The 40,977-nt window shown below is 74.2% G+C and carries 34 protein-coding genes; 6 read left to right on the top strand and 28 right to left on the bottom strand.

Annotated features, from left to right (window positions below):
• Positions 1-192: 192 nt before the first annotated feature.
• The 25 genes from nrdR to dinB all read right to left on the bottom strand — a co-directional run bounded on the left by nrdR (position 193) and on the right by dinB (position 30,282).
• The gene (nrdR, locus tag ABD220_RS04575; protein WP_344120216.1) at positions 193-762 is read right to left on the bottom strand and encodes a transcriptional regulator NrdR; all 570 of its coding nucleotides are present in this window, start codon (positions 760-762) and stop codon (positions 193-195) included.
• 7 nt (positions 763-769) lie between these two features.
• Entirely contained in the window at positions 770-2,125 is a 1,356-nt protein-coding gene (gene hisD / locus ABD220_RS04580; RefSeq protein WP_344120217.1) for a histidinol dehydrogenase, read from the bottom strand.
• Between the two features lie 58 nt (positions 2,126-2,183).
• Positions 2,184-5,732: a DNA polymerase III subunit alpha gene (dnaE, locus tag ABD220_RS04585; protein ID WP_344120218.1), complete on the bottom strand. Its 3,549-nt coding sequence runs from the start codon at positions 5,730-5,732 to the stop codon at positions 2,184-2,186.
• 109 nt (positions 5,733-5,841) lie between these two features.
• Positions 5,842-6,792, bottom strand: a complete 951-nt coding sequence (locus ABD220_RS04590) for an RluA family pseudouridine synthase (RefSeq protein WP_344120220.1) — start codon at positions 6,790-6,792, stop codon at positions 5,842-5,844.
• Positions 6,785-7,375 carry a signal peptidase II gene (gene lspA, locus ABD220_RS04595; RefSeq protein WP_344120221.1) on the bottom strand — a complete coding sequence of 197 codons (591 nt, stop codon included), beginning with the start codon at positions 7,373-7,375 and terminating at the stop codon, positions 6,785-6,787. The genes ABD220_RS04590 and lspA overlap by 8 nt, the downstream gene beginning before the upstream one ends.
• Positions 7,376-7,580: 205 nt before the next feature.
• Entirely contained in the window at positions 7,581-8,285 is a 705-nt protein-coding gene (locus ABD220_RS04600; protein WP_344120223.1) for a DivIVA domain-containing protein, read from the bottom strand.
• Positions 8,286-8,489: 204 nt separating this feature from the next.
• Entirely contained in the window at positions 8,490-8,780 is a 291-nt protein-coding gene (locus ABD220_RS04605; RefSeq protein WP_344120224.1) for a YggT family protein, read from the bottom strand.
• A gap of 9 nt (positions 8,781-8,789) precedes the next feature.
• Positions 8,790-9,311: a cell division protein SepF gene (locus ABD220_RS04610; protein WP_344120225.1), complete on the bottom strand. Its 522-nt coding sequence runs from the start codon at positions 9,309-9,311 to the stop codon at positions 8,790-8,792.
• A 127-nt stretch (positions 9,312-9,438) separates the two neighbouring features.
• Positions 9,439-10,218 (bottom strand): YggS family pyridoxal phosphate-dependent enzyme, encoded by a 780-nt coding sequence (locus tag ABD220_RS04615; RefSeq protein WP_344120227.1) that lies wholly within the window; start codon positions 10,216-10,218, stop codon positions 9,439-9,441.
• Positions 10,215-10,946 (bottom strand): purine nucleoside phosphorylase YfiH/LACC1 family protein, encoded by a 732-nt coding sequence (locus tag ABD220_RS04620; protein WP_344120228.1) that lies wholly within the window; start codon positions 10,944-10,946, stop codon positions 10,215-10,217. The genes ABD220_RS04615 and ABD220_RS04620 overlap by 4 nt, the downstream gene beginning before the upstream one ends.
• Before the next feature lie 113 nt (positions 10,947-11,059).
• On the bottom strand, positions 11,060-12,307 hold the full coding sequence (gene ftsZ, locus ABD220_RS04625; protein ID WP_298586814.1) for a cell division protein FtsZ: 1,248 nt from the start codon (positions 12,305-12,307) through the stop codon (positions 11,060-11,062).
• 249 nt (positions 12,308-12,556) lie between these two features.
• The gene (locus tag ABD220_RS04630) at positions 12,557-13,810 is read right to left on the bottom strand and encodes a cell division protein FtsQ/DivIB (protein ID WP_344120232.1); all 1,254 of its coding nucleotides are present in this window, start codon (positions 13,808-13,810) and stop codon (positions 12,557-12,559) included.
• Positions 13,810-15,225, bottom strand: coding sequence for a UDP-N-acetylmuramate--L-alanine ligase (murC, locus tag ABD220_RS04635; RefSeq protein WP_344120234.1), 1,416 nt, complete (start codon positions 15,223-15,225; stop codon positions 13,810-13,812). The genes ABD220_RS04630 and murC overlap by 1 nt, the downstream gene beginning before the upstream one ends.
• Positions 15,215-16,342, bottom strand: coding sequence for an undecaprenyldiphospho-muramoylpentapeptide beta-N-acetylglucosaminyltransferase (murG, locus tag ABD220_RS04640; protein WP_344120235.1), 1,128 nt, complete (start codon positions 16,340-16,342; stop codon positions 15,215-15,217). Before murG ends, murC begins: the two co-directional genes overlap by 11 nt.
• Positions 16,339-17,574, bottom strand: coding sequence for a putative lipid II flippase FtsW (gene ftsW, locus ABD220_RS04645; protein ID WP_344120237.1), 1,236 nt, complete (start codon positions 17,572-17,574; stop codon positions 16,339-16,341). The genes murG and ftsW overlap by 4 nt, the downstream gene beginning before the upstream one ends.
• A complete protein-coding gene (gene murD / locus ABD220_RS04650) occupies positions 17,571-19,097 on the bottom strand; it encodes a UDP-N-acetylmuramoyl-L-alanine--D-glutamate ligase (protein ID WP_344120239.1) in 1,527 nt (508 codons plus the stop codon). The genes ftsW and murD overlap by 4 nt, the downstream gene beginning before the upstream one ends.
• Positions 19,094-20,209, bottom strand: a complete 1,116-nt coding sequence (gene mraY / locus ABD220_RS04655) for a phospho-N-acetylmuramoyl-pentapeptide-transferase (RefSeq protein ID WP_344120241.1) — start codon at positions 20,207-20,209, stop codon at positions 19,094-19,096. The genes murD and mraY overlap by 4 nt, the downstream gene beginning before the upstream one ends.
• Entirely contained in the window at positions 20,206-21,807 is a 1,602-nt protein-coding gene (locus tag ABD220_RS04660; protein WP_344120242.1) for a UDP-N-acetylmuramoyl-tripeptide--D-alanyl-D-alanine ligase, read from the bottom strand. Before ABD220_RS04660 ends, mraY begins: the two co-directional genes overlap by 4 nt.
• The gene (locus tag ABD220_RS04665; protein WP_344120244.1) at positions 21,804-23,453 is read right to left on the bottom strand and encodes a UDP-N-acetylmuramoyl-L-alanyl-D-glutamate--2,6-diaminopimelate ligase; all 1,650 of its coding nucleotides are present in this window, start codon (positions 23,451-23,453) and stop codon (positions 21,804-21,806) included. The genes ABD220_RS04660 and ABD220_RS04665 overlap by 4 nt, the downstream gene beginning before the upstream one ends.
• A 96-nt stretch (positions 23,454-23,549) precedes the next feature.
• Positions 23,550-25,526, bottom strand: coding sequence for a peptidoglycan D,D-transpeptidase FtsI family protein (locus ABD220_RS04670; protein WP_344120245.1), 1,977 nt, complete (start codon positions 25,524-25,526; stop codon positions 23,550-23,552).
• Between the two features lie 78 nt (positions 25,527-25,604).
• Positions 25,605-26,309: a cell division protein FtsL gene (gene ftsL, locus ABD220_RS04675; RefSeq protein WP_344120246.1), complete on the bottom strand. Its 705-nt coding sequence runs from the start codon at positions 26,307-26,309 to the stop codon at positions 25,605-25,607.
• Positions 26,306-27,307 carry a 16S rRNA (cytosine(1402)-N(4))-methyltransferase RsmH gene (rsmH, locus tag ABD220_RS04680; RefSeq protein WP_344120247.1) on the bottom strand — a complete coding sequence of 334 codons (1,002 nt, stop codon included), beginning with the start codon at positions 27,305-27,307 and terminating at the stop codon, positions 26,306-26,308. Before rsmH ends, ftsL begins: the two co-directional genes overlap by 4 nt.
• 229 nt (positions 27,308-27,536) lie before the next feature.
• Complete coding sequence (gene mraZ, locus ABD220_RS04685; protein WP_344120334.1) at positions 27,537-27,968, bottom strand: division/cell wall cluster transcriptional repressor MraZ; 432 nt, start codon at positions 27,966-27,968, stop codon at positions 27,537-27,539.
• Positions 27,969-28,568: 600 nt separating this feature from the next.
• Positions 28,569-28,946 (bottom strand): DUF3040 domain-containing protein, encoded by a 378-nt coding sequence (locus ABD220_RS04690; RefSeq protein WP_344120248.1) that lies wholly within the window; start codon positions 28,944-28,946, stop codon positions 28,569-28,571.
• Positions 28,947-29,001: 55 nt separating this feature from the next.
• Complete coding sequence (dinB, locus tag ABD220_RS04695) at positions 29,002-30,282, bottom strand: DNA polymerase IV (protein ID WP_344120249.1); 1,281 nt, start codon at positions 30,280-30,282, stop codon at positions 29,002-29,004.
• 184 nt (positions 30,283-30,466) lie between these two features.
• Here dinB and ABD220_RS04700 point away from each other — a divergent pair, with 184 nt between their 5' ends.
• The gene (locus ABD220_RS04700) at positions 30,467-31,618 is read left to right on the top strand and encodes a polyprenyl synthetase family protein (RefSeq protein WP_344120251.1); all 1,152 of its coding nucleotides are present in this window, start codon (positions 30,467-30,469) and stop codon (positions 31,616-31,618) included.
• A gap of 57 nt (positions 31,619-31,675) precedes the next feature.
• On the opposite strand, the gene ABD220_RS04705 is transcribed toward ABD220_RS04700, so the two are convergent.
• Positions 31,676-32,062 (bottom strand): Rv2175c family DNA-binding protein, encoded by a 387-nt coding sequence (locus ABD220_RS04705; protein ID WP_344120253.1) that lies wholly within the window; start codon positions 32,060-32,062, stop codon positions 31,676-31,678.
• Positions 32,063-32,181: 119 nt separating this feature from the next.
• Between ABD220_RS04705 and ABD220_RS04710 the strand changes: the two genes are divergently transcribed.
• Positions 32,182-33,342: a LysM peptidoglycan-binding domain-containing protein gene (locus ABD220_RS04710; RefSeq protein WP_344120254.1), complete on the top strand. Its 1,161-nt coding sequence runs from the start codon at positions 32,182-32,184 to the stop codon at positions 33,340-33,342.
• A 45-nt stretch (positions 33,343-33,387) separates the two neighbouring features.
• The gene (gene pknB, locus ABD220_RS04715; RefSeq protein WP_344120255.1) at positions 33,388-35,238 is read left to right on the top strand and encodes a Stk1 family PASTA domain-containing Ser/Thr kinase; all 1,851 of its coding nucleotides are present in this window, start codon (positions 33,388-33,390) and stop codon (positions 35,236-35,238) included.
• A 43-nt stretch (positions 35,239-35,281) separates the two neighbouring features.
• Here the strand turns inward: pknB and ABD220_RS04720 are convergent, their stop codons facing one another.
• On the bottom strand, positions 35,282-36,676 hold the full coding sequence (locus ABD220_RS04720; RefSeq protein ID WP_425552507.1) for a class II 3-deoxy-7-phosphoheptulonate synthase: 1,395 nt from the start codon (positions 36,674-36,676) through the stop codon (positions 35,282-35,284).
• Positions 36,677-36,716: 40 nt separating this feature from the next.
• Entirely contained in the window at positions 36,717-37,568 is an 852-nt protein-coding gene (locus ABD220_RS04725; RefSeq protein ID WP_344120257.1) for a lysophospholipid acyltransferase family protein, read from the bottom strand.
• Between the two features lie 148 nt (positions 37,569-37,716).
• Between ABD220_RS04725 and ABD220_RS04730 the strand changes: the two genes are divergently transcribed.
• The 3 genes from ABD220_RS04730 to ABD220_RS04740 all read left to right on the top strand — a co-directional run.
• Positions 37,717-38,571 (top strand): alpha/beta hydrolase, encoded by an 855-nt coding sequence (locus ABD220_RS04730; RefSeq protein ID WP_344120258.1) that lies wholly within the window; start codon positions 37,717-37,719, stop codon positions 38,569-38,571.
• Positions 38,568-39,014, top strand: coding sequence for a hypothetical protein (locus ABD220_RS04735; RefSeq protein WP_344120260.1), 447 nt, complete (start codon positions 38,568-38,570; stop codon positions 39,012-39,014). The genes ABD220_RS04730 and ABD220_RS04735 overlap by 4 nt, the downstream gene beginning before the upstream one ends.
• Positions 39,015-39,084: 70 nt before the next feature.
• On the top strand, positions 39,085-40,977 hold a 1,893-nt coding region (locus ABD220_RS04740; RefSeq protein WP_344120262.1), incomplete at its 3' end, for an AMP-dependent synthetase/ligase.

Raw genomic sequence — 40,977 nt, forward strand, 5'->3', positions numbered from 1 at the left:
CGAGGCGGGGACCGGGCGTCGTCGTGACCGGACCGGCAACGATCCGGCCGGAGGCGGAAAAAACCCGCCGGGGGCCGCGGCTTCCCCTCCGCAGCCCCCGGCGGGAGCTTGTTGTGGTCCCCACTCTACGGTCCTCCTCCGGCCTGCGGCAAGGGACACGCCGGGACGTTGCGCCCGCGCGGGCCGGGGCCGTCAGAGCAGCCGCGGCTGGGACACTCCTTCGAGGCCCTTGCCCCGCGGCCGCCGGCCGGTGCGCTTCTTGGCGGCGCCGATCGGCTCCACGGTGGCGGGGATGGTCTGCTGCCCGGTCTGCTCGGCCTGTTGCCGGCGCAGCAGGTCGATCGCCTCCTCGAAGTCGCCCAGGCCGTCGAAGGCCTGGTAGACGCTGGCGAAGCGCAGGTATGCCACGACGTCGAGCCGGCGCAGCGGGGCCAGGATCGCGAGCCCCACCTCGTGGGCCTCGATCTCCGCGGCGCCCAGCGCCCGGATCGTCTCCTCGACCTCCTGGGCGAGCATCGCGAGGTCGTCCTCGCTGACCGGCCGGCCCTGGCAGGCCTTGCGCACCCCGTTGACGATCTTCTGGCGGTCGAAGGGCTCGGTGACGCCCGAGCGCTTGATGACCGAGATGGTGGTGGTCTCGAGCGTGGTGAACCGCCGGCCGCACTCGGAGCACTGGCGGCGGCGCCGGATCGCCGTCCCGTCGTCCGTGGTGCGGCTGTCGACGACGCGGGAGTCGGTGTGGCGGCAGAACGGGCAGTGCACGGTCGGATCAGCTCCCGGTGCGGATCGTGATGGCCCGGCCGTGCGCGGGCAGGTCCTCGGAGCGCGCGACGGCCACGATGTCCTCCCCGATGCCGGCGAGCGCGTCCTGGGTGTACTCGACGATCTGCACGGCCTTCATGAACGCGGTGGTCGACAGGCCCTGGGCGTGGACCGCCGTCCCGCCCGTGGGCAGCACGTGGTTGGAGCCCGCCGCGTAGTCGCCGAGCGGAACGGGGCTGTAGGGGCCCAGGAAGATCGCCCCGGCGTTGCGCACCCGGGCGGCGACCTCCTGCGGGTCGTCGGTGTGGATCTCGAGGTGCTCGGCGGCGTAGGCGTCGGCCACGGCGATCGAGGCGTCGAGGTCGTCGGTAAGCACGATCCCGGACTGCGGCCCGGACAGCGCGGTGGCGATCCGCTCCCGGTGCTTCGCCTCGGGCACCTGGCGGGCCAGCTCCGCGGCGACCCGCTCGGCGAGCCCCGGCGAGTGGGTGATCAGCACCGCGCCGGCGGCGGGGTCGTGCTCGGCCTGGGAGATCAGGTCGGCGGCCACGTAGGCCGGCACGGCGGTGTCGTCGGCCAGCACGGCGATCTCGGTGGTCCCCGCCTCGGCGTCCACGCCGACCACGGAGCGGAGCAGGCGCTTGGCCGTGGCGACGTAGACGTTGCCCGGGCCGGTCACGGTGTCCACCGGCTCGAGGACGTCCTCGCCGTCCGTGACCCCGTGGGCCATCGCGGCCAGCGACTGGGCGCCGCCGATGGCCCAGACCTCGTCCACCCCGAGCAGCCCGGCCGCGGCCAGGATCGTGGGGTGCGGCAGGCCGCCGAACTCCTTCTGCGGCGGGCTGCACAGCACCACCGAGCCGACCCCGGCCGCCTGGGCCGGGACGACGTTCATGACCACCGACGAGGGGTAGACGGCCAGCCCGCCGGGCACGTACAGCCCCGCACGGCGCAGGGGCGTCCACCGGTGCACGAGCACGGCGCCGGGCGCGACCTCGACGCGGGCGTCGGCCGGCCGCTGCGCCCGCGCGAAGGCCCGGGTCCGCTCGATGGCGGTCTCCAGGCCCCGGCGCACGGCCGGGTCCAGCTCGTCGACGGCCCGCCGGATCTCCGCCGGGTCGACGCGCAGCCGCTGCTGCGCCACGCCGTCGAAGCGCTGCGCGTAGCGGCGCAGGGCGCCGGCGCCCTCGGCCCGGACCGCGGCGATGATCTCCTCCACGGCCTGCTCCGCCGAGGCGAGCGACGTGGCGCTCTGCCGGGGAACGGCCGCCCGCAGCTGGGACCAGGACAGCTGCCGCCCGCGCAGGTCGATCGTTCGCAGGACGGGAGTCGTGGTCGTCTCAGCAGTAGTCACGCTCTCCATGGTATTCCACCGGGGCGCCCGGCCGGGTGCCGGACCGCGCGCTCGAGCGCCCGGTGGGCTACACCTCCAGGCAGGTCGGCCCGAGCAGGACCTTGAGGTCCCCGAACAGCGCCGGCGAGGGGTTCACCCGCAGGTCCGGGCCCAGGCGCAGGACCTGCACCTTCTGGCGCGTCTCGAGGTGGATGCGCACCTCGGAGTCCCCGCGGTGGTTGCGCAGCACCGCCCCGATCTCCTTGACCGTCTCCTCCGTGGCGCGGAACTCGGGCAGCGCGATCAGCACGGGACCGCTGTGCCCGTCCGCCGAGAGCTCCGGGACGGTGAGCTCCTGGGCGGAGATCGTCACCGATCCGTCGTCCCGGCGCTGCAGCCGGCCCTTGATCACGCAGATGAGGTCCTCCGCCAGCACGCCCGCGATGGGGGCGTAGGCCTTGCCGAAGAACATGATCTCGATCGAGCCCGTCCGGTCCTCGAGCTCCACCCGCGCATAGGCGTTGCCCGAGGTCTTGGCGATCCGCCGGGACAGGGACGTGATCATGCCCGCCACGGTCACCACGGCGCCGTCGGGCCGGCCGTCCTCGCCCAGCAGCGGCTGGATCGAGGTGTCGGCGTACTGCCCGAGCGCCTCGTCGAGGCCGCGCAGCGGGTGGTCGGAGACGTACAGGCCGAGCATCTCGCGCTCGAAGGCCAGCAGGTCCTTGCGCTCCCACTCGGGCACGTCCGGCACGGCGACGGTCAGCGACGTCGTGGGGTCCTCGTCGTCCAGGCCCATGCCCCCGAAGAGGTCGAACTGCCCGGCCGCCTCCTGGCGCTTGACGGCCACCGTGGCGTCCACGGCCTCCTCGTGGCAGAGCACCAGCCCCCGCCGGGTGTGGCCCAGTCGGTCGAAGGCGCCCGCCTTGACCAGGGACTCGATGGTGCGCTTGTTGCAGACCACGGCGGGGACCTTGGCGAGGAAGTCGTTGAAGGAGGTGAAGGCGCCGTGCTCCTCCCGGGCCTCGACCATCGCGCTGACCACGTTGGCGCCCACGTTGCGCACCGCGCCCATCCCGAAGCGGATGTCGGTGCCCACCGGGGTGAAGTTCAGCGCGGACTCGTTGACGTCGGGGGGCAGCACGGTGATGCCCATCCGGCGGCACTCGGTGAGGTACAGGGCGAGCTTGTCCTTGTCGTCGCCCACCGAGGTGAGCAGCGCGGCCATGTACTCGGCCGGGTAGTGCGCCTTGAGGTACGCCGTCCAGTAGGACACCAGGCCGTAGGCCGCCGAGTGCGCCTTGTTGAACGCGTAGTCCGAGAACGGCAGCAGGATGTCCCACAGGGCCTTGATCGCGGCCTCGGAGTAGCCCCGCTCCGCCATGCCGCCGTGGAAGCCCTCGTACTGCTTGTCCAGCTCCGACTTCTTCTTCTTGCCCATCGCGCGGCGGAGGATGTCCGCCTGGCCGAGCGAGAAGCCGGCGACCTTCTGGGCGATCGCCATGACCTGCTCCTGGTAGACGATCAGGCCGTAGGTTGTGTTGAGGATCTGCGCGAGCGGCTCCTCGAGCTCGGGGTGGATCGGGGTGATCTCCTGCTGGCCGGTCTTGCGCAGCGCGTAGTTCGTGTGCGAGTTCGCGCCCATGGGGCCCGGGCGGTACAGCGCGATGACCGCGGAGATGTCCTCGAAGTTGTCGGGGCGCATGAGCTTGAGCAGCTGGCGCATGGGCCCGCCGTCGAGCTGGAACACCCCGAGGGTGTCGCCGCGGGCCAGCAGCTCGTAGGACTCGACGTCCCCGAGGCCCAGGTCCTCGAGGTCCAGGACGAAGCCGTCCTGGTTGAGCGTGATGTTCTCGAGGGCGTCCGAGATGATCGTCAGGTTGCGCAGGCCCAGGAAGTCCATCTTGATCAGCCCGAGGCCCTCGCACGTCGGGTAGTCGAACTGCGTGATGACCTGGCCGTCCTGCTCACGGCGCATGATCGGGATGATGTCGATCAGCGGGTGCGAGGACATGATCACGCCCGCCGCGTGCACGCCCCACTGCCGCTTCAGGCCCTCGAGCCCCTCCGCGGTCTCGAAGATCTTCTTCGCCTCGGGGTCCTGGGCGAGGACCTCGCGCAGCTCGTCCGCCTCGCCGTGGCGCTTGGCTGACTCGTCGTAGACGTCCTTGAGGGAGATGCCCTTGCCCATGACGTCCGGCGGCATGGCCTTGGTGAGCTTCTCCCCCATGGAGAACGGGTAGCCGAGCACGCGCGAGGAGTCCTTGAGGGCCTGCTTGGCCTTGATGGTGCCGTAGGTGACGATCATCGCCACGCGCTCGTCGCCGTACTTCTCGGTCACGTAGTGGATGACCTCCGCGCGGCGGCGGTCGTCGAAGTCGACGTCGAAGTCGGGCATGGACACGCGGTCCGGGTTGAGGAAGCGCTCGAAGATCAGCCCGTGCTCCAGCGGGTTCAGCTCCGTGATGCGCATCGCGTAGGCGACCATCGAGCCGGCGCCGGAGCCGCGGCCGGGGCCCACCCGGATGCCGTTGTTCTTGGCCCAGTTGATGAAGTCGGCCACCACCAGGAAGTACCCGGGGAAGCCCATCTGCAGGATGATGCCCTTCTCGTAGTCCGCCTGCCGCTGGACGTCCTCGGGAATCCCGCCGGGGAAGCGGTGGTGCAGGCCCCGCTGCACCTCCTCGACGAACCAGGACTCCTCGTCGTGGCCCTCGGGCGTCGGGAAGCGGGGCATGTAGTTCGCAGAGGTGTCGAACTCGACGTTGCACCGCTCCGCGATCTCCAGGGTGTTGTCGCAGGCCTCGGGGAAGTCCCGGAAGAGCTCCCGCATCTCCGCGGGGGACTTCAGGTAGAACTCGTCGGCGTCGAACTTGAACCGCTTCGGGTCCGCCAGCGTCGAGCCGGACTGCACGCACAGCAGGGCGGCGTGGGACTTGGCGTCCTCGGCGTGGGTGTAGTGCAGGTCGTTGGTGGCCACGAGCGGCAGCTGCAGGTCCTTGGCGAGCCTGAGCAGGTCGCCCGTGACGTTCTTCTCGATCGACAGGCCGTGGTCCATCAGCTCGCAGTAGTAGTTCTCGGCGCCGAAGATGTCGCGGAACTCCGCCGCGGCCTCCCGCGCCTCCTGGTACTGGCCCAGGCGCAGGCGGGTCTGGACCTCGCCGGAGGGGCAGCCGGTGGTCGCGATCAGGCCCTTGCCGTAGGTGTTGAGCAGCTCGCGGTCCATGCGCGGCTTGTACAGCTGGCCCTCGAGGGACGCCAGGGAGGAGGCGCGGAACAGGTTCTGCATGCCCTGGGTGGTCTCCGCGAGCAGCGTCATGTGCGTGTAGGCGCCGCCGCCCGAGACGTCGTCCCGGCCGCCGTCGGCGAACTTCACGCGGGTGCGGTCGGTGCGGGCGGTGCCCGGGGTCAGGTACGCCTCCACGCCGATGATGGGCTTGATCCCCGCGTTGCGGGCCTTGTTCCAGAAGTCGAAGGCCCCGAAGACGAAGCCGTGGTCGGTCGTCGCCAGGGAGGACATGCCCAGTTCGTGGCAGGCCTCGAAGAGGTCGTCGAGGCGTGCCGCACCGTCGAGCATGGAGTACTCGGTGTGCACGTGCAGGTGGGTGAAGCTCTTCTTGCCGGTCGCCGTCGTCACCCGGCCAGTGTAGTGGCCCGCACCGACCGCGCCGGCCCGCCGACGGCTCCCCCGGGCGGGACGGGCGCGCCGGGTCGTGCGGGCCGGCCGGCGTGACCGTCCGGCCGGGTCAGGCGGGCCCGCCGTCGCGCAGCGTCTCGAGGGCGAAGGACAGGTCCGGCGGGTAGGGGCTCTCGTACTCGACGGGCTCCCCCGTGCCGGGGTGCTCGAAGCCCAGCAGCTTGGCGTGCAGCCACTGCCGGGTGAGCCCGAGGCCGGCCGACAGCGCCGGGTCCGCGCCGTAGGTGAGGTCCCCGCAGCAGGGGTGGCGCAGTGCGGAGAAGTGCACGCGGATCTGGTGGGTGCGGCCGGTCTCCAGGTGCACCTCCACGAGCGCGGCCCGGCCGAAGGCCTCCAGGACCTCGTAGTGGGTGATCGACGCGCGGCCGCCCTCGACCACGGCGAAGCGCCAGTCGTAGCCGGGGTGGCGCCCGATCGGTGCGTCGATCGTCCCGCGCAGGGGGTCCGGCAGGCCCTGCACCACGGTGTGGTAGACCTTCGTGACCGTCCGGTCCTTGAAGGCGCGCTTGAGCGCGGTGTAGGCGCGCTCGGTGCGGGCCACGACCATCAGCCCGGACGTGCCGACGTCGAGCCGGTGCACCACGCCGGCCCGCTCGGGGGCGCCGGAGGTGCTCACGGTGACGCCCGCGCCCGCGAGGGCCCCGACCACGGTCGGTCCCTTCCACCCCGGGGAGGGGTGCGCAGCGACGCCCGGGGGCTTGTCGATCACCACGATGTCGTCGTCCAGGTGCACCACGCGGAAGTCCGCGACCAGCTGCGGCACGATCCGTGCCGGGTCCTCGGGGACGGGCACGTGCACGGTGAGCGTCTGCGAGGCCTCGACCCGGAAGGACTTGGCGATCGGCCGGTCGCGGTGCAGCACGCGCCCCTCCGCGCAGAGCACCGCGGCCGCGGAGCGGGAGAGCCCGGTGAGCGCGGCCACGGCGGCGTCCGCGCGGTGGCCCTCGAGCTCGGGCGGCACGGTGAAGCGCTCCTGCACGTGCTCCTCTGGCTCAGCCACGGGTGCCCCCCTCCTCCGGCGAGGCCTCGAGCGGCTGCCCGTCGGGGCCCCCCGAGCCCGTGCGGGTGCCGTCGAGCTCCCGGCCGAGCAGGGTCAGGAGCACCACGAGGCAGACCCCCGCGACCACCCCGCAGTCGGCGATGTTGAAGATCGCGAAGCGCGGCACGGCGATGAAGTCGACGACGTGCCCCACCCCGAATCCCGGCTCCCGCAGGAGCCGGTCGGTCAGGTTGCCGAGGGCGCCGCCGAGGACGAGGCCCAGGGCCAGGGCCCACGCGGACGAGCGGACGCGGCGGAGGGTGAGCACGATCAGGACGGAGACGACCGCCATGACCACGGTGAAGACCCAGGTGATGTCCTCCCCCAGGGAGAACGCGGCGCCGGGGTTGCGGATGAAGCGCCACCACAGCAGGCCCTCGACCACCGTCGTCCGCTGGCCGAGCTCCATGGTTGCGACGACCCACCACTTGGTGAGCTGGTCCGCGGCGTAGACCAGCAGCGCGGCGGCCGCGGCGAGGAGCAGGACGCCCCGCGGCGCTCCGTGCCGGGAGGCGCCGGCGGGGACTTCGGGGGACTCGCTCATGCTCTCCTCGGGTGGCGGATCGGGGTTCGGGGCCGCCCCGCGCGGCGGGTCGGCGGGGACGTCGGTCCCGCTCCATGGTGCCACGTCCGCGCGGGAGCCTCCGGTCCCGGAGGGTTCCCGCCGCGGAGCACCCGGCCGGGGCGACGACGGAGGGACCGGCCGGGTGGCCGGTCCCTCCCGCGGGGTGCGCGCCGTGGCGCGGTGGCTAGGCCTGCCCGGTCCCGGCCGCCCCGGTGGCGACGTCCGCCGTCGCGGCGGGCTCGAGGGGCGGGGTGGTGTCCAGGTCCTGGAGCTGGTCCTGGATGTACGTCCTGAGGTTGCTGCGGTAGTCCTGCTCGAAGGCGCGCAGGCCCGAGACGCGGTCCTGCAGCTCGGCCTGCTCCTCCTGGAGCGCGGTGAGGGTCTGCTCGCGCGTGCGCTGGGCGTCCGTGACGAGTTCCTCGGCCCGGTCGCGGGCCTCGCCGATGATGCGGTCCCGCTCGGCGGTGCCCTCGGCGACGTACTCGTCGTGCAGCCGCTGGGCCATCGCCAGCACGCCGGCCGCGGACTGCGCCGCGCCGGAGGCGGGCGCGGTCTCGGCGCCGCTGTCCGGCAGCTCGGCCGGGGCGGGTGCGGGCGGCTCCACCGCGTCCTGCGGCGCACCGACGGTCACCGGGGCGGGGGACTCGGCGGCGTCCTCCGCGACCGGGAGACCCGGCTCGGAGACGGGCGACGGCGCGGAGTCCTTGGGGGCGACGGGCTGCCCGGCGGCCTCGAGCTGCTGCTTGAGGTCCGTGTTCTCCTGGTTCAGGCGGCGCAGCTCCACGACGATCTCGTCGAGGAAGTCGTCGACCTCGTCCTGGTCGTAGCCCTCCCGGAACTTGGTGGGCTGGAACCGCTTGTTGATGACGTCTTCGGGCGTCAGAGCCATGGGTGCATTCCTTCGTGGGCGGGGCGCGGGCGCGGCCCGCGGCGGGGGATCCGTCCGACCGTGGCCGGGACGGCGCGGTGGCCGGCGCCCGGTGGTCGGGCGGTTACAGCGTACAGGCCGGTGCGCCGCGGGCCGGGTCGGGCCGGCCGGCAGCGGGCGGGCCCGGCGTCGGGCGGGAGCGCGTCGGGGCGGAGCGGCATCGGCTCAGACGAGCATCGAGCCGATGATGCCCTGGACGATGCTGACGGCGAAGATGAGGATGAGGAACCCGAGGTCCAGCGACACCCCGCCGAAGCGCAGGGGCGGCACGATCCGGCGCAGCCACCGCATCGGCGGGTCGGTGACGGTGTACACGGCGGAGGCCCCGACGAGAGCCGCCCCGCGGGGCCGCCAGTTGCGGGCGAACATCTGCACCCAGTCGAGGACGAGGCGCGCGAGCAGCGCGATGTACACGAGGTGCAGTGCCAGGTACAGCACGGAGAGCAACAGGTCCATCGGTCCGCCTCAGTCCTCCTGCTGGTCGTCGGTCTCGTCCTCGCCGCCGGCGGGGTGCCCGACGACCTCCACGTAGGACGGGGTGAGCAGGAAGACCTTGCCGGTCACCCGTTCGATGGAGCCGTGCAGGGCGAAGACCAGGCCGGCGGAGAAGTCCACCAGGCGCTTGGCCTCGGCGTCGCCCATGTCGCTGACGTTCATGATGACGGGCGTGCCCTCGCGGAAGGCCTCGCCGATGGACTTCGCGTCGTTGTAGGAGCGGGGGTGGACCGTGGTGATCGTGCGCAAGGTCGAGCTGTCCTCTCGAGAGCTGGAGGGGGCGCGTTTGATGGGGGTGACCGGCGCCCGGTACTCGGCCGACCGGCGCGGCACGGCCACCGCGGTGGACTCGTGGGCGCGGGCCTCGCGCGGCTCCTCGCGGACCGCGACGGCGGACTGGTGCTCCTGGCGGGACGGCGTCGGCTCGTCGTAGTCCTCGTCCGTCTCGGCGAGGCCGAGATAGATCATGGTGCGGCGCAACGCTCCGGCCATGGTGCTCTCCTTGACTGTCTGTTCGGATATCGGCGGTGGGGGGAGTTCCGGGATCCTCGGACCGCCCGGCGTCCGGCGTGCTGCCCGGAACGCGGTACGGCCCGGCCCCGCGGGGCCGTCCTCCAAGCTATCCTACGGGCGCGCGGTGGCCGAGGATATCGGAGCCGACGCGCACGTGCGTGGCTCCCCGGGCGACCGCCTCCTCGAGGTCCTGGCTCATGCCCGCGGACACGGCCGTGGCCTCCGGCAGGGACTGCCGCAGCTGCTGCGAGAGCTCCTGGAGCCGGTCGAAGGCGGGCCCCGGGGGCGCCCCCAGCGGGGCGACGGCCATGAGGCCCCCGGCCCGCAGCCCCTCGGTGCCGGCGATCTGCTCGGCGAGTCCGACGACGTCCTCGGGGCGGGCGCCGCCACGGCGCTCCTCGGCGTCCAGGGACACCTGGACGAGGCACGTCAGGTCCTGGTCCGCGCACGGACCGGGGGCCGCGTCCCCGGCCGCCACGGCCTCCCGGTGCCGCTGCACCGCCTTGCCGAGGGCCGTGACCAGGGAGGCCCGGTCCACGGAGTGCACCCACGACGCGTAGCGCACCACCGACTTCGCCTTGTTGGACTGGAGCTGGCCCACGAAGTGCCAGGTGAGGGGGCCGTCGACGAGCCCGGACACCTCCCGGGCCTTGGCGGCGGCCTCCTGGTCCCGGTTCTCCCCCACGTGCCGGACGCCGAGCCGGTGCAGCCGGGCCACGTCCGCGGCGGGGAAGAACTTCGTGACGGCGACCAGCACGGGGTCCTCGGCCGCCCCGCCCCGCCGCGCCGCGGCGGTGATCCGCGCGCGCACCCGGTCGAGGGACCGGGCGAGCTCCGAGGTCCGGGGGTCGTCGCCGGCGGGTCCGGCGGCCGGGTCGGCGCTCACGGGGCGTCCTCCCCGCGGGGACGGGCGCGCCAGACCAGGCCGACGATGCGGCCGGAGCCGGGGTCCCGCCGGTGCGAGGACAGCTGCTCGTTCTCGCGGGTGCAGGAGGAGCCGGCGGCCGACGGTTCGACGACGCCGACCCCGAGGGCGGCCAGCCGCTCCCGGGCCCCGGCGCGGAGGTCGAGGGCCGGGGTGCCCCAGGACGTCGTGGCGGCCACCGCGGGGATCCGCTGGACGGACTCCTCGCGCATGTCGGCCGGCACCTCGTAGCAGTGCCCGCAGATGGAGGGCCCGAGCCACGCCGACAGCCCGCGCCCGCCGCGAGCCACCAGCTGCTCGACCGTGCGCTCGAGCACGCCGTCGAGGAGCCCGCGGCGCCCCGCGTGGGCCACGCCCGCGAGCGGGCCCCGGGGGCCCTTCCCGACCAGGACCACGGGCACGCAGTCGGCGACCATCACGGCCAGGGGCACGCCCGTCGCCGTGACCGCGGCGTCCGCGGTCGGCACGGCCGGCCGGTCGCCCCGGTCCGCGTCGGCGACGTCGGTGCCGTGCACCTGCTCCAGGAACACCAGGGAGCCCCCGGGGACGCCCATCGAGCGCTCGAGCGCTGCGCGCCGGGCCCGCACCGCGTCCGCGTCGTCACCCGTGTGCAGCGCGAGATTGCCCGCGCCGCGGTCCGTGAACGCCACCCGGACGCCCTGTCCGACCTCGTCCTGCCACCAGAACACCGGGTCCTCCTGTCGTGCTTCGTCGTGCCGTGCTTCGTCGTGCCGCCGTCGGCGGGGGTTAACGCGCCCGGGGGCGGGCGCGGGTCCTCCGCGTCCGCCCCCGGGGGCCGAACTCACTTCAGGAAGTCAGGGAAGTCCAGGGAGTCCTTGCGCCCGGAGCCCGCCCCGGCGCCGGCCTCGGCCTCCGCGGGCAGGTCGACGTCGAAGCCGGCGTCGTCGGGCACGTCGTCGTTCTGCACCGGCTGGGCCCACCGCTGCGAGGTCGAGGGCTGACCGAAGGACGGGGCGCCCCCGCGCTGGGGCGCACGGCCCACACCGGCGGGCTGACCGGCGCCGGAGCCGAAGGCCGCGCGCGTGGTCGCCGCCTGCTGGGCGGCCGCGTTGGTGTTGTTCGCGTTGGTCTCCGGGCTCACCGAGTCGAAGCCCGCGGCGATGACCGTGACGCGGGCCTGGTCGCCCAGGGCGTCGTCGATGACCGCGCCGAAGATGATGTTGGCCTCCGGGTGGGCGACCTCCTGGACGAGGCGGGCGGCCTCGTTGATCTCGAACAGGCCGAGATCGGAGCCGCCCTGGATGGACAGGAGCACGCCGTGGGCGCCGTCGATGGAGGCCTCCAGCAGCGGCGACGCGATGGCGAGCTCGGCGGCCTTCACGGCACGGTCCTCGCCCTGCGCGGCGCCGATGCCCATCAGCGCCGACCCGGCGCCCTGCATCACGGACTTCACGTCGGCGAAGTCCAGGTTGATCAGGCCCGGGGTCGTGATCAGGTCGGTGATGCCCTGCACACCGGAGAGCAGCACCTGGTCCGCGGACTTGAAGGCGTCCAGCATGGACACGTTGCGGTCGGAGATGGACAGCAGCCGGTCGTTGGGGATCACGATGAGGGTGTCGACCTCGTCGCGCAGCGTCTCGATCCCGTTCTCCGCCTGGTTGGACCGGCGGCGGCCCTCGAAGGTGAACGGACGGGTGACGACACCGATGGTCAGCGCGCCCAGGGAGCGGGCGATGCGGGCGACCACGGGGGCACCACCGGTGCCGGTGCCGCCGCCCTCCCCGGCGGTCACGAAGACCATGTCGGCCCCCTTGAGGACCTCCTCGATCTCCTCGTGGTGGTCCTCCGCGGCCTGGCGCCCGACGTCCGGGTTGGCGCCGGCACCCAGGCCGCGCGTGAGCTCGCGACCGACGTCGAGCTTGACGTCGGCGTCGCTCATCAGCAGGGCCTGCGCGTCCGTGTTGATCGCGATGAACTCGACGCCGCGCAGCCCCTCCTCGATCATCCGGTTGACGGCGTTGACGCCGCCGCCGCCGATTCCGACGACCTTGATGACGGCCAAGTAGTTCTGGGGGGTGGAGGAGTCCATGGGTACCTAACTCGAGATGGTTCGGGTCCGGGATCGCGAGCCGTTCCTCAACCTTCTATCGAAGCTTGAATCTCAGGCCGTCAGCTGCTCCCCCGGCGGGTTCGATGTCGGGGCCAAGCCTAACAATGACGAGGACCGCCTGCACGACAAGCCATACCGCTTTCGACACTTTTCGCCAAAACCGCTGGTCGTGCCACTGTTCGACCGGGCTCTCGACCTCTGGTCGAACGTGAGGGCCGGGGCCGGCCGTCAGCGCACCACGGGGCGCGTCGCGCTCGACACGTCATAGGTCTCGACGCCGCTGCCGGCGCCGCGCGCCTCGACGAGCTCCCGCAGCACCTGGGACTTGAGCTCGCTGTCCTCGGCGGTCCCCCAGACGACCGTGCGGCCGTCGGTGAAGGCCAGCTCGACCGAGGACAGGGACTCCGCCGAGGCGGTGCGCAGCTGGGCGAGCACGGACTCCGGCAGGGCGGCCAGCACGTCGGCGATCGCCTCGAACCGTTCGCTCTCCAGGACCTCGCGGCCTCCCGTGACGACGGGGACGCCAGTCTCCTCCGCCGAGCCGGCGGTCATCAGCTCCACCCCCTCCGAGTCGACGACGACGAACTCGTCGCCGGCCTCGATCGCCGCCACGGGCACGCGCTCGTGCAGCGTCACGACGAGGTGGTGCGGTGGCTCGAGCAGGACCTCGATGGAGCGGACCTGCGGAATCCGCCCCACCTGCTCCCGCACCTCCTGCTTGGAGATCCGGGTGAGCGGGACACCCCGGTAGACCTCGAGCGCGGACTCCACGCGGGCCGGGTCCGTCAGCTCGGCCCCGCGCACCGAGACGTCCCGCACCGCGAGCGCCGGGGAGAGGAACAGGACGCCGGCGAGCACGGCGAGGGCGGCCAGCACGCCGAGGACCGCGCCGATCCGGCGACGCCGGCGCCGGACCCCCGGCGAGGCGGGAAAGGCGACGACCGTGGCCCCCACGGCCGTGGAACCGGCGGCCGTGGAACCGACAGCCGTGGAACCGGCGGCCGTGGAACCGGCGGCCGTGGAGCCGGCCCGGGCGGGCTCGTTCTGCGGGGGAAGCCGGGAGGCGGTGAGCGTCCGGGTGGCGGCGCGCTCCTGCCGGTGCCGCCGCCAGGCGCTGAACCGGCCGCCGGCGCCCGGCACCTCCTCGAGCTCGTCCTCGCCGGCCAGGGGCGTGACCTTGGTGCCGTCGTTCACGCGCACGCGCCCGCCCTGCGGAGCGGTCCCGCCGGAGGCGCTGCTCCCGGACCGGGGCGGGTCCCCGGGCCCGGGGCTCGCCGGCCGGCCGGGGACGGGCTCCGGGGCGGTGCGGGCGGAGGTCCCGGGCACGGTCCCGCCGGCAGGTCCGGGCGCGCCGCCGTCCGCGGTGGGGTCGGCGGCGGAGTGCGCGGCGGAGTCCGCCGTGGAGTCCCCTGCGGAGTTCTCCGTGCCGTCCCCGGCGGGGTCCCCGAACCGGGGCTGGTGCGGGCGGCCGTGCCGGCTCATCAGCGGCCCCCGAGGCGGTCCGCGAGCCGGTCCACGAGCCGGGGCCCGAGGGCGGTGACGTCCCCGGCGCCCACCGTGAGCACCAGGTCCCCGGGCCGGGCGGCCTCCGCCGCCTGGAGGACCGCCTCGGCGCCGTCCGGCACGTAGCGGACGTGGGCCGGGGCGCGGTCGGTGACGATCTCGCTCGTGAGGCCGTCGACGGGCTGCTCCCGCGCGGCGAAGATGTCGATGACCAGGGCCTCGTCGGCCAGCGCGAGGGCGTCGGCGAACTCGGCGGCGAACTCCCGTGTGCGGGAGTACAGGTGCGGCTGGAAGACGGCGATCACCCGGTGCCCGGCCGCGACCTCCCGGGCGGCCGTGAGCGCCGCGACCACCTCGGTGGGGTGGTGGGCGTAGTCGTCGAAGACGCGGATCCCGTCCACCTCTCCCCGCAGGTCGAAGCGCCGGGCCGAGCCGTGGAAGCCCGCCAGCCCGCGCACCGCGTCCGCGGGCGGGACGCCGGCCTCGACGGCCACGCAGAAGGCGGCGGTCGCGTTGAGCACGTTGTGCCGGCCCGGCACCTCGAGCTCGAGCCGCTCCTCGCGGCGGTCCGCGCCCTCGCCCAGCAGCAGGGTGCTGCTGGTGCGCAGCCCCTCGGCCTCCCCGGGGAGCACCCGGACGTCGGAGCCCGGGTCCGTGCCGTAGCTGACGACCCGCCCGCCGGCGGCCCGGTGACGCTCCGCGAGCGTCCGCGAGCCGGGGTCGTCCTGGCAGGCCACGAGCAGCCCGTCCCCGGGCAGCGTCGCGGCGAACTCGTCGAAGGCCCGGAAGAAGGCCTCGCGGGAGGAGTAGAAGTCGAGGTGGTCGGGCTCGATGTTGGTGACCACGGCGATCCGCGGGCCGTACGCGAGGAAGGAGCCGTCCGACTCGTCGGCCTCCGCCACGAACCACGGGCCCCGGCCGAGGGCCGCGTTGGAGCCGAGGTCGGCCACGTGCGCACCGATGGCCCAGGACGGCTCCAGCCCGGCGGTGTGCAGCGCGAGCGCGGCCATCGAGCTCGTGGTCGTCTTGCCGTGCGTGCCGGCCACGGCGACGACCGAGCGGCCGTGCATCGCGGCCGCGAGCGCCTCGGAGCGGTGGAGCACCCGCAGCCCGGCGGCCCGGGCCGCGGAGTACTCGGGGTCCTCGGGCGGGATCGCGGTGGACACCACCACGGTCTGCGCCCCGTCGACGTTGCCGGCGTGCTGGCCCACGAACACGGTGGCGCCCAGGTCCTGGAGCTGGCGCAGCGCCGGCGAGTCCTGACGGTCGGAGCCGCTGACCGGGACCCCGCGGGCGAGCATGAGCTTCGCGACGGCGGACATCCCCGCGCCGCCCATGCCGATGAAGTGGACCCGGCCCAGCAGGCCGGGATCGGCCCCGTGCTCAGCGCTCACCGGGGACCTCCTCGAGGATCAGCCGTGCCAGCACGGTGTCGGCGTCGCGCACGCCGTGGCCTCGGCTCGCGGCGGCCATCGCCGCGAGCCGCTCCGGGTCGGCCAGCAGCGGGTGGACGTGCCGGCGGTACCACTCGGGGGTGAACGCGTCGTCGGGGACGAGCTGCGCCGCCCCGGCCGCCACGAGGGACGCGGCGTTGAGGGCCTGCTCGCCGTTGCCGACGGGCAGAGGGACGAACACGGCGGGCAGGCCGACGGCCGCGACCTCCGAGACGGTCGCGGCACCGGCGCGGGCGACCAGCAGGTCCGCGGCGGCGTAGACGCGTTCCATGCCGTCCACGTACTCGACCTGCACGTAGCCGGGAGCGCTCAGCGGCGCGCCGTCGTCCCGGGTGAGCTGCTTGCCCCGGCCGGTGACGTGCAGCAGCTGGTGGCCGCGCGCGGCGACCTCCTCGGCGACCCCGGCCACGGTGCGGTTCATGGCGAGGGCGCCGGAGGACCCGCCGGTGACCACGACGGTCGGGATGTCGGGGTCGAGGCCGAAGGACCGGCGCGCCTCGGCGCGCAGCGCCTCCCGGTCCAGGCAGGAGATCTCCCGGCGCATGGGCATGCCGACGGTCACGGCTCCGCGCAGGGGGGTGCCGGGGAACGCGGCGGCCACCGTCCTGGCCCAGCGCGCACCGACCCGGTTGGCCAGGCCCGGCCGGGCGTTGGCCTCGTGGACCACGATGGGCAGGCCGCGCCGGGCGGCGGCGAGGTAGACGGGGGTGCAGACGTACCCGCCGACGCCGAGCACCACGTCCGGCCGGATCCGGTCCAGGATCTCCCCGGCCTGGCGCACGGCGCCGAGGAGCCGCCCGGGCAGCCGGACGAGGTCCACGGAGGGCCGCCGGGGCAGCGGCACCCGGTCGACGAGCTCGAGCTCGAGACCGGCCTGCGGGACGAGCCGGGTCTCCATCCCGGACGCGGTGCCCACCGCCGTCAGCCGGGCCTCCGGGGCCGCTTCGCGCAGCGCGGCGGCCACGGCCAGGAGGGGGCTGACGTGCCCGGCGGTGCCCCCGCCGGCCAGCAGGACCGAGGGCGCGGGGCCTCCGGTGGTGGGTTCGGACGGTGTCATGCGCGATCCTCGTTCGGGGTACGGGGGCGGGGGGTGCGGGTGGGGACCTGGATCCGGCGCGGCAGCCGGGCGAAGGACATCACGACGCCGACGGCGGCGAGGCTCATCAGCAGCGACGACCCACCGTAGCTGATGAACGGCAGTGGGACGCCGATCACGGGCAGCACGCCGGTGACCATGCCGATGTTGATGAACGCCTGGCCGACGAGCCAGGTCACGATGCTGGCGGTGGTGATGCGGACGAAGCGGCTGCGGGCGCGCAGGATGACGCGGGCCATCGCCAGGGCCATGACCGCGAAGAGGCCGAGGATCAGCACCGTGCCCAGCAGGCCCAGCTCCTCGCCGATGATCGAGAAGATGTAGTCGTTGTGCGCCTCGGGGACGTAGTTGTACTTGAGCCGGGACTGGCCCAGCCCCACGCCCCACCAGCCGCCCGAGGCGAGGGCGTTGAGCCCCTGCTGGGCCTGGTAGCAGGCGTCGGTGGCGCCGCACTCCCCGAAGAGCCAGCCGGTGATCCGGTCCACGCGGTGGGGCGCGGTGATCACCGCCAGCGTGCCGACCAGCGCGGCCCCGGCGGCGGCGAGCGCGAACAGCCGCAGCGGCGCCCCGGCGAAGAACAGGGCGGCCGCGTAGATCAGCACGAAGACCAGCGCGGTGCCCACGTCGTCGCCGAGCACGATCAGCAGGGCGGGGATCCCGATGCCGAACCCCGACGGCCACAGGGCCTGGCGCCAGTCCCGCACGGCGTCGCCCTGCCGGGCGAGGACCATCGCCAGCCAGACCGCGACGGCGAGCTTGGCGGCCTCGGACGGCTGGAAGGACTGTCCGCCCACCACGATCCAGTTCCGGTTGCCGTTGATCTCCTGCCCGAGCGGGGTGAACACGAGCGTGAGCAGCAGCACGGCGAGGACCAGGAGCCCGGTGGCGCCCCGGCGGTACCAGTCGGTGGGCACGAAGGACAGGGCGAACATCAGGAGCACGCCGATCCCGCCGAAGGTGGCCTGCTTGACGAAGTACGAGTACGCGGACACCTGCGCCGAGATGGACTCGACCGCCGAGGCGGAGAGCACCATCATGATGCCGATGGCCGTGAGCAGCAGCACGGAGCCGGCCAGCGCGTAGTAGGAGTGGATGAGCGGTCCGTCCACGAGGGCCCGCCAGAAGCGGCGCGCCCCGCTCAGGGGGCCGGGGTCCGTCTGCCCGAGCCCCGCCCGGTCCTCCAGCTGTGTCACGAGAGCCGTCCCACGAGGTCGGCGACCTCCCGCACGAACGCGTCCCCGCGGTGGGCGTAGGAGCTGAACTGGTCCATCGAGGCGGACGCCGGGGCCATCAGCACCGTGTCGCCCTGCTGCGCGACCTCGTGGGCGAGGCGGACGGCCTCGCCCATCACGGCGTCGCCGGCCGCGGGTCCGGGGCGCTCGGCAGTGCGCAGGACGGGGACCTCCGGGGCGTGTGCGGCGAGCGCGGCGAGCAGCGAGTCGTTGTCCGTGCCGATGAGCACCACGGTGCGCAGCCGGCCGGCGTGGCGGGCGACGAGCCGGTCGTAGGAGACGCCCTTGGACAGGCCGCCGGCGATCCACACCACGGAGTCGAACGCGGACAGCGCCGCGTCGGCGGCGTGCGGGTTGGTGGCCTTGGAGTCGTTGATCCACAGCACCCCGTGCGTCGTGGCGACGGCCTGGATCCGGTGGTCCCCGGGCTCCCAGGCGCGCAGCCCCTCCCGCACGGCCTCCGGCGGCGCACCGGCCGCCCGGGCCAGCGCCGCGGCCGCCAGGGCGTTGGCCACGCCGTGGGGCGTGGGAAGGGGCCCGGTGTCGGTGATCGAGGCCAGCTCGAGGGCGGAGCCGCGGCGGTCGTCGAGGAAGGCCCGGTCCACGAGCAGGTCCTCCACGACCCCGAGCATGCTGACGTCGGGGGTCTCGAGGGTGAAGCCCACGGCGCGGCAGCCCTCCACGACGTCGGCCTCCTCGACCATGCGCACGGTCTCGGCCTGCTGCGCGTTGTAGACGCAGGCCACCCGGGTGTGCTCGTAGATCCGGGACTTGTCCGCCAGGTAGTTCTCGTAGCCGCCGTGCCAGTCCACGTGGTCCTCGGCCACGTTGAGCACCACGGAGGCCAGCGGCGACATCGAGGACGTCCAGTGCAGCTGGAAGCTGGACAGCTCCACGGCGAGGACGTCGTGCTCGACCGGCTCGCGCAGGGCGTCCAGGATGGGGGTGCCCACGTTGCCGACGGCGGCCGTGGCGAGCCCGGCGGCCTGCAGCATCGAGGCGGTCATCCCGACCGTGGTGGTCTTGCCGTTCGTGCCGGTGATGCACACCCACTCGGCGGTGCGGCGCCCGGCGCGCTCGCGGACCCGCCAGGCGAGCTCGACGTCCCCCCAGATCTGGATGCCCTCGGCGGCGGCGGCCGCCAGCAGGGGGTGGTCCGGCCGCAGCCCCGGGGAGGTGACGACCAGCTCGGGGCGGACGCCCTCGACGTCGGGCACGGTCTCCTGGGCGCCCTCCCCCAGCAGGACGCCGGCGGCGCCCACGATCCGCAGGGTGTCGGCCTTCGCCCGGGTCCCCGGGGTGTCCGCCCCGTCCACGACGACGACGCGGGCGCCGAGCTCGATCAGGGTGTCCGCGGCGGCGAAGCCGGACACGCCGATGCCGGCGACGACCACGCGCAGCCCGGCCCAGTCCGCGTCCCACGAGGTGAGCCCGGCCAGGCGCGGCCGGTCCAGGACGGGGTTGTCGTTGCTCGCGTGGATCATTGGATCATTCCTCCGTGGGAGAGCAGCCAGTCGCCGTAGAAGACGCCGAGCGCGGCCGCCACGAACAGCCCGGCGATGATCCAGAAGCGGACCACGATGGTCACCTCGTTCCAGCCCTTGAGCTCGAAGTGGTGCTGCAGCGGTGCCATTTTGAAGATGCGCTTGCCGCCGGAGAGCTTGAAGTAGCCGACCTGCAGGATGACGGAGACCGTGATGATCACGAACAGCCCGGCGATGAGCACGAGCAGCAGCTCGGTGCGGGTGAGCACCGCGAACGCGGCGAGCGCCCCGCCGAGCCCGAGCGAGCCCGTGTCCCCCATGAAGATCTTCGCCGGGGAGGTGTTCCACCACAGGAAGCCCACGAGGGCCCCGACCAGCGCGGCGGCGGTCAGGGCGAGATCGGCGGCGTCGCGCACCTCGTAGCAGACCCCCTGGGCCACGGACCCGCACAGGTGGGTGTTCTGCCACATGGCGATCAGCAGGTAGCCGCTGAACACGAGGATGGACGCGCCGGTGGCGAGGCCGTCGAGGCCGTCGGTGAGGTTCACGGCGTTGGTCGTGGCGGTGGCGATCAGGTTCACCCAGATCACGAAGAGGACGGCCCCGAGCGCGGTGCCCGCGAAGGCGAGATCCAGTGCGGTGTCCCGGGTGATGGAGATCGCCGAGGACGCGGGGGTCGCGCCCTGCGGTCCGGGGACGAGCAGCACGAGCAGGGCGAACGCGGTGCCGATGAGGCCCTGGAGGACGATCTTGCCCACCGGGCTGAGCCCGAGGTTCTGCTTCTTGGCGATCTTCTTGTAGTCGTCGATGAACCCGACGAAGCCCATGCCGAGCATCAGCAGCAGCGCGGAGAGCCCGGAGAGGGTCACGCCCCCGTAGGAGGGCCACAGCATCCCGGAGATCAGGTGCGTCAGCGTGTAGGCGGCCACCACGGACCCGAGGATCGCCACGCCGCCCATGGTGGGCGTCCCGCGCTTGGTGTGGTGGCTGGTGGGACCGTCGTCCCGGATGAACTGGCCGTAGCCGCGCCGGGCGAGGAACTTGATGAAGGCCGGGGTGCCGAAGAGGGACAGCACCAGCGCGAAGCAGGCCGCCATGAGGATCTGGATCATGCCGGCTCGTTCCCCTCCGCGGAGGTGCCCGGGGTGGTGGGCCTCCCGCTCGGGTCGAGAGGGGCGTTGACGAAGGGGCCGGCCGAGAGCCAGTGGTCGCCGTGCGCCGGGGCGTCGTTGCCCGGGGCCGGGGCGCCGGCGCCGTTGCCGGCCTCGGCCGCCACCCGATCCCCCAGGACCGCCAGGCCGGCGGCGTTGGAGGACTTGAAGAGCACGACGTCACCGGGGGCCAGCTCCTGGCGCAGGATCTCCTCGGCCTCCTCCGGCGTCGCCGCCCAGGTGGCCTCGTTGCCCCACGAGCCCTCGAGCTGGGCGGCGTCGTACACCGGGCGGGCGAGGTCGCCCACCGCGATCAGCTTGGAGATGTTCAGCCGCACGACCATGCGGCCCAGGGTGTCGTGCTCCTCGACCGTGCTCTCGCCGAGCTCGAGCATGCCGCCGAGCACCGCCCAGGTGCGGCGGGGTGCGGACCCGCTGGAGCCGCGGCCCAGCTGGGCCAGGGTCTGCAGCGCGGCGCGCATCGACTGCGGGTTGGCGTTGTACGCGTCGTTGATCACCGTGACCCCGTCGGCCCGCTCGGTGCGCTCCATCCGCCACCGGCTGGCGGCGCCCTGGGCGTTGAGCGAGGCCGCGATCCGCTCGGGGGCGACCCCGGCCACGAAGGCCGCGGAGGCGGCCGCGAGCAGGTTCGAGACGTGGTGCTCGCCGATGAGCCGGGAGACCACAGGGTGCTCGGAGCCGTCCGGGAAGTGCAGGCTGAACTCGGGGTGGCCGCCGGGCCCGAGCCGCACCGCAGAGGCGTGCACCCGGGCGGCCGGGACGTCGGGCAGCGCGTTCGCCGGGGACTCCCCGAAGAACAGCACCGGTGCGGCGGTGCGGCGGTGCATCTGGCGGACCAGGGCGTCGTCGTCGTTGAGGACCGCCACGCCGTCGGCCCGCAGGGACTCCACCAGCTCCCCCTTGGCGCGGGCGATGTTGGCGATCCCGCCGAACTCGCCGGCGTGGGCGGAGCCCACGCACAGCACCACCCCGACGTCGGGGCGCACCATCCGGCACAGGTAGTCGATGTTGCCGATCCTGGTGGCCCCCATCTCGATGATGAGGAACCGGGTGTCGCGCTCGGCCTCGAAGACGGTCAGCGGCACGCCGACCTCACCGTTGTACGAGCCGCGGGGCGCGACCGTGGGGCCCTCGGCGGCGAAGATGCCCCGCAGGAGGTCCTTGGTGGTGGTCTTGCCGACGGAGCCGGTGACGGCGATGACCTTCACCTCGTGGTCGGCGCGCAGCTGGGCCACGACCCAGGCGGCCAGCCGGCCCATCGCCTCGACCGCGTCGGGAACCAGCACCCCCGGGTAGGTGACGCCCGCGGCGTCGGTCACCTCGCGCTCGACGAGGGCGAGGACGGCGCCGGCGGCGAACGCGGCGCCCACGTACTCGTGGCCGTCGGTGACCTCGCCCGGCTTGGCGACGAACAGCGTCCCGGGACGCGCCTCGCGCGAGTCGGTGGTGACGTGGCGGACGACGGGCGCCCCGGCGGCGGCGCCGACGGCGCGCCCGCCCGTGATCTGCGCGAGCTGCGCGGCGGTGAGGTCGATCATCGGTTCTCCCAACGGTCCTGCTGCCCGTCGGCCAGCGCGGCCCGCAGCTCTTCCCTGTCGTCCAGCGGGTGGTCCACGCCCCGGATCTCCTGGACCGTCTCGTGCCCCCGTCCGGCCACCAGGACGGAGTCGGCGCGCCCCGCCATGGCCACCGCGGCGCGGATGGCCACGGTCCGGGGCTCGAGCACGAGCACCTCCTGGGCTCGGGCCCCGGCGTCGCGGGCCGCGAAGGCCCCGGCGGCGACCTCGGCGCGGATCGCGCCGGCGTCCTCGTCGTGCGGGTCGTCGTCGGTGACGATCACGACGTCCGCGTGGTGGGCGGCGATCTCCCCCATGACCGGGCGCTTCGAGCGGTCCCGCTCCCCCGTGGCGCCGAAGACCACGATGACGCGGCCCTCCCGGTCGGGCGGTTCGACGGCGGCGAGCGCGCGGCGCAGGGCGTCCGGGTTGTGCGCGAAGTCCACGACGGCGGTCGGCTGCGTGCCGACGAGCTGCATCCGCCCGGGCACGTCGGTGGTGAGGGGGTCCGCCTCGTCGAGCACGCGCTGCACGTCGGCGACGTCGACCCCGGAGGCCACGACCATGACCACGGCGAGCGCGGCGTTGGCCACGTTGAAGTCGCCCGGCAGGGCCGTGGACACCCGCAGGGACCGGCCGTCCCGGTGCCGCAGCGCGAAGGAGTGGCCGATCCCGCGGCGGGTCAGGGTGGTCAGCGTCCAGTCCGCGCCGTGCCGGCCCGGCCCGGCGTCCTGGTCCCCCGGCACGCCGCCGCGCAGGGCGATCGTGTCCACCCGGTCCGTGCCGAGCTGCTCCCGTGCGTGCTCGGCCATCCGCAGGCCCCAGGCGTCGTCCTCGTCCTGAACCACGACGACGGCCCGGCGGGTCCGCTCCGGGGTGAACAGCTGGGCCTTGACGGCGAAGTACTCGTCCATCGACCCGTGCAGGTCGAGGTGGTCCTGGGTCAGGTTGGTGAACCCGGCGACGTCGAAGCGGACCCCGTCCACCCGGTGGAACTGCAGGGCGTGGGAGGAGACCTCCATGGACGCGGCGGTGATGCCGCGCTCGCGCATGAGCGCGAGCAGCGCGTGCACGTGCGGGGCCTCCGGGGTGGTGAGCCGGGAGGGGATCGACTCGTCGCCCGCGAGGATCTCGATCGTGCCGATCAGGCCCGTGCGCCGGCCGAGGGCGCGGAGCACGGAGTTGGTGAAGTAGGTCGTGGTCGTCTTGCCGTTGGTCCCGGTCACGGCGAAGAGCACCGGGGCGGTGCCGTCCTCCTTGCCGGGGCCGTAGACGCGTGCGGCGATCGCGCCCACGGACCGGCGGGGGTCCGGGGCCTCGACCACGGGCAGCCGGATGCCGGCGTCCCGGAGGATCGCGGCGCCCGCGTCGTCGGTGAGCACCGCGGCGGCGCCCGCGCGCTCGGCGGCCCCGGCGAACCGGGCACCGTGGGTGCGGGCGCCGGGCAGCGCCGCGTAGAGGTCGCCGGGACGCAGGTCCCGGGAGTCCAGGGAGATGCCGGTGACGTCGACGCCGTGGGACGGTGCCGTCCCGCCCGCGAGCCGGGCGGTCTCCGCGAGGCTCAGCGGCCGGGGCCGGCTGGGGCGCATCGTCTGCGCGTCGTGTCCCTGCTGGGCTGTCGCGTCCATCAACGTCCTTCGTGGTCTGGGCGGCGGGTGGGTGGTCCGCCGGGTGCGGGGGGGTCGGGCCCGGGGGGGGGTGGCCGGGCACGGCGATACGGAAGTCTAGTCGCCCTCGTCGGCCCGCCGGGACGCCGCCGGGGCGGAGTCGGCGCTGGTGGCGGCCCCGGTCCCGGCATCGGCGGCGGCGCTGCCGTCCTCGGTGCCGGCGTCGGTGCCGTCCGTGGTGCCGCCGTCCTCCGGGGCCTCGACGCCCGGCGGGGTGTCCACCGGCGCTGTCTCCTCGGCGTCGTCCGTCTCCTCCGGGTCGTCCGTGCGCAGCGGGATCTCCACGGGCTCGGTGGTGGAGGGCGGGACGTCGTAGTGGCGCAGCACCTGGCCCATGATCTTGCTGAAGGTGGGGGTGGTGCCGATCGCGCGGACGTTGCCCTCGGGTCGCTGGAGCGTGACCGCCACGAGGTACTGGGGGTCCTCGATGGGCGCGACGCCCACGAAGGAGGTGGTGTAGCCGTCGTAGCCGCCCTCGGGGCTGGGCGCCTCGGCGGTGCCGGTCTTGCCGCCCACGCGGTAGCCCTCCACGGCGGCCTCCTTGGCGCCGCCCTCGGTGACGGTGACCTCCATCATGTCGAGCACCTGCTCCGCCGTCTCCTCGGAGACGACCCGCTCGCCCTCGGGACGCTCGACCGGGGTGCTCGTGCCGTCGGGGGCGATGACGGACTCGACGACCCGGGGCTCCACCTGGACCCCGCCGTTGCCGATGGCCTGGAAGATCGTCGCCGTGCGCAGCGGCGTCTGGGCGACGCCCTGGCCGAAGAGCACGGTGTACTGCTGGCGCACGTCCCACTGGTCCGCGCTCGTGAGGATGCCGGGAGACTCCCCCGGCAGCTCGATCCCCGTGGTCTCGCCGACGCCGAAGCGCTGCATCCACGCGTGGCGCTGCTCGGGGGCGAGCTTGCCGCCGACCAGGACCGTGCCGGTGTTCATCGAGTCGGCGATGATCCCGGTGAACGTGCGCCGCTGCTCGCCGTGGTCGAAGGCGTCGGTGATCTTCTGCCCCTCGATCTCCAGGAACGGGGGCACCGTGATCTCCGTGTGCGGCGTGGCCACGCCCTCCTCCACGGCGGCGGCCGCGGTGAGGATCTTCTGGGTGGACCCGGGCTCCACGGCCTGGGTGACGGCCCGCGCCCCCAGGTCCTCGGCCTCCGCGGAGCCGATGTCGTTGGGGTCCACGGTCGAGGAGTCCGCCAGCGCCAGCACGGCGCCGTCCTCGATCCGCATCACCACGGCGGTGCCCCACTCGGCATCGAGCTCCTCGGCGCGCTCGGTGACCGCCTGCTGGGCGAAGAACTGGACGTCGCTGTCGATCGACAGCTGCACCGAGGAGCCGTCCTCCACGGGGCTCTCCTCCTGGGGGGCCACCGGGATCCGCACGCCGTCGGCGCTGATCTCGAAGGTCCGGCTGCCGTCCGTGCCGCGCAGCAGCTCGTCCTGGGTCTGCTCGATCCCGCCGAGCGCCTCGTCGTCCCCGCCCATGAAGCCGACCACGCTGCCGCCCACGGGTCCGTTGGGGTAGATGCGGTCGGAGGACGGCTGCCCGTACACGTAGGGCAGGCCGAGCTCGCGCACGGTGTTCCACTGCTCGGGCGTCACCCCCCGGGCCACGTACTCGAACTGCTTGTCGCCGTCGAGCGCGTCCTTGACCTCGGTGTCCTCGAGGTCGAGCGCGTCGGCGAGCTGGTACACCGCCTGCGTGGGGGCCACGGTCTCGGTGGTGCCGTTCGCCAGGGGCCGCTCGAACTCGCGCACCAGGGACTGGTCGACCGTGACGTCGTAGCGCTGCAGCGTGCGGGCCAGGACGTTGCCGTGGGTGTCGCGGATCTCCCCGCGCAGCGCGGGGACCACCTCGGTGCGGGACCGCTCCCCCGCGGCGGCCTCGGCCCGGCCGGCGACGTCGAAGCCCTGCACCCACACGAGACGGATCCCGAGGACCACCAGCAGCGCGAGCACGAGGACGACTCCGACGTGGCTGCGGCCGATGCCGCGGGCGCGGGGGGCGTCGGACGTCGAGCGTGCGCGTGCCACGTGTCTGCCTCGTTCCTGGTTGCGACTGGGAGATGTCCGGGAGGTTGCTGCCGGCGGGTGCGGGGGCCAGTGCCCCGGTCACTCCCCGGGCGTGCGCTGCGGCGGGGCCGGGAGGGAGTTCCCGTCCGCGGCCGGCGCCGCGTCCTCGCGGTCCCGGCGCTCCGCGTCCCGCCGCTCCTGCTCCGCCTTCTCCTGCTCGCGGTCCTCGGCCCGCTGGGCGGCGCGGTCCGCGGCCTCCGAGCCGGTCTGGTGGGCGTGGTCGACGAGGATCTCGTGGTTCTCCTGGGGCTCGGCGGGCGGCGGATCGCCGTCCACGGTCCCGTCCGTGAGGTCGACCGTGCCCGAGCCCTGCGCGGGGACCATGCCGAGGTCCGTCGCCATCACCGCGAGGTTCTGCGGGGCGCTGTAGAACTCGAGGTCCTGGGTGAGCGCCTCGTTCTGCTGGCTGAGGGCCTGCTCCTGGGCGCGCAGCTCCACGAGCCGGTACTGGCCGCCGGAGATCTGGATGTTCAGGACCAGGATGGAGGCCAGCGCCACCACTAGCGCCACCAGGCTGAGCACCACGGTGGAGACCCGCTGCCGGCGCGCCCGCCCCGGGACCACCGACAGCGGAGCCCGGGTGGACCCGGACGGCTCCTGCGGGTGCGGTGCCGGAGTGCTCAGCTGACGGGCGGAGGTGCCCTCCACCGGGGGTCGCTGCCCGCGCCGCCCGGCCCAGGCACCGATGCCTGTCCGCGAGGAGGCCGGGCGTGCGGGGCGTCGCTGGAGTCCGGTTCCGCTCATGCCGTGTACCTCTGCGCGTTCTGTGCTGTGGGGGGGACGTGCTCTCGGATGCGCTCCACCGCGCGCAGTCGCGCGGAGGCAGCACGGGGGTTCTCGTCGATCTCCCGGGGAGTGGGGGTCTCCGTCCCGCGGGTCAGCACCCGCAGGGTGGGCTTGTGCTGGTCGAGCTCCACGGGGAAGCCCTTCGGGGCCGTCGAGGCGGCGCCGCGGGCGAAGGCCTGCTTGACGATCCGATCCTCGAGGGAGTGGTAGCTCATGGCCACGACGCGGCCGCCGACGGGCACGGCGTCCAGTGCGGCGGGGATCGCCAGGCGCAGGACGTCGAGCTCCTCGTTGACCTCGATCCGCAGCGCCTGGAACGTCTGCTTCGCCGGATGCCCCTTGCGGTGCTGGGCTCCCTGGGGCACGGCACCGCGGACGACCTCGACGAGCTCGCCCGTGGTCCGCAGCGGGGTCCTGGCCCGCTGTGCCACGATCGCGCGGGCGATGCGGGCGGCGAAGCGCTCCTCGCCCCAGTCCCGCAGGATCCGGCGCAGGTCCTCCTCGCTGTAGTCGTTGACCACGTCCTGGGCCGTGACGGGCGCTGTGGCGTCCATGCGCATGTCGAGGGGCGCGTCGTAGGAGTAGGCGAAGCCGCGCTCGCGCTCGTCGAGCTGGAAGGAGGAGACCCCGAGGTCGAAGAGCACCGCGTCCGCGTGGTCGAACCCGTGGCGGCCGAGGGCCTCCGGGATCCGGTCGTACGTCGTGTGCACGGGGTGGAACCGGTCCCCGAACGGGGCGAGCCGCGCGCCGGCCAGCGCGTGCGCCTGCGGGTCCCGGTCGATGGCCACCAGCTGCAGGCCGGGGAAGCGCCGCAGCAACGCCTCGGAGTGGCCGCCCATGCCCATCGTCGCGTCCACCGCAACGGCGCCGTTCTCGCCCAGCGCCGGAGCCATGAGGTCGAGGCACCGATCGAGCAGCACGGGAACGTGGAGCTGCTCGGCTGGGCGTTGCGCCATGGGCCCTCTCTTCGGCGGTCGACGGTGGAACGGTCTTCGGTGTCAGGCGCCGGGTCGACGCCGTGGTGCGGTGGCGGGCCTTCCAGGATCAGAACCCCATCCGCTGGCCGTCCCTCGAATCCGGCCTGGCTCAGGGGAAGGTGAGTCAGGACGGTGACGGTTGTGCGGCTGGAGATCTCATCCGGGAAGCGGCTCCGCGTGCTCCGCGGTGGTCTCGGCGGCCCGGTGCTCAGAAGAGCCCGGGCACCACTTCCTCCTCGGTGTCGGAGAAGACGGCCTCCTTCTCGTTCAGGTACTCGTTCCACGCCTGGGCGTCCCAGATCTCCGCCCGGGTGCCCGCGCCGATCACGGCGAGTTCCCGGCCCAGCCCGGCGTAGTCCCGCAACGGCGGCGGTATGGTGACTCGGCCCTGCTTGTCCGGGACCTCGTCCGAGGCGCCCGAGAGAAAGACCCGGATGTAGTCCCTGGCCTGCTTCGAGGACAGTGGTGCCGCCCTCAGCTGCTCGTGGACCCGCTCGAACTCGCGGACGCTGAACACGTAGAGGCACCGTTCCTGACCGCGGGTCAGCACGAGTCCCTCCGCCAGCTCCTCCCGGTACTTCGCCGGCAGAATCAGGCGGCCCTTCTCGTCGAGACGGGGTGAGTACGTTCCGAGAAACATGCTCACCGCCTCTCCAGCCCGAGAGTTCTCCCAGATCCATCTCTTCGCCCCACTTTACTCCACTTCACTCCCCGGTCAACGAACGCGGGGCCCGTGCGCCGCGCCGTGGCGCGGCGCACGGGCCCCGCGACGGGCGTCACCCCAGGTGGGCCTGGCCCTGGCCCGGTGTCGGGCCGCGGGGTGGGCGGTGGAGGAGGCAGCGGCGCGCCGGTCCGGACGAGGCGGCCCGCGGCGGGGAGGACGGTGGAGGAGGACGGGGCGTGCCGTGGCGGACGCCGGGAGACGGCGGCGGGGAGCAGAGTGGAGGGCGGCCGGGCGTGCCGTGGCGGACGCCGGGGGACGACGGCGAGGAGCAGAGTGGAGGGCGGCCGAGCGCGCCGTGGCGGACGCCGGGGACAGCGGCGGGGAGGAGAGTGGGGCCACACCCTCCGGGGCGCTGCCGGGCACGAAAAAGCTCCCCGGTGGTGCACCGGGGAGCTTTGGTCGGACCCTGCGTGGCGTCGTGCGGCGGTGGGAGGCGGAGGACCCGGCGGGACGGTCCGACCGGGGGCCGCCCTGCGGTGGACGCCCTGTGGCGGGCGCCTCGCCCGGACGGGACGGTCAGGAGGACGGGCCTCCTGAGTTGCGCTGGTCCCAGCGCTCCTCGAGGTTCTGCAGGAAGGGCGAGGACCGGCGGGGCGGTCCCCCCTTGCCGGCCTCGCCGCCGGCTCGGGGCTTGCCGGAGCGCAGGGTGGCGACGTAGACACCCGCGCCCATCACGACGAAGCCCAGGACCCCGACCAGAATCGAGTCGATGACGACCCCGCCCAGGAGGACGAGCAGGCCGACGACGGCGATCACGATCCCGAGGACGATGTTGCGGGTGGAAGCACCCCTGACGGCACGGGAACCCATGCTCGTCACGAACCTCGGGTCGTCCGCGTGGAGCTGCTTCTCCAGCTGGGCCAGGAGCTGCTGCTCGTGCTCGGACAGTGGCACGGTATGCCTCCTCATCCTTCGGGTGCGGTTATCCCGGCTGTTCCGGCGCCGCCTGCTACCAGGATAGACCGTCGGGTGCTGAATTGGCACCGCGCACACGGCTGTCAACAGCCTCGGAGTTGCCTTCCGGCTTCCGTGGTGCGGGCGGCAGGAGACGGGCGGGTCCGAGGCGCTCGGCGCCGAAGCGGGCGTGCACCCGGTCCATGGCCTGCTCGGCCGCCACCCACTCCTCCTCGCGGCCGTCCAGGCTCAGCTGCAGGGCGTCCGTGGCAGGCTCCAGCCGCTCGGCCCGGATGCCGATCAGCCGGACGGGCTGGGGCCGGTCCCCGAGCTCGGCGAGCAGTCCCACGCCGTGCTCGAGCAGGTCGTGGGCCGACGTGCACGGGTGCTGCAGGGTCCGGGACCGGGTGATGGTCGTGAAGTCCGCCCAGCGCACCTTGAGCCCCACCCGGCGGGCGCGCAGTCCCTGGCGGCGCAGCCGTGAGGCGGTCCGGTGGCTGAGCCGCAGGAGGGTCTCGTGCAGCACCCGGTCGTCCGCGACGTCCCGGGCGAAGGTCTCCTCCGCGCCCACGCTCTTCTCCTCCCGGACCGGTTCGACCGGGCGGGGGTCCCGCCCGTTGGCGAGCTCGTGCAGGTGGTGGCCGGCGGCCCGGCCGACCAGGCGGGTCAGCATCGGCACGGGGGCGGCCGCGAGGTCTCCGACGCTCCTGAGGCCCACGCCGGTGAGCGCCTCGGCGGTGCGCCCGCCGACGCCCCACAGCGCCGAGACCGGCAGCTCCGCCAGGAAGGCGACGGTGTCCTCGGGCTGGACGAGCAGCAGCCCGTCCGGCTTGGAACGGGTGGAGGCGATCTTCGCGACGGTCTTGTTGGCGCCGATCCCCACGGAGGCGGTCAGCCCCAGCTCGTCCCGGACGCGGGCCCGCAGTCCGCGGGCGATGCCGACCGGCGGGCCGAGCCGCCGGACCGCTCCGGCCACGTCGAGGAAGGCCTCGTCCACGCTGATCTGCTCCACCCGGTCGGTGATCTCCCGGAACATCGCCATGACCCGGCCGGAGTAGGCGTCGTAGGCGTCCCGGTGGGGCTCGAGCAGGACGGCCTGCGGGCACATCGCCCGGGCCCGCGCCAGCGGCATCCCGGAGCGCACGCCGAACGCCCGGGCCTCGTAGGACGCGGAGAGGACGACGGAGCGGTTGCCCGCCCCCGCCACGATGACGGGCCGGCCCCGCAGCCCGGGGGCCGCGAGCAGCTCCACGCCGACGTAGAACATGTCCATGTCGACGTGCAGCACGGCGCACGCCCGCCAGCGGTCCAGCCGGTCCTTCGGCGTCTCGTTCACCGTGTCCTCCTCCCGGGTCCGGCACAGCATAGCTTTCGGCACGGACATCCCGGCCGCCGCCCGGGCACCGGCGCCGGCGGAGCGCCCCGGCCCGTCCAGCAGGCCTTCGATAGGCTGGGGCGGACATCGCGGACGGCCGTCAGAGGGCGTCCGCCACCGCCCCGAGACCGAGGTCGAGCCACCCATGACGTGCCCGCCGCTCCCGCACCACCCCGACGCACCCGCCGGCACCGCGCCGCGGCCCCGGCCCGAGGACGCCTTCCGTGCCGAGGACGAACGGTTCGTGGCCCGGCTGCACGCGGAGCTGGAACGGTTCTTCGGGCAGCAGCGGACGGTCCTGGGTGGCATCTCGGCGGACGCCCTCCCGCTGCTGGACGCCGTCGTCGCGCTCTCCGCCGGCGGCAAGCGGCTGCGCGCACGGCTGTGCTACTGGGGCTGGCGGGCGGCCGGCGGCGATCCGGAGGACCCGGCCGTGGTGCGGGCCGGCGCGGCGCTCGAGCTCTTCCAGTCCGCCGCGCTGATCCACGACGACGTCATCGACCGCTCCGACACCCGCCGCGGCGCCCCGAGCGTGCACCGCCGCTTCGAGTCCGTGCACGCGGACCGGGGCTGGGCCCTGGACGGCCCCGCCTTCGGCGTGGCCGCCGCCATCCTCTCGGGGGACCTGTGCCTGTCCTGGAGCGAGCAGTCCTTCACCGAGGCCACCGCCGCGGCGCGGGGCGGCCGGCGCGCTCGCGAGGTCTTCGACCTCATGCGCTCGGAGGTGATGGCGGGGCAGTACCTCGACGTGCAGAGCGAGGTCTCCGGCGGGGGCCAGGACCGCGACGGCGCGGTGCAGCGCGCCCTGGACGTCGTCCGGTACAAGTCGGCGAAGTACTCGGTGGAGCACCCCGTGGTACTGGGGGCCGCCCTGGCCGGGGCGCCCGAGCACGTCCTGGAGCGCTGCTCCGCGTTCGCGCTGCCGCTGGGCGAGGCGTTCCAGCTGCGCGACGACGTCCTCGGCGTGTTCGGCGACCCGGCGGCCACGGGCAAGCCGGCCGGCGACGACCTGCGCGAGGGGAAGCGGACGGTGCTCGTCGGCTACGTGCGCGCCCTCGGCACCGAGACGCAGATCGCACGGCTCGAGGAGACCCTGGGCCGGCCGGACCTGACGGAGGACGACGTCGAGGAACTCCGCGCGATCATCACGGCGTGCGGCGCCCTGGGCTCCACGGAGGAGCTCATCGAGCGGCTCAGCCGGAAGGCGTTCACGGCGCTGGACCGGCTCGGGGCCGAGGCGGTGCCGCTTGCCGCGCTGCGCGGCCTCGCGACGGCCGCGGTCCGCCGCTCGTCCTGAAGCCGGCGCGCCGGAGGGCGGCCGCGCGGCCGGCCCGGCGCGCCGGTCAGGAGCAGGTCACCAGGCCAGGGCCTGCGCCCGGCGGCGGATCTCCGTCTTGCGCCCGTCCCGCAGCGCGTCGACCGGCCGTCCCGGCAGGGACTCGTCCTCCGTGAACAGCCACGCGATCGCCTCGACGTCGGTGAAGCCGGAGTCCCGCAGGACCGCCACCGTGCCCTTCAGGGAGTCGAGCACGGCGCCGTCCAGCAGGAACGCGGCCGGCACCCGGCGGATGCTGTCGTGCGGGTTGCGGACGGCGAGGAGCGTCCCGTCGTCGACGAGTCCGTGGACGCGGGTGACCACGAGGCCGAGCTGCTCGGCGACGTCGGGCAGGGGCAACCACTCCTGGACGAGACCGTCCAGGCGGTCGAACTCCTCGGTGCTGATTCCGGATGTGTTCTTCACGCCCCCAGAGTGCCACGTCCGCCGGTGCCCGTGCCACGCGGGCCCGCCACGGTATGCTCGACCCGCGGAGCCGGCTGAGACCTCCGCACCTTCCCCGATCAGCGTCAGAGAGCCACTTCATGCCGTATCCCCCCGACAGCGACACGACCGACCCGAACGACGCACCCCGCCGCACCACCACCGAGACCCCCGGGCCCCCGGACGACCGCTCCCCCGGGTGGGCGCGCCGCGCCCGCACGGGCTCGGCGGTCACCGCCGTCGCCGCCCTGGCCGCCCTGGGCGGGAGCGGCGTGGCCCACGCCGCCCCCGCGCAGACGGCCCAGGTGGCCTCGGCGCCCCTGCTCGTGGGCCAGAAGACGACGAAGGCCCCCGTGCACACCGTGTCCCCCGGGGACTCCCTGTGGGCGGTCGCCCAGCGCCACGGGGTCGCGGTGGACGAGCTGATGCGGTGGAACGACCTCTCGGGCGCGGCGCTGCTGATGCCCGGGCAGAAGCTGCGCCTCTCCGGCGGCGCGGCCCCGGCGGCCGGGTCCCCGGAGCAGTCCGCCCCGCCCGCGGGAGATCCGCCCCGCGCGGAGCACGTCGTGCGCTCCGGCGACTCGCTGTGGAGCATCTCCCAGGCACGCGGGGTGTCGGTCCAGTCGCTGCTCGACGGCAACGACCTCACGGTGAACTCGCTGTTGCGCCCGGGACAGCGGCTGTCGGTCGCCGCGCCGGCCCCCGGCGCCGTGCGGACCGCGCAGACCCCCTCCCCGGAGCGGGCCGAGGAGCCCCGGCCGGCACCCGGGCGCGCCGTCGGCGACACCTTCCTGGGCCGCACCTACGAGGACGGCGTGGTGGACTCCGCCAACCGCCACCACGAGCAGCTGGCCTCCCGTCCGGCGCCGTCCCGCGAGCAGATGCGCCGGCTGGTGCACGACACCGCCGTGCGGATGGGCGTGGACCCGGCCCTCGCCCTGGCCCACGCCTACCAGGAGTCGGGCTTCGACCACCGGGCCGTCTCCCCCGCGGACGCCGTGGGTGCCATGCAGGTCATCCCCGACGCCGGGGACTGGGCCTCGGGCCTCGTGGGCCGGGAGCTCGACCTGCTCGACCCGCAGGACAACGTCACCGCCGGCGTGGCCATCATCCGGCAGCTGGACCGCGCCGCGCCCAGCACCGACGTGGCCATCGCCGCGTACTACCAGGGCCTGCACGGCGTGAAGAAGTACGGGATGTACGACGACACCAAGCAGTACGTCAAGAACGTCAAGGCCCACCGGAAACGGTTCGGACCGTGACCTCCGGCCCAGCCGGCACACAGCGCCCCGCCCTAGGCTGAGGCCGTGCAGCACGCGCTCCCCGACCACCTGACCGGGACCCTCCTCGAGGGCCGCTACGAGCTGGGTCCGCGCATCGCCCGCGGCGGCACCGCCACCGTGTACCGGGCGGTGGACACCCGCCTGCAGCGGGTCGTGGCGGTCAAGCTCATGCACCCCCATCTGGCGGAGGACCCGACCGCCGCGGACCGGTTCGTGCGGGAGGCCCGGGCGGCGGCGCGGCTGTCCCACCCCCACGTCGTCTCCGTGCTGGACCAGGGCCACGCCCCGGACGGGGTGCCCTACCTGGTCATGGAGCACGTGGCGGGCTCGACGCTGCGCGACGTCCTTCGCCGCCGGGGCGCCCTGCCCCCGGGCGAGGCGCTGGCGCTGCTGGATCCGGTCCTCGACGGGCTCGCGGCGGCCCACCGGGCGGGTCTGGTGCACCGTGACGTGAAGCCGGAGAACGTGCTGATCTCCGGCACCGGCCGGGTGACGGTCGCGGACTTCGGCCTGACCCGCGCCGTCGACCAGCACACGGCGACGGCGACGGTGCTGGGCACGGTGGGCTACGCCTCGCCGGAGCTCGTGACCGGGCAGCGGGTGGACACCCGGGCGGACGTGTACTCGGCGGGGATCGTGCTCTTCGAGCTCCTGGCCGGGCGCCGTCCCTTCGAGGGCGGCCCGTTGGCCGTGGCCCGGGCGCACGCGGAGGGCGCCGTCCCGGACCTGCGCACCCTCGACCCCGGTCTCCCGGCCGGTCCGGCCCGGCTCGTCGCCCGGGCCACGGCGCGGGACCCGCAGCGGCGTCCGCCGGACGCCGGCAGCTTCCTCGAGGAGCTCCGGGCGGTGCGGTCGGGCCTGCGCCCCGCCGAGCTCGCGCGCCTCCCGCCGCCCGGCTCCGTCCGGGGCGGTCCGCCCGCGCCGCCCCGGGACAGCGGCGCCACCACGGCGCTGGACCCCGCGGGCGCGCCCACCGCGGCCCTGGGCGCGGAGGCCGCCCCCACGGAGGCCCTCGGCCCCGCCGCCCCCACCGAGGCCCTCGGCCCGGCGGCCGTCCGGACCGAGGCGCCGCGACCGCGAAGCACGCCCACCGAGATCCGGCGCCCGCCCGGGCCCGGCTTTCCGGCGGCGTCCGGCCGGCCGCTGCCGGCGCGGCGCCCGGGCGGCTCCTCCGACCCGTGGCGCCCGGAGGTCGAGCTGCGCCCCACCCGCCCCCTGCACGCGGCGGGGACGCTGGCCCTGGTCGCTCTCGCGGTGGCCGGGGCGGCGTTCCTGGGCTGGCTCCTGGGCTCCGGCCCGGGCGGGACCGTGAGCGTGCCGGACGTGCGGGGGGCGGGGCCCGAGCTCGCCGAGCAGTACCTGGCCGGGGCCGGTCTGGGCAATGTCGCCGTCCACGAGACCGCGGACCCGGTGGCCCCCGCGGGCACCGTGCTCGGCACCGACCCTCGGGCCGGGGCCACGGCGCGGACCGCTGAGCAGGTCGTCCTGCTGGTCTCGGCCGGTCCCGAGCGGACGACCGCGCCCGACGTGTCCGGGATGCCGGAGCAGGACGCCCGGGCCCGCCTCGAGGAGGCCGGGCTGACGGTCGGCAGCCGGACCCCGGTCCCCGACGACGCCGCCCCCGGGACGGTCGTGGGCCAGCACCCCGAAGCGGGCCACGCGATGGCCGAGGGGTCCGCGGTGGAGCTCGCCGTCTCCGGCGGTGCCCGCGCCGACTCCGCTCCCGGGGTGCTGGGACGGCCCGTGGACGAGGCGGTCCGGGTCCTCGCGGAGGCGGGCTATCCCGCACGCGTCGAGGAGAGCCTCGGCGCGCCCTTCGGCTACGTGGTGGCCCAGACGACGGACGGGGCCGAGGTCGTCCTCACCGTCGTCTAGCGGACGGCAGGTCCGGCCCCGGCCCCGTCGGCCGGTGCCGCGCTCAGCGGCGGGAGAGGTAGCCCGCCACGAGGAACGCGATCTCCAGGGACTGCATGTGGTTCAGGCGCGGGTCGCACAGGGACTCGTAGCGGTCCTGGAAGGAGGACTCGTCGACGGGATCGGCGCCGCCGAGGCACTCCGCGACGTCGTCGCCCGTCATCTCCACGTGGATGCCGCCGGGGAAGGACCCGATCGCCTCGTGCACCTCGAAGAAGCCGCGGACCTCGTCCACGACGTCGTCGAAGTTGCGGGTCTTGTAGCCGGACGGCAGGGACACCGTGTTGCCGTGCATCGGGTCGGTGACCCACACGACCTTGGCGCCGGAGCGCTCCACGGCCTCGACGAGCGGCGGCAGCTTCTCCCGGATGTTCCCCGCCCCCATCCGTGTGATGAAGGTGAGCCGTCCCGGCTCGCGCTGCGGGTCGAGCTTGTCGATGAGCGCCAGGGCGTCGTCCCCGGTGGTCTTGGGGCCGAGCTTGACGCCGATCGGGTTGCGCAGCCGGGAGAGCAGGTCCACGTGGGCGCCGTCGAGCTCCCGGGTGCGCTCCCCGATCCACAGGAAGTGCCCGGACGTCCCGTACGGGAGGTGGGTGCGGGAGTCGATGCGGCTCAGCGCCCGCTCGTAGTCCAGCAGCAGGGCCTCGTGGCCGGCGTAGAACTCCGTGGTGCGCAGGGCGTCGAAGTCGGCCCCGCACGCGTCCATGAACTTCACCGCCCGGTCGATCTCGCGGGCCAGCGACTCGTACCGGGCGTGGGCCGGGTTCGTGGTGAAGCCCATGTTCCAGGCGTGCACGAGCCGCAGGTCGGCGAACCCGCCCGTGGTGAAGGCGCGGATGAGGTTCAGGGTGGAGGAGGAGGTGTGGTAGCCGCGCACCATCCGCCGCGGGTCGTGGACCCGGGACTCCTCGGTGAAGTCGAAGCCGTTGACCATCTCGCCGCGGAACGTGGGCAGGGTCACGCCGTCGCGGGTCTCGTCGTTGGACGAACGCGGCTTCGAGAACTGCCCGGCCATCCGGCCCATCTTCACGACGGGCATGGACGCGCCGTACGTGAGCACCACGGCCATCTGCAGCAGCGTCTTGACCCGGGCGCTGATCCGGTCCGCGGTGGCGCCCTCGAAGGTCTCGGCGCAGTCCCCGCCCTGCAGGAAGAACGCGCGGCCATGGGCGACCTCGGCCAGGCGTTCCCGCAGCTTGTCCACCTCCCCCGCGAAGACGAGGGGCGGGACCGCGTTGAGCTCGGCGATCGAGGCGGCGAAGTCGGGGTGGTCGCCCCATGTCGGCTGCTGGTCGGCGGCCAGCTCGCGCCAGTCGTCCAGCCCCGGGTAGTCGGCGGCCGAGGGCACCGGGGAGGCGAGGTTGCGGAGGCTGTCGGGAACGGTGAAGTCGAGCATCATGTCTTCCTATGTCTCGTCCGGGGCGGGACCGGACGCGGGATCAGGGGGCGGTGGGCCGCTGGGGGTCGTCGTCGGCGGCCCCGGGGCGGTCGCGGTGGGCGATGGAGTCCGCGGTCCGGCGGGCGGTGTGGGCGGCGCTGCGCGCCTTGTCCTTGGCGGTGCCGACGAGCTCCGCCGCGGCCTGCTTGGTCTCCTGGCGCTTCTGCTCGGCGAGCCGCTTCTTGTGCTCCGAGGCGTAGACGTCCACGTAGACCTGGCCGGAGAGGGCCTGGATCGCGTGCATGATCTCGTCGGTGACCTCCCGCAGCAGGGCGTGCTCGCCCTGCCGGCCCCGGTAGCGGGAGAAGTCCAGGGGCTCGCCGAAGATCGTGGTGACCCGGGCGCTGCGGCGGGGCATCGGCAGCCTGGTCCCGATCGGCTGGACCTTGTCGGTGCCGACCATGGCGATCGGGACGACCGGGACCCCCGTCTCGAGCGCGAGCCGGGCCACCCCGATCTTGCCCTTGTACAGGCGGCCGTCCGGGGAGCGGGTGCCCTCCGGATAGATCCCGAGCAGCTCCCCCTCCAGCAGCTTGCGCCCGCCGTTGCTCAGGGACGTCGCGCTGGCCCGGCCTCCGGAGCGGTCCATCGGGATCTGGTTGATGGCGCGGAAGAACGCGGCCATCACCCGCCCCTTGACCCCGGGGCTGTTGAAGTAGTCGGACTTCGCCAGGAAGTACACCTGCCGGGGCACCGCCACGGGCATGAACACCGAGTCGGACACGGAGAGGTGGTTGCTCGCGAGGATGGCCGGGCCCTCCTCGGGCACGTGCTCCAGGCCGCGGACCTCGGGACGGAAGGCGACGTTGATCAGGGGGCCGACGACGTAGCGCTTCAGAAACATGTAGACCATGTGGGAGAGGACTCCTTCGTGCTGATCGGGATGTCGCGAGGGTCCGTGCCGCTCGGACCGGGTCCGGCCTCCGGTATTCTCTCACGTCCGCGCGGGCGCCGACGCCGGTCCGCCCGCCGGCGGCGCCCGGTCCTGACATCATGGACGCATGACGCCACCCGTCGAGGACCAGCACCTGCCCGCTCCCTCCGCGAGCCCCGGGCCCGCCGCCGAGGAGGATCCGGGCGCCCCCTTCCGGTATCCGGCCGAGGGCCCCGCGGGCGCGCTCGTGCTGCACGGCTTCACCGGCGTCCCCTTCAGCGTCCGCCCGTGGGGCCGGGCCCTGCACGCGGCCGGCGCCGACGTCGTCGGGCCCGTGCTGCCCGGCCACGGCACCCGCTGGGAGGACCTCGCGGAGATCCGCTGGGAGCAGTGGCGCGACCACGCGGCCGAGCACGTGGAGCGGCTGCGGGCCCGGCACGACGTCGTGGTGGTGTGCGGGCTGTCCATGGGCGGGGCCCTCGCCCTGCACCTCGCCGCGACCCTGCCCGTGGACGGGGTCGTGGCCCTGAACCCGGCCCTGTCCCTCGTCAGCCGCACGGCACGCCTCGCCCCGGCCCTGCACCGTGCGGTGCCCTCCGTGCGGGGCGTGGGGGACGACATCAGCCTTCCCGGGGTCACCGAGCACGCCTATCCGCGCACGCCGGTGGCGGGCGTCGCCGAGCTGGGCCGGTTCATGACCCGCACCCGGAGGATGCTGCCCGCGGTCAGCGCCCCCGTGCTGCTGCTGCGCTCGCAGCACGACCACGTGGTCTCCGACGCCTCCCACCATCACGTGCTGCGCCGGGCGGGCGGGGACGTGGAGCTGGTCCGGCTGGCGGAGAGCTTCCACGTGGCCACCCTGGACCGGGAGGCGGACGTGGTCGCGGAGCGGACCGTGCGCTTCCTGGGGGCCCTGCTGGCCGGCCGCAACCCGGTCACGGGGAGACCGTCGCGCCCGGCCGCCCGGGGGGACCGGCGATGACCGCGGGCCCAGGAACGCCCGGCGGCGCCGGGCCCGGTCCCGAGGACGAGTGGAGCCGGATCGTGTCGGACCTCGAGGACGTGCGCCGGGCCGGCGACCGGCACCTGACCGGGCCCCGTGACTGGTCCCCCGGCGACGCCGCCCCCGGCGGGCCCTCCGCCGGGGCGGAAACCGCCGAGGACCCGGGGGGCGCCGAGGACGACGACACGCCCTACTCCCCCGACCCCGGACCGGTCACGCAGGGACTCAGCGGCGGCGCCCTGCTGTCCTGGACCGTGCTGGTGGGCGTGCCCGTCCTGCTGGTGGTGCTCTCCCTGCTGCCCGGCTCCCTGCCGTGGTGGGCCATCGTGACGGGCCTGGTCGCCGTGGTCGGCGCCATCGGCCACCTGCTGCGGTCCCTGCCCGAGGACCGCGACGACCTGGACGACGGCGCCCGCGTCTAATCGGGTTTGCGTGAGCCAATTCACTAGACTGGGGCGGACGGCACACCGACCCCGATCCGAGGAGAACCCCATGCACCACGTCGCGACCGACGCCCTCGTGGACCCACCGGCCCACAGCCGCATCACCGACTTCCTGCTGATGCAGGCGGGGCAGGACGAGGACCCGCACCTGTACACCGTCCTGGCGGCGGAGGGAGCCCCCCGCGAGGTGCACGCCCGGGAGTTCCTGGCCGCCGTGCAGGGAGTGGCCAAGGGTCTCGTGGCCGCGGGGATCGAGCCCGGGGACCGGGTGGGCATCCTCAGCAGGACCCGCTACGAGTGGACCCTCGCGGACCTCGCGATCTGGTACGCCGGCGCAGTCCCCGTCCCCGTCTACGACTCGTCCTCGACCCAGCAGATCGCCTGGATCATGGGCGACTCCGACGCCAAGGCCGTCTTCGTCGAGACGCAGGCCCTCGAGGACTCGGTGCGCACGGCCTCGCGGGAGACCCCGTTCCGCGCCGCGGAGAACGTGTGGCGCCTGGACGGCACGGGCACCGGCCTGGACGAGCTCGCGCGCGCCGGCGCGGACGTCCCCGACGAGGAGCTCGAGGCCCGCCGCAGCTCGCGCGGGCTGGAGGACGTCGCCACGATCATCTACACCTCGGGGACGACCGGACCGCCCAAGGGGTGCGAGCTCACGCACGGGAACTTCGTGCGGCTGTGCGAGAACACGGCGCTGGTCGTCTCGGACATCATCCACCCGGGCGCCCGGACCCTGATGTTCCTGCCGCTGGCCCACGTCTTCGCCCGCTTCGTGGAGGTGATCGCCCTCTACTCCGGGACCGTCCTGGCCCACACCCCGGACGTGAAGAACCTCATGGGAGACCTCGCGGCCTTCCGTCCCACGTTCATCCTGGCCGTCCCGCGCGTGTTCGAGAAGATCTACCAGAGCGCCCGGCTCAAGGCCGAGAAGGGCGGGAAGGCGAAGTCCCTGATCTTCGAGCGCGCCGTGGCCACGGCCGTCGCGTACTCGCGGGCCGGTCAGGACGGACGGGTGTCACCGGTCCTGCGGGCCCGCCACGCCCTCTACGACCGGCTCGTGTACTCGAAGCTGCGGGAGGCGATGGGCGGGGAGGTCACGCACGCCGTCTCGGGCGGCGCCGCCCTCGGCACCCGGCTGGGCCACTTCTTCAACGGGATCGGCGTGTACGTCGTCGAGGGCTACGGGCTCACGGAGACCACCGCCCCGATCGCCGTCAACACCCCGGAGATCGGCAAGATCGGCACCGTGGGCCTGCCGCTGCCGGGCAACGAGATCAGGATCGCCGAGGACGGGGAGGTCCTGGTCCGGGGCGCGCACGTCATGCGCGGCTACCACGGGCGCGAGGACCTGACCGCGCAGGCGTTCGAGGACGGGTGGTTCCGCACGGGCGACCTCGGCTCGCTCGACGAGGACGGCGCCCTCTCCCTCACCGGGCGGAAGAAGGAGATCATCGTCACCGCCGGGGGCAAGAACGTGGTCCCCAACGTGCTGGAGGACCCGATCCGTGCCTCCGCCCTGGTCTCCCAGGTCATGGTGGTCGGGGACGACCGGCCGTTCGTGGCCGCCCTCGTCACCCTGGACCAGGACGTGCTCCCCGCGCGCCTGGAGCTCATGGGCCTGGATCCGGAGATGCCAGTGTCGGAGGCGGCGCGCCACCCGAAGGTCGTCGAGCACGTCCAGGACATCGTGGACCACGCGAACAAGGCGGTCTCCCGCGCGGAGGGCATCCGGGCCTTCGAGATCCTCGACGTCGACTGGACGGAGGCGTCCGGGCACCTGACCCCGTCCATGAAGATCAAGCGGACCAGGATCGCCCAGGACTTCGCGGACCGGATCGAGGAGATCTACTCGCGTCCCGCCCCCGAGCCGGCTCCCGCCCCCGCCACCCCGGCGGAGCGGATCAAGGAGAAGCTCTCCCAGGCGCACCTGCCGGGCCGG

Origin of the sequence: Kocuria aegyptia, assembly GCF_039530085.1 — a bacterium.
Taxonomy (GTDB): Bacteria; Actinomycetota; Actinomycetes; order Actinomycetales; family Micrococcaceae; genus Kocuria; species Kocuria aegyptia.

Bases quoted from the DNA above. Each gene is read 5' to 3' on its own strand.
- ABD220_RS04720 (WP_425552507.1), bottom strand. From the start codon at position 36,676: ATGATGCTCGACTTCACCGTTCCCGACAGCCTCCGCAACCTCGCCTCC.
- ABD220_RS04725 (WP_344120257.1), bottom strand. From the start codon at position 37,568: ATGGTCTACATGTTTCTGAAGCGCTACGTCGTCGGCCCCCTGATCAAC.
- ABD220_RS04610 (WP_344120225.1), bottom strand. From the start codon at position 9,311: ATGGCCGGAGCGTTGCGCCGCACCATGATCTATCTCGGCCTCGCCGAG.
- ftsL (WP_344120246.1), bottom strand. From the start codon at position 26,309: ATGAGCGGAACCGGACTCCAGCGACGCCCCGCACGCCCGGCCTCCTCG.
- mraZ (WP_344120334.1), bottom strand. From the start codon at position 27,968: ATGTTTCTCGGAACGTACTCACCCCGTCTCGACGAGAAGGGCCGCCTG.
- ABD220_RS04735 (WP_344120260.1), top strand. From the start codon at position 38,568: ATGACCGCGGGCCCAGGAACGCCCGGCGGCGCCGGGCCCGGTCCCGAG.
- mraY (WP_344120241.1), bottom strand. From the start codon at position 20,209: ATGATCCAGATCCTCATGGCGGCCTGCTTCGCGCTGGTGCTGTCCCTC.
- murD (WP_344120239.1), bottom strand. From the start codon at position 19,097: ATGATCCACGCGAGCAACGACAACCCCGTCCTGGACCGGCCGCGCCTG.
- lspA (WP_344120221.1), bottom strand. From the start codon at position 7,375: ATGAGCGAGTCCCCCGAAGTCCCCGCCGGCGCCTCCCGGCACGGAGCG.
- ABD220_RS04630 (WP_344120232.1), bottom strand. From the start codon at position 13,810: ATGAGCCGGCACGGCCGCCCGCACCAGCCCCGGTTCGGGGACCCCGCC.
- ABD220_RS04600 (WP_344120223.1), bottom strand. From the start codon at position 8,285: ATGGCTCTGACGCCCGAAGACGTCATCAACAAGCGGTTCCAGCCCACC.
- hisD (WP_344120217.1), bottom strand. From the start codon at position 2,125: ATGGAGAGCGTGACTACTGCTGAGACGACCACGACTCCCGTCCTGCGA.
- ftsZ (WP_298586814.1), bottom strand. From the start codon at position 12,307: ATGGACTCCTCCACCCCCCAGAACTACTTGGCCGTCATCAAGGTCGTC.
- ABD220_RS04665 (WP_344120244.1), bottom strand. From the start codon at position 23,453: ATGGACGCGACAGCCCAGCAGGGACACGACGCGCAGACGATGCGCCCC.
- ABD220_RS04730 (WP_344120258.1), top strand. From the start codon at position 37,717: ATGACGCCACCCGTCGAGGACCAGCACCTGCCCGCTCCCTCCGCGAGC.
- murG (WP_344120235.1), bottom strand. From the start codon at position 16,342: ATGACACCGTCCGAACCCACCACCGGAGGCCCCGCGCCCTCGGTCCTG.
- ABD220_RS04605 (WP_344120224.1), bottom strand. From the start codon at position 8,780: ATGGACCTGTTGCTCTCCGTGCTGTACCTGGCACTGCACCTCGTGTAC.
- ABD220_RS04660 (WP_344120242.1), bottom strand. From the start codon at position 21,807: ATGATCGACCTCACCGCCGCGCAGCTCGCGCAGATCACGGGCGGGCGC.
- ABD220_RS04700 (WP_344120251.1), top strand. From the start codon at position 30,467: ATGACGTGCCCGCCGCTCCCGCACCACCCCGACGCACCCGCCGGCACC.
- rsmH (WP_344120247.1), bottom strand. From the start codon at position 27,307: ATGGCGCAACGCCCAGCCGAGCAGCTCCACGTTCCCGTGCTGCTCGAT.
- ABD220_RS04710 (WP_344120254.1), top strand. From the start codon at position 32,182: ATGCCGTATCCCCCCGACAGCGACACGACCGACCCGAACGACGCACCC.